At 71.3% G+C, this 57,241-nt stretch carries 50 protein-coding genes (2 of these 50 only partly in view); 25 read left to right on the top strand and 25 right to left on the bottom strand.

The features are described 5' to 3' along the window. Positions 1-355: the final stretch of a TIGR03854 family LLM class F420-dependent oxidoreductase gene (locus ACIA77_RS12080; RefSeq protein WP_395885861.1), read on the top strand. It extends 536 nt beyond the left edge of the window; 355 of the gene's 891 nt are visible here — the last part of the coding sequence; its start codon lies off the left edge, out of view; it ends in the stop codon at positions 353-355. On the opposite strand, the gene ACIA77_RS12075 is transcribed toward ACIA77_RS12080, so the two are convergent. Then, on the bottom strand, positions 352-1,875 hold the full coding sequence (locus ACIA77_RS12075) for an MDR family MFS transporter (RefSeq protein WP_395885860.1): 1,524 nt from the start codon (positions 1,873-1,875) through the stop codon (positions 352-354). The genes ACIA77_RS12080 and ACIA77_RS12075 overlap by 4 nt on opposite strands. A gap of 113 nt (positions 1,876-1,988) precedes the next feature. Here ACIA77_RS12075 and ACIA77_RS12070 point away from each other — a divergent pair, with 113 nt between their 5' ends. After that, complete coding sequence (locus tag ACIA77_RS12070; protein ID WP_395885859.1) at positions 1,989-3,143, top strand: DUF1015 family protein; 1,155 nt, start codon at positions 1,989-1,991, stop codon at positions 3,141-3,143. 81 nt (positions 3,144-3,224) lie between these two features. Beyond that, positions 3,225-3,494, top strand: coding sequence for a hypothetical protein (locus ACIA77_RS12065; protein ID WP_395885858.1), 270 nt, complete (start codon positions 3,225-3,227; stop codon positions 3,492-3,494). A gap of 765 nt (positions 3,495-4,259) precedes the next feature. Here ACIA77_RS12065 and ACIA77_RS12060 read toward each other — a convergent pair. The 18 genes from ACIA77_RS12060 to ACIA77_RS11975 all read right to left on the bottom strand — a co-directional run bounded on the left by ACIA77_RS12060 (position 4,260) and on the right by ACIA77_RS11975 (position 24,014). Then, positions 4,260-5,240: an amidohydrolase family protein gene (locus ACIA77_RS12060; protein ID WP_395885856.1), complete on the bottom strand. Its 981-nt coding sequence runs from the start codon at positions 5,238-5,240 to the stop codon at positions 4,260-4,262. Positions 5,241-5,252: 12 nt separating this feature from the next. Beyond that, complete coding sequence (locus tag ACIA77_RS12055; RefSeq protein ID WP_395885855.1) at positions 5,253-6,041, bottom strand: PaaX family transcriptional regulator C-terminal domain-containing protein; 789 nt, start codon at positions 6,039-6,041, stop codon at positions 5,253-5,255. Between the two features lie 50 nt (positions 6,042-6,091). After that, positions 6,092-7,453, bottom strand: a complete 1,362-nt coding sequence (locus ACIA77_RS12050) for an MmgE/PrpD family protein (RefSeq protein ID WP_395885854.1) — start codon at positions 7,451-7,453, stop codon at positions 6,092-6,094. Further along, a complete protein-coding gene (locus ACIA77_RS12045) occupies positions 7,437-9,185 on the bottom strand; it encodes a hydantoinase B/oxoprolinase family protein (RefSeq protein WP_395885853.1) in 1,749 nt (582 codons plus the stop codon). Before ACIA77_RS12045 ends, ACIA77_RS12050 begins: the two co-directional genes overlap by 17 nt. Next, positions 9,182-11,245: a hydantoinase/oxoprolinase family protein gene (locus ACIA77_RS12040; RefSeq protein ID WP_395885852.1), complete on the bottom strand. Its 2,064-nt coding sequence runs from the start codon at positions 11,243-11,245 to the stop codon at positions 9,182-9,184. The genes ACIA77_RS12045 and ACIA77_RS12040 overlap by 4 nt, the downstream gene beginning before the upstream one ends. Before the next feature lie 25 nt (positions 11,246-11,270). Further along, a complete protein-coding gene (locus tag ACIA77_RS12035; protein ID WP_395885851.1) occupies positions 11,271-12,077 on the bottom strand; it encodes an ABC transporter permease in 807 nt (268 codons plus the stop codon). Between the two features lie 4 nt (positions 12,078-12,081). Then, positions 12,082-12,909 (bottom strand): ABC transporter permease, encoded by an 828-nt coding sequence (locus tag ACIA77_RS12030; RefSeq protein ID WP_395885850.1) that lies wholly within the window; start codon positions 12,907-12,909, stop codon positions 12,082-12,084. Further along, on the bottom strand, positions 12,906-13,685 hold the full coding sequence (locus ACIA77_RS12025) for an ABC transporter ATP-binding protein (protein WP_395885849.1): 780 nt from the start codon (positions 13,683-13,685) through the stop codon (positions 12,906-12,908). Before ACIA77_RS12025 ends, ACIA77_RS12030 begins: the two co-directional genes overlap by 4 nt. Positions 13,686-13,698: 13 nt before the next feature. Then, complete coding sequence (locus ACIA77_RS12020) at positions 13,699-14,685, bottom strand: ABC transporter substrate-binding protein (protein WP_395885848.1); 987 nt, start codon at positions 14,683-14,685, stop codon at positions 13,699-13,701. A gap of 272 nt (positions 14,686-14,957) precedes the next feature. Then, positions 14,958-15,455 (bottom strand): 3-isopropylmalate dehydratase, encoded by a 498-nt coding sequence (locus ACIA77_RS12015; protein ID WP_395885847.1) that lies wholly within the window; start codon positions 15,453-15,455, stop codon positions 14,958-14,960. Further along, the gene (locus tag ACIA77_RS12010; RefSeq protein WP_395885846.1) at positions 15,452-16,714 is read right to left on the bottom strand and encodes an aconitase family protein; all 1,263 of its coding nucleotides are present in this window, start codon (positions 16,712-16,714) and stop codon (positions 15,452-15,454) included. Before ACIA77_RS12010 ends, ACIA77_RS12015 begins: the two co-directional genes overlap by 4 nt. After that, positions 16,711-17,991 (bottom strand): aconitase/3-isopropylmalate dehydratase large subunit family protein, encoded by a 1,281-nt coding sequence (locus ACIA77_RS12005; protein WP_395885845.1) that lies wholly within the window; start codon positions 17,989-17,991, stop codon positions 16,711-16,713. The genes ACIA77_RS12010 and ACIA77_RS12005 overlap by 4 nt, the downstream gene beginning before the upstream one ends. Then, the gene (locus tag ACIA77_RS12000) at positions 17,988-18,500 is read right to left on the bottom strand and encodes a 3-isopropylmalate dehydratase (protein ID WP_395885844.1); all 513 of its coding nucleotides are present in this window, start codon (positions 18,498-18,500) and stop codon (positions 17,988-17,990) included. The genes ACIA77_RS12005 and ACIA77_RS12000 overlap by 4 nt, the downstream gene beginning before the upstream one ends. 45 nt (positions 18,501-18,545) lie before the next feature. After that, entirely contained in the window at positions 18,546-19,625 is a 1,080-nt protein-coding gene (locus ACIA77_RS11995) for an ornithine cyclodeaminase family protein (protein WP_395885843.1), read from the bottom strand. Continuing rightward, positions 19,622-20,668, bottom strand: a complete 1,047-nt coding sequence (locus ACIA77_RS11990; protein WP_395885842.1) for an aminopeptidase P family N-terminal domain-containing protein — start codon at positions 20,666-20,668, stop codon at positions 19,622-19,624. The genes ACIA77_RS11995 and ACIA77_RS11990 overlap by 4 nt, the downstream gene beginning before the upstream one ends. Then, the gene (locus ACIA77_RS11985) at positions 20,665-21,837 is read right to left on the bottom strand and encodes a M24 family metallopeptidase (protein WP_395885841.1); all 1,173 of its coding nucleotides are present in this window, start codon (positions 21,835-21,837) and stop codon (positions 20,665-20,667) included. The genes ACIA77_RS11990 and ACIA77_RS11985 overlap by 4 nt, the downstream gene beginning before the upstream one ends. Before the next feature lie 37 nt (positions 21,838-21,874). Next, on the bottom strand, positions 21,875-23,263 hold the full coding sequence (locus ACIA77_RS11980; RefSeq protein WP_395885840.1) for an MFS transporter: 1,389 nt from the start codon (positions 23,261-23,263) through the stop codon (positions 21,875-21,877). 277 nt (positions 23,264-23,540) lie between these two features. Then, on the bottom strand, positions 23,541-24,014 hold the full coding sequence (locus tag ACIA77_RS11975) for a MarR family winged helix-turn-helix transcriptional regulator (RefSeq protein WP_395885839.1): 474 nt from the start codon (positions 24,012-24,014) through the stop codon (positions 23,541-23,543). 191 nt (positions 24,015-24,205) lie between these two features. Between ACIA77_RS11975 and ACIA77_RS11970 the strand changes: the two genes are divergently transcribed. From ACIA77_RS11970 to ligD, 6 genes are all read left to right on the top strand, one after another. Beyond that, positions 24,206-25,255, top strand: a complete 1,050-nt coding sequence (locus tag ACIA77_RS11970; protein ID WP_395885838.1) for a Rieske 2Fe-2S domain-containing protein — start codon at positions 24,206-24,208, stop codon at positions 25,253-25,255. After that, complete coding sequence (locus ACIA77_RS11965; RefSeq protein ID WP_395885837.1) at positions 25,252-25,470, top strand: hypothetical protein; 219 nt, start codon at positions 25,252-25,254, stop codon at positions 25,468-25,470. Before ACIA77_RS11970 ends, ACIA77_RS11965 begins: the two co-directional genes overlap by 4 nt. Positions 25,471-25,480: 10 nt before the next feature. Beyond that, positions 25,481-26,422 carry a PDR/VanB family oxidoreductase gene (locus ACIA77_RS11960; RefSeq protein ID WP_395885836.1) on the top strand — a complete coding sequence of 314 codons (942 nt, stop codon included), beginning with the start codon at positions 25,481-25,483 and terminating at the stop codon, positions 26,420-26,422. A 21-nt stretch (positions 26,423-26,443) separates the two neighbouring features. Beyond that, entirely contained in the window at positions 26,444-27,238 is a 795-nt protein-coding gene (locus tag ACIA77_RS11955) for an IclR family transcriptional regulator (protein WP_395885835.1), read from the top strand. A gap of 128 nt (positions 27,239-27,366) precedes the next feature. After that, positions 27,367-28,449, top strand: coding sequence for an ATP-dependent DNA ligase (locus ACIA77_RS11950; protein ID WP_395885834.1), 1,083 nt, complete (start codon positions 27,367-27,369; stop codon positions 28,447-28,449). Then, positions 28,446-29,450: a non-homologous end-joining DNA ligase gene (gene ligD / locus ACIA77_RS11945; RefSeq protein WP_395885833.1), complete on the top strand. Its 1,005-nt coding sequence runs from the start codon at positions 28,446-28,448 to the stop codon at positions 29,448-29,450. Before ACIA77_RS11950 ends, ligD begins: the two co-directional genes overlap by 4 nt. Before the next feature lie 856 nt (positions 29,451-30,306). On the opposite strand, the gene ACIA77_RS11940 is transcribed toward ligD, so the two are convergent. Together ACIA77_RS11940 and ACIA77_RS11935 are read right to left on the bottom strand one after the other, a co-directional pair. Next, entirely contained in the window at positions 30,307-30,813 is a 507-nt protein-coding gene (locus tag ACIA77_RS11940; protein WP_395885832.1) for a flavodoxin domain-containing protein, read from the bottom strand. A 73-nt stretch (positions 30,814-30,886) separates the two neighbouring features. Beyond that, a complete protein-coding gene (locus ACIA77_RS11935) occupies positions 30,887-31,975 on the bottom strand; it encodes a nitric oxide synthase oxygenase (protein WP_395885831.1) in 1,089 nt (362 codons plus the stop codon). A gap of 469 nt (positions 31,976-32,444) precedes the next feature. On the opposite strand from ACIA77_RS11935, the gene ACIA77_RS11930 reads away from it, so the two are divergent. The 3 genes from ACIA77_RS11930 (at position 32,445) to ACIA77_RS11920 (ending at position 35,344) form a co-directional block, all read left to right on the top strand. Beyond that, positions 32,445-33,488 (top strand): CobW family GTP-binding protein, encoded by a 1,044-nt coding sequence (locus ACIA77_RS11930; protein WP_395885830.1) that lies wholly within the window; start codon positions 32,445-32,447, stop codon positions 33,486-33,488. 108 nt (positions 33,489-33,596) lie between these two features. Further along, complete coding sequence (locus ACIA77_RS11925) at positions 33,597-33,878, top strand: hypothetical protein (RefSeq protein ID WP_395885829.1); 282 nt, start codon at positions 33,597-33,599, stop codon at positions 33,876-33,878. A 176-nt stretch (positions 33,879-34,054) separates the two neighbouring features. After that, positions 34,055-35,344: an MFS transporter gene (locus ACIA77_RS11920; protein WP_395885828.1), complete on the top strand. Its 1,290-nt coding sequence runs from the start codon at positions 34,055-34,057 to the stop codon at positions 35,342-35,344. A 414-nt stretch (positions 35,345-35,758) separates the two neighbouring features. On the opposite strand, the gene ACIA77_RS11915 is transcribed toward ACIA77_RS11920, so the two are convergent. Next, positions 35,759-36,238 carry a hypothetical protein gene (locus ACIA77_RS11915; protein WP_395885827.1) on the bottom strand — a complete coding sequence of 160 codons (480 nt, stop codon included), beginning with the start codon at positions 36,236-36,238 and terminating at the stop codon, positions 35,759-35,761. A gap of 216 nt (positions 36,239-36,454) precedes the next feature. Between ACIA77_RS11915 and ACIA77_RS11910 the strand changes: the two genes are divergently transcribed. Then, a complete protein-coding gene (locus ACIA77_RS11910) occupies positions 36,455-36,904 on the top strand; it encodes a PadR family transcriptional regulator (protein ID WP_395885826.1) in 450 nt (149 codons plus the stop codon). Between the two features lie 146 nt (positions 36,905-37,050). On the opposite strand, the gene ACIA77_RS11905 is transcribed toward ACIA77_RS11910, so the two are convergent. Further along, positions 37,051-37,812: an IclR family transcriptional regulator gene (locus tag ACIA77_RS11905; protein WP_395885825.1), complete on the bottom strand. Its 762-nt coding sequence runs from the start codon at positions 37,810-37,812 to the stop codon at positions 37,051-37,053. Positions 37,813-37,899: 87 nt separating this feature from the next. Between ACIA77_RS11905 and ACIA77_RS11900 the strand changes: the two genes are divergently transcribed. Continuing rightward, positions 37,900-39,009, top strand: coding sequence for a mandelate racemase/muconate lactonizing enzyme family protein (locus tag ACIA77_RS11900; protein WP_395885824.1), 1,110 nt, complete (start codon positions 37,900-37,902; stop codon positions 39,007-39,009). Positions 39,010-39,162: 153 nt separating this feature from the next. Further along, positions 39,163-40,254, top strand: coding sequence for an iron-containing alcohol dehydrogenase family protein (locus ACIA77_RS11895; protein WP_395885823.1), 1,092 nt, complete (start codon positions 39,163-39,165; stop codon positions 40,252-40,254). Positions 40,255-40,302: 48 nt separating this feature from the next. Here ACIA77_RS11895 and ACIA77_RS11890 read toward each other — a convergent pair whose 3' ends face one another. After that, a complete protein-coding gene (locus ACIA77_RS11890; RefSeq protein ID WP_395885822.1) occupies positions 40,303-45,774 on the bottom strand; it encodes a biotin carboxylase N-terminal domain-containing protein in 5,472 nt (1,823 codons plus the stop codon). Between the two features lie 595 nt (positions 45,775-46,369). Between ACIA77_RS11890 and ACIA77_RS11885 the strand changes: the two genes are divergently transcribed. The 5 genes from ACIA77_RS11885 (at position 46,370) to ACIA77_RS11865 (ending at position 52,499) form a co-directional block, all read left to right on the top strand. Next, positions 46,370-47,896 carry a sugar ABC transporter ATP-binding protein gene (locus tag ACIA77_RS11885; protein ID WP_395885821.1) on the top strand — a complete coding sequence of 509 codons (1,527 nt, stop codon included), beginning with the start codon at positions 46,370-46,372 and terminating at the stop codon, positions 47,894-47,896. Further along, positions 47,893-48,894: an ABC transporter permease gene (locus ACIA77_RS11880; RefSeq protein ID WP_395885820.1), complete on the top strand. Its 1,002-nt coding sequence runs from the start codon at positions 47,893-47,895 to the stop codon at positions 48,892-48,894. The genes ACIA77_RS11885 and ACIA77_RS11880 overlap by 4 nt, the downstream gene beginning before the upstream one ends. Positions 48,895-48,918: 24 nt before the next feature. Then, positions 48,919-49,932, top strand: a complete 1,014-nt coding sequence (locus tag ACIA77_RS11875; RefSeq protein ID WP_395885819.1) for a substrate-binding domain-containing protein — start codon at positions 48,919-48,921, stop codon at positions 49,930-49,932. 11 nt (positions 49,933-49,943) lie between these two features. Further along, positions 49,944-51,368, top strand: coding sequence for a fucose isomerase (locus ACIA77_RS11870; RefSeq protein WP_395885818.1), 1,425 nt, complete (start codon positions 49,944-49,946; stop codon positions 51,366-51,368). A 717-nt stretch (positions 51,369-52,085) separates the two neighbouring features. Next, positions 52,086-52,499, top strand: a complete 414-nt coding sequence (locus ACIA77_RS11865; RefSeq protein ID WP_395885817.1) for an SsgA family sporulation/cell division regulator — start codon at positions 52,086-52,088, stop codon at positions 52,497-52,499. A 14-nt stretch (positions 52,500-52,513) separates the two neighbouring features. Here ACIA77_RS11865 and ACIA77_RS11860 read toward each other — a convergent pair whose 3' ends face one another. Next, complete coding sequence (locus tag ACIA77_RS11860; protein WP_395885816.1) at positions 52,514-53,740, bottom strand: MFS transporter; 1,227 nt, start codon at positions 53,738-53,740, stop codon at positions 52,514-52,516. An 81-nt stretch (positions 53,741-53,821) separates the two neighbouring features. Here ACIA77_RS11860 and ACIA77_RS11855 point away from each other — a divergent pair, with 81 nt between their 5' ends. The 5 genes from ACIA77_RS11855 to ACIA77_RS11835 all read left to right on the top strand — a co-directional run. After that, entirely contained in the window at positions 53,822-55,225 is a 1,404-nt protein-coding gene (locus tag ACIA77_RS11855; RefSeq protein WP_395885815.1) for a PLP-dependent aminotransferase family protein, read from the top strand. A gap of 143 nt (positions 55,226-55,368) precedes the next feature. Continuing rightward, entirely contained in the window at positions 55,369-55,692 is a 324-nt protein-coding gene (locus ACIA77_RS11850; RefSeq protein WP_395885814.1) for an STAS domain-containing protein, read from the top strand. A 39-nt stretch (positions 55,693-55,731) separates the two neighbouring features. Then, positions 55,732-56,571, top strand: a complete 840-nt coding sequence (locus ACIA77_RS11845; RefSeq protein WP_395885813.1) for an aldo/keto reductase — start codon at positions 55,732-55,734, stop codon at positions 56,569-56,571. A 71-nt stretch (positions 56,572-56,642) separates the two neighbouring features. Further along, positions 56,643-57,101, top strand: a complete 459-nt coding sequence (locus ACIA77_RS11840) for a hypothetical protein (protein WP_395885812.1) — start codon at positions 56,643-56,645, stop codon at positions 57,099-57,101. Between the two features lie 50 nt (positions 57,102-57,151). Then, positions 57,152-57,241, top strand: partial view of a CHAD domain-containing protein gene (locus ACIA77_RS11835; RefSeq protein ID WP_395885811.1) — the 5' end (the start) only. The gene runs 1,413 nt beyond the window's last position; 90 of the gene's 1,503 nt are visible here — the first part of the coding sequence; it begins with the start codon at positions 57,152-57,154; the stop codon falls past the right edge of the window.

The raw sequence follows: 57,241 nt of genomic DNA, 5'->3' as shown, positions 1-57,241 counted from the left end.
GTCCGACGGCTGGCTCGGCAGCTTCCACTCACCCGAGCAGGCCCGCGCCGCCCGGCTGGCCATCCAGGAGGCGGCCGCCGAAGTGGGCCGCGAGATCGAGGCCGACCACTTCGGCCTGAGCCTCGTCGTGGCGAGCGAAGGTGTTGCCGACCAGCTGCTGGCTGTCGCGGCGAAGCGCCGGCCGGGCACGCCGGTGACGGACTTGGTCGCCACGAGCTGGGCCGAGGCGCGGCGGCTGCTGGAGCAGCACATCGACGCGGGGCTGTCGAAGTTCGTGATCCGGCCCGGCCATTCGGCCGACTACCAGCGGTTCCTCGACGGCCTGCACCGGGAACTGCTGCCGCTGCAGAACTAGAACTCCAGCTGCTCCGTCTTGCGCGGCATCAGGGCCAGCGCGACCAGGCTCAGCACCCCGACCACGACGATGCCGACGAACACGTTGTGCGTCGCGCCCGTGAGCGAGTCGCGCACGAAGTTCGCGGTGGGCGAGTGGTCGTCGCCGCCGAGGACGAGGCTCGTCGCGTCGGCGCTGTCGGGCAGGCCGGTGACGCCGGTGGGCGGATGGGCGAAGCGGTCGGCGAGGGTGGCGTTGGCGATGGCGCCGAACACCGCCGCGCCCACCGCGCTGCCCAGCGACCGGCCGAACATGTTCGTGGCCGTGACGACTCCGCGGCGTTCCCAGCCGACGCTGGACTGCACCGCGACCACGGTGGGACTCGACGCGAGGCCGAGCCCCAGCCCGAGCAGGAACGCGGCGCCGGCGACGAACCAGATCGAGGTGCCCTCGCCGAGCAGCGTGGTGAGCGCGCCACCGCCGAGGATGAACGCGGCCCCGATCAGCGCCGTGTCGCGGAAGCCGATGCGCATGTAGAAGCGGCCGGAGAACGACGCCGCGAGCGGCCAGCCCGCGGACATCGCGGCCAGGGCGAACCCGGCCGTGAGCGCGTCCTCACCGAGCACGCCCTGCGCGTACGTCGGCAGGAACGAGCTCATCCCCATCAGCGTCGCGCCGACGACGAGGGCCACGAGCGTGCCGCCGACGAGCGTGCGCCGCGTGAAGACCCACAACGGCAGCACCGGTTCGGGCGCGCGGCGCTCGGCCAGCACGAACCCGGCCAGCGCCAGGACAGCCCCGGCGAAGATGGCGATGCTCGGCACCGAGGCCCAGCCCCAGGCCACGCCGCCCTCCAGCAGCGCGAGGATCAGCAGCGTGCAGCCGCCGGTGAGCAGCGCGGCGCCCGAGTAGTCGATGCGGTGGCGCGTGCGCTCCACGCGTTCGGTGAACTTCCGGTACAGCATCCACGCGGCGACCGCGCCCAGCGGCAGGTTGACGAAGAAGATCCAGCGCCAGCTCAGGTACTCGGAGAACACGCCGCCGAGCGTCGGGCCGATCACCGACGCGACGGCCCACACGCCGGCCACGTAACCCTGCACCCGGGCGCGTTCCTCGACGGTGTAGAGGTCGCCGACCATCGTCATGCTGATCGGTTGCACCGCGCCGGCGCCGATGCCCTGCACGGCGCGGGCGGCGATGAGCACCGGCATGCTCCAGGCGGCGCCGCACAGCACCGAGCCGAGCAGGAACGCGGCGATGCCGAAGAACATCACCGGGCGGCGGCCGAGGACGTCGGCGAACTTGCCGTAGAGCGGCACGGTGACGGCCTGTGTCAGCAGGTAGACCGAGAACAGCCACGGGAACTGCGAGAACCCGCCCAGATCGCCGACGACGGAGGGCACGGCGGTGGCGATGATGGTGCTGTCGAGCGCGACGAGCCCGGTGCTGAGCATCACCGCCGCGAGCACCGGCCCGCGCTCGGAGCGCAGGCCGACGGCCGTTTTCGTGGTCGCCGGCTTCTCGGCGGCGGGGGTGCTCATCGCGCGGTGCTCCTCGGTGTGCCCATGGTCGTTGAAAACTGTTTCGCAACGGTAAGCATTCCACGAACGAGTGAGTGCCGGACAGGCTTCACCCGACCGGCCATGATGAGGGGATGGACACGTGGGTGCGGCCGATCCGCCGCGGGTGGGTGGTGCGCGGCGAGGTGCCGGGCCCGGACGTCGACGAGTTCGCCGAGCCCGACGCGGTCGTCGCCGCCCTCGCGGCCCCGGGTGCCGCGTTGGACACGTTGCTGGCCGTGCAGCACCCGGCGCGCACGCCGGCGGCGCTCGCGCGCGGGCTGGACCTGCCCGCCGCGCTGCCGTCGGCGCGGGCCGCGCTCGCCCGCATCCGGGCGCGCCACTACCGGTCGATGGCGGGGTTCGTGGCGCCGTACCGCATCGAAGGTCTGGACGGCACCGCCGTCGGGGTGCTGTGTCTGGTCGACGTCCGCGAACTCACCGCGGGTGGTTCGCACGTGCGCCACACGGAGGACGTGTACCCGCACGTGGTCGCCGAGCGCGCCGCCGTGCTCAGCGGCCTCGGGTGCGCCACGAGCGCCGCGCTGCTCGTGCCGTCGAGCGGTGGTGAGGCCTTGACGGAGGTGGTCTCCGAGGTGTGCGCGGGTCTCGGCCTGCCGGACGTGTCCACAGTGGATCAGTCGGGCCGCCGCCACGAGCTGTGGGCGGTGCCCTCGGGCACGGTGCAGGGACGCCTGCTGCACGCCGCGGCCGCCGCCGACCTCCTCGTCGCCGACGGCAACCACCGCGTCGCCGCGGCCGCGCAGACGGGTTCCCTGCTCGCCCTCGTGACCGCCGGCCCGCAGCTGCGGATCGGCGCGATCCACCGCGTGCTCACCGGTACGGGCCTGTCGTCTTCCGCCTTGGCGGACGCCTGGCGCGCGGTCGGTCTGGACGTTGCTCCGGCCACCTCCAGCACCCCACCGGACCGGCCGGGCTCCGCGGTGGTGCTGGCGCGCCCGGCGAACCTGCGCGTCACCCTGCCCCCGGCCGACGAGCTGACCATCGACCACGCCGTGGTCGAGCACCTCCTGTTCGCCCGCGCCCTGGGCCTCGACCTCGACGGCCCGCACGTCCACCCGCTGCCCGCGGGCCGCCCGGCCCCACCCGGCGCGGACGCGGTGGTCCAGCTCGCGCCGGTGGCCTTCGAGACGGTCCTGAAGGTCCACGCGGCGGGCTTGCGCATGCCCCGCAAGGCGACGTACTTCACGCCCAAACCCCGGGGTGGGTTGGTGCTGGCGGAGATCTGAGTGTTCGTCTTTCGTCGACGGGGGATCGGGATGTGTTCGTGGTACGCCGTTCGTTGCTTGTTCCAGTGGTCTGAAGCGCCCTTGGCGCCCTTTGAAGAACGCATCACGTTGTGGCGCGCGGGCGACGTCGGGACGGCCATCGAGTCGGCGGAACGCGAAGCAGTCCGTTATGCCGAGGAGAACGCCGCTACTTACCTTCGTTTCGCTCAGGCTTACGCCCTCGGTGAGTCCGGGGAGCTCCAGCCGGGCGCGGAGGTCTTTTCACTGCTGCGCGACAGCTCGCTCGGGTCGGAGGAGTACGTGACAGCGTTCTTCGACACGGGTGGTGAGCACCAGATGCGCGAGAGCTGACTATTCGGTCGCGAGACGTGACGGTCAGCTTCGCGAGATCTGGCGTGCGGCTTGCGAGACCCGAGGGCCGGGCTTGGGAGATCTGACTTCTCGGCTTGCGGCCTGGCCGGCCGGCGGTTCCGGTGCACGTGTTCGCGGATGCGCGGGCTGCGTCGGGTCGTTTTGCGCTCATCCAGCGGCTTGTTGATCACCGCCTGCTCGGGGTGTGGACAACGTGAACTCCGGTCCGGCATCGGTCGGTCTTCTCGGGGTGGCCGATGGACTCGGCGTGGGACGCTCCCCTCGGGGAGGCCGGGGTTGGTGCCGGCGGAGATCTGAGCGCGGCTCGGCCGTTCGGCGTTGGGCTGTGGGTTGGTGCCGGCGGAGATCTGAGCGCGGCTCGGCCGTTCGGCGTTGGGCTGTGGGTTGGTGCTGGCGGAGATCTGACCGTCCATTGTCCCGCGCTCATCTCCGCCACCTGAGCGCGGCGTTGGGCTGTTTCGCGCACCTCTCCTGGTTTTCGGGTTATCACCACCCGTTCGGGATGTGGACAGCTTCGACCCCACGACCGCTTCGGCCGATTCTTGTCGGTGGTGGCCGATAGACTGGACGTGGGACGCCCCCCAGGGAGGGCGGGGGTTTGTCCCGGCGGTCGGGGTGGTGCCACACACAGGTGCACTGCCCCGAGCCTGCCGCGCGGGGTGAGGTGGATCCTTCCGCCGCGGAACAGGGGAAGGTCGCCTGCACCGCGGCGCGCGCGTGACCCGATCTGTCCACAGTGGAGCGTCAATCCAGTGGGAACACCGACGCGGCGTTGGTGTAGATCTTCGCCCGCACCTCGTCGCTCAGGTCGGCCTCGTCGAGGACCGAGACGGCGGTCCGCGGGCTCCAGCACGGGTGGTCGGTGCCGTACAGGACGTGGTCGGCGCCGTAGTACTCCAGGGCCGTGCGGATGGTCAGGGCCTGGGGGGCCACGGTGTCGACGAAGGTGCGCCGGAGGTAGTGCGAGGGAAGCGAAGGCAGGCCTTCGATGCGGGCGTTCTTGTCGATGCGCCCCGCCTGGTACGGGAGCAGGCCGCCGGCGTGGGTCTGGACCACGCGCAGGTTCGGGTGGCGCTCCAGGACGCCGCTGAAGACGAGCCGCAGGACGGTGACGCTGGAGTCGAGCAGGCGGCCGAGCGAGCGTTGCAGGCCGTCGGCGTAGCCGGTCAGGACCTCGTTGAACGCGAGGTCCGTCGGGTGGATCACCAGCGGCACACCGAGTTCCGCGACGCGCGCGTAGAACGGTTCCAGCCGCTCCTGGTCGACGGTCTCGTCGCCGATCATCGACGGCAGGTTGACGCCGCGCAGGTCCAGCGTGCGCACCGCGTGGTCGAGCACGGCCAGCGCAGAACCGGTGTCCTGCAGCGGGACCGCCGCCGTGCCGAAGAACCGGCCCGCGTGCGTCCGTTGCGCCTTCGCGATTTCCTCGTTGTACGCGTACGCCTCGTCGAGCGCCTCGGCCGCGGGCATCTGGTCGAGCATCCCGGCCAGCACGCCCGTCGTGCAGACGACGACGGTGTCCGGGCCGGTCGCGGCCGCCGCGGTTTCGAGCCCGAGGTCGAGGTCGAACCAGATCGCCGGGAGCGGGATGAAGCCGCGGCCGTCGTGGTAGCGGTACTTGTAGCCGTCGCCGACGCGTTCGGTGCGCGGGTAGGAACTCCGCGCCGCCATCGTCTCGAAGTGGGACCGGGGGAACCAGTGGAAGTGCGAGTCCACCACGCGCATGTTCGAGTCTCCTCAGCTCATCCGGTGTTCGGCCAGGATGCCGGCGAAGATCCGGTCGGCATCTCCTCGGTAGGTCTCGTGCAGGGTGCGGAACAGTTCGTGGCAGCGCGCGGCCGGCCAGTCGGGCGGCAGGTGCTCGGCGGGCAGCCGCGGCGTCTCGCGCAGCAGCTGCCGCCACGCGGATTCGAGGACGAGGTCGCGGCCGAGGTCGTCGGTGGCTTCGGGCACGGGGTCCGCGACGTCCCACGCGCGCAGGAACCGGTGGTAGCGCGCCGCGAGCTCGTCGAGGTGCCAGGTGCGGGAGATCATGCCCTCGACGTCGGCGAACCTCGGGTAGGCGGTGAAGACCTCGACGTGCTGGTCGACGCCGGCGCCGGGCAGCTGCGCGAGGATCGCCGAGACGTCCCGCTCGCCCGGCGCGATCCACACCCCGTCGCGCAGCAGCCCGAAGCTCTCCCACGCCAGCCGCCGTCGCAGCAGGTGGCGTTCCTTGCGGTGCGTCTCGGGCAGCGTGAAGGACAGGATCGTCCACGCGCCTTGGGGGTCCGGGTTTTCGACGGCGTCGTGGAACGTGTGCTGCTGCTGCCGGCGCACCACGTCCAGCCCCACCTCCGACGCGCGGAAGTACGCGGCGCGGCCCCGGCGCGAGCGCTCCAGCAGCCCGCGTTCGGTCATCCGCGACACGGTGAGCCGCGTCGCGTGCGCGGACACGCCGATCCGCGCCAGCACGTCGACGTACCCCGTCGTCGAGATCTCGGGGTTCTCGTCGAGGCAGTAGCGGCCGATCATCGTCAGCAGCACGGTCTGCGGGGTCGGAGCCCGGCTCAGGTCGGGTTCCGGCAGCTCGGTGGTCAGGACGAACCCCCTGTTCTCGCGCCGGCCGCCGCGTTCTCGGGCGGTCGCACGAACGTACCGCCGAGCAGCGGCAGCACGTGCTCGCGCAGCGCCGAGACCCCCGAACCCGGCCGCAGCAGCGACTCGGCGACCGCCCGGGCCCGCACCGGGCCGAGCTCGCGGCGCGCGAGCGTGGTGAACTTCGCGACGATCTCGTGGTGCGCCAAGGGGTTCCCCGGATCGCCGCGCGCGTCGAGCCGGTCCGCGGTCACGACGCCCGACGCGGTGGTGAGCTCGACGCGGGCCCCCCACTTCGCCGGGTACGCCGCCGTGAGGTCGTCGGCCGATTCGACGCGCACGACCCGCGCCAGCTCCAGCACGGCGTCGTCGCGCAGCGCCGCCTCCTCGAAGTCCCACGGCGTGCAGTGCCCCCGGATGGCCGCGATCGCCAGCACGAACTGAGCGCTGCCCAGCGCGCTCAGCGGCGAGCCGAACGGTGGTGGCCGGTCCACGATCCCGGCCAGCTGCGCCGGCAGCAGGCACCTGAGGTGCCGCACCTCGCTCGGCTGCCAGCCGCCGGCCCGGCGCAGCTGGAGCACGGCGTCGATCGCGCCCTGCAGGTGTTTCGCGCCCGCGTGGGGTTTCAGGCTCGTCTCGGGCGTCAGGTACGGCTCGGGCAAGGCGTGTTCGCGGCGCAGCGGGGAGCGCGGGTCGTCGAGGATGTCGAGCGGGCCGGTCCAGCCGGAGTCGGCGGCGAGGAACGCGGTGACCGCGCGTTCGGCGGCGAACCCGGCCAGCAGGTACTTGCCGTCGGCCCGGTCGGTCGCGCCCGCGATCGAGCCGCCCGCGTGCTGCGCGGCGAGCGCGATCGCCGACGCGGTGACCTCCGGCGGACGCTCCAGCAGCACGGCGGCCGCGGCGGCGGCGCCGAGCGGGGCCAGCAGCGCGGTCGGCCACCAGCCCCGCCGGATCTGCCGGTCGCCCCCGATCGCCGCCGCCGCGGCCAGCGCCACCTCGTAGCCCGCGAGGTAGGCGCGTTCGAACTCATCAGCCGACGCGCGGGGCCGCGCGGGCAGCACGGCGAGCGTCGCCGGCAGCACCACGCAGCCCGGGCACAGCACCGAACCGCGGTGGATGTCGCCGGCTTCCCACGCGTGCGCGTACACCCCGCCGACGAACGCCGTGCGCCGCGCGGCGCCGAACTCCGGCGACAGGGTGCGCGCGAGCCCGGCCACCGAGCCGCCCAGCGTGGTGCGGCCGGCGACCAGGGCACCGACGGCGTCGGTGAGGTGGGCCCGGACGGCGGCCCGGACCGCGGGCGGCACCGCCGCCGCGGCGACCGAGTGCGCCCGGGCGGCGAGCTCACCGACGAGCGACATCGGCCTGCGCGGTCCGGAGCCGCCCGGTCTCCGGCTCGTCGACGCGCCCGTCGGCCGTGAGCGCGACGCCGTAGTGCTCACGCGCGGCCGCGGCGGTCACGAACCCGTCGGCCACGTCCTCGGCGACGTCGGTGGCCGGCCGCTCCCGCGGGTCGCCCCAGCCCCCGCCGCCGGCGGTGCGGAAGGTGACCTTCGACCCCGCCTGCAGCGCCAGCCCGGTGTGCTTCTTCACGTGCTCCGGCTGCCCGCCGGGCTGCGTGACGATCGTGTCGTTGACCGCGCCCGGCTGCCCGCCGCGCAGGCCCCACGGCGGGCAGGTCGTGCGCTCGTTGGCGATGTTGGTGAACATCGCCTGCTGGGGCTCCACGTCGATCTCGAGCCCCAGCCCGCCGCGGTGGCGGCCCGCGCCGCCGCTGTCGGCGCGCAGCTCGTGGCGCGTGAACACCAAGGGGTAGCGCGCTTCCTGGATCTCGATGGGGATGTTGCGCACGTCGCCCTGGCACACTGACACGCACGCGCTCGGCCCGTCGCCGACGGGCCGTCCGCCCCAGCCGCCGCCGTTGATGTTGAGGCACACGAACCGCGAACCGGTCTTCTCGTCGATGCCGTGGAAGGTGAAGCCCGACATGTCGCCCTTGTGCGCCGCGGGGACCTGGTCGGGCAGCGCTTCGGCCAGCGCGCGGATGATCGTGTCGACGACCGTGGGCAGCGAGATGCTCCACTGGCCCAGCGCGGCCGGGGACTTCGCGTTGAGCAGTTTTCCTTCCGGCAGCACCACGTGCAGGTTGCGGAACGACCCTTCGTCGACCGGGTGCGTCGGCAGGGTCAGCATCTTGAACGCCACGCGCGCGGCCGCGACCCCGCCCGACTTCCCGGAGTTCAGCGGGCCCTTGACCTGCTCGTTGATGTCGGAGAAGTCGATCGTGAGCTCCTCGCCCTTCACGACCACCTTGATGTCGAGCGTGATGCGCTTGTCGAGCACCTGCCCGTCGTTGTCCATCCAGGCCGACGCGGTGTACTCGCCGTCGGCCATCTGCGCGACGGCGTGGCGCGACAGGCGTTCGGACTGGTTGCGCATCTCGGTGATGCATGCCATCACGGTGTCGAGGCCGTAGCGCTCGCACAGCTCGGCGATGCGGCGCTCGCCGAGGCGGCAGGCCGCGATCGCGGCGCGCAGGTCGCCCAGCGACGATTCGGGGATGCGGATGTTGTCCTTGAGGATCTGCATCACGTCGGCGTCCCACTCGCCGGCCTTCAGCACCTTGATCGAGCGCAGCTGCAGGCCCTCGGAGTAGATGTCGGTGGTGGCGGTGGAGCCGAACCCGATGCGCGAACCGCCGATGTCGACCCAGTGGGCGCGCACCGCGGGGAACGCGACGACCTTGCCGTCGACGAAGATCGGCGTGTACACCACGACGTTGTTGAGGTGCTGGCCCGCGACGTACGGGTAGTTCATCACGAGCGCGTCGCCGGGTTCGAAGCCGTCGAGGCCGTGGCGCTCGATGCCGTCGGCCACCGACACACCGAGGTCGGCGAGGAAGATCGGCAGGCCGCCGAGGTTCTGCGCGATGAGCTCGCCCGCGGTGTCGACGAGGCCCACGCAGTAGTCCTGGACCTCGAAGATCATCGGGTTGTAGGCGGCGCGGCGCAGCGCGGTGGCCATCTCGTCGGAGTACGCCACGAGCGCGCAGCGCACCACTTCGAGCGTGATGGGGTCGATGGTTTCGGTCATGCGGGGCTCCCCACGGAGACGACGAGCGAGAGGTCGGGGGCGACGGTCAGCGCGTCGCCGGAGTAGAAGACGACCGACGAGGTGGCTTCCTGCACCACGGCCGGGCCGGTGATCCGGTGGCCGGGCAGGAGCGTCTCCCGGTCGTAGACGGGACAGGACACGGGCTCGGGGCCGCCGCCGTGCAGCACGACGGGCCGGTGCTCGACCGGCTCGGGCTCGCCGGCCGCGGCTTCGGCCTCCGTCGCGGTGCCCGCCGCGGTTTCGAGCGGCAGCGTGATCACCGTGCGGACGCCGACGGCTTCCACGGTCTCGTCGGCCGCGTGGTGCCCGTAGAGGCGGTCGTGCAGTTCGTCGAACAGCGCGCGCACCGCGGCGTGGTTCGCGGTGGACAGTCCCTCCTCCGGGACCGGCACCGGGATCGTGAACTCCTGGCCCTGGTAGCGCAGTTCGAGGAAGTGCTGCAGCACGGGCGGGTGCGCCGGCTCGCCGACGTCGGCCCGCAGCCGCGCCCACGCCTCCGCGCCGAGCGTCTTGATCGTGATCGCGTACTGCTCCACAGTGGACGGTTCGAACTTCGCCAGGGCCGTGCGCGTGAGGTCGTGGCGGACCTCGGAGTAGAGCATGCCCTTGGCCGAGAACTGGCCCGGCAGCACGGGAACCACGACCGTGCCGATGGTCAGTTCGCGTGCGATCGACACCGCGTGCAGCGGCCCGGCGCCGCCGGTCGCCACGAGCGCGAACGTGCGCGGGTCCTCGCCCTTCTCCACCGACACGGCGCGCACGGCCAGCGACATCTGCGCGTCGGCGATCGTCACGATCCCGCGTGCGGCCGCCAGCAGGTCCAGTCCCAGCGGCTCGGCGACGTGCGTGCGGATGGCCTGTTCGGCCGCCGCGCGGTCGAGCGGCATCTCACCGCCGAGGAACCGGCTCGCGCCGAGGCGGCCGAGCACGAGGTTGGCGTCGGTGACCGTCGGGCGGTCGCCGCCGCGGCCGTAACACGCGGGGCCGGGGGCGGCGCCGGCGCTGACCGGGCCGACCTTGAGCGCACCCGCCGGGTCGACCCACGCGATGCTGCCGCCGCCGGAACCGACCTCGACGATGTTGACCACCGGCAGCGCCATCGGGTGGCCGGTCGCGTAACCGCCGATGAAGTACCCCGGGCTGATGTCGACCTCGCCGTCCTTCACGAGGCTGGTTTTGGCCGTGGTGCCGCCCATGTCGAACGAGATCAGCCGCGGCAGGTCCAGACCCGCGGCGAGCGCCGACGCACCGATCACACCCGCGACCGGGCCCGACTCCATCATCCGCACCGGGCTCTGGCGCGCGGTTTCGACGGACATGATGCCGCCGTTGGACTGCATGATGAGCAGCCGCCCGCGGAAGCCGCGGTCTTTCAAGCGTTTGGTGAGCGAGTCGAGGTAGCGCGACACGACCGGGCCGACGTAGGCGTTGAGCACCGTCGTCGACGTGCGCTCGTACTCGCGGTACTCGCGCATGATCTGGTGCGAGAGCGTCACGTACGCCTCGGGCCACAGCTCGGCGAACAGCCGGCCCAGCTCGAGTTCGTGCTCCGGGTTGGCGTACGCGTGCAGCAGGCACACCGCGACCGACTGGACGCCGGACTCCTTCAGCTCCGCGATCAGCTGCCGCGCCGCGCCGACGTCGAGCGGGGTGCGCACGCTGCCGTCCACGAGCACGCGCTCGCGCACCTCGCGCCGCAGCCGCCGCGGCACGAGCGGGTCGGGCTTGCCGAAGAACAGGTTGTACGGCTCGGACCGGTTGCCGCGCCCGATCTCGTAGACGTCGCGGAAGCCCTCCGTCGTGATCAGCGCGGTGGCGGCGCCGGCGCGCTGCAGCACGGTGTTGATGGCGATGGTCGAGCCGTGCAGGAACAGTTCGGTGTCGGGCAGGTGCGCGCCGAGCTTGTCGAGCCCGTCCAGTACGCCCTCGGCGTGGTCGTGCGGCGTGGTCAGGGTCTTGGCGGTGCTGAACACGCCGTGCTCGTCCACGGCGGTCAGGTCGGTGAACGTCCCGCCGATGTCGGCGGCGATCTGCTTCACGGGATACCTCTTCTTCGCAGGGGGTTCAGGGGAGTTCGGTGCGCCAGGAGTCGGCGAGGGATTCGAGCTTGCGGGCCAGCACGTTGAGCAGGACGCCGACGACGATCACCACGAACACCGAGGCGAGCACGTCCGTGGTGCCGAGGTGGCCGGCGAAGAAGCTGATGTTGTAGCCGATCCCGCCGTCGCCCGCGAAGAACTCGCCGACGACGACGCCGACGAGCCCGCGGCCGACGCCGAGGCGCAGCCCGGCCATCACCGTCGGCACCGAAGCGGGCAGGATCACCTTGCGCAGCAGGGAAGCCTCGCCCGCGCCGAACGACACGGCCGTGCGGATCAGCAACTTGTCGACGTTGCGCACGCCCTGGGCCGAGTTCACGATCACCGGCACCACGGACATCAGGAACGCGATCGCGATGACGGTCGGGCTGCCGAGGCCGAACACGAGCACCAGCAACGGGAACATCGCGATGATCGGCGCCGAGTACAGCAGCCACACGTACGGCTCGACCACGTAGTCGACGTAGCGGTAGCGGCCCATCAGCAGGCCCACCGCGACCCCGACGACGGCCGCGATGCCGAACCCGATGACCAGCTCGAGCGCGCTGCGCCCGAGGCTGCTCAGCAGCAGGCCGGAGCTGATCTGGTTGCCCAGCGCCGCGGCGATGAGCGCAGGCGAGGACGTGAGGAACGGGTTCACGAGGCCGGCCCACGCGGCGATCTGCCACAGCAGCGCGACGAGCACGAGGAACCCGCCGCCCAGCAGGACCGGCATCGCCTTCTCCGGCACGCGCCGGCCGGTGGCCTGGCGACGCGGTGTGGTGGTGGTCATCGATTCACCTCTCCCACGACGTGGCGGCGGCACCGAGCACGCGCAGCAGCTGCGTGACGACGTACCCGAACACGGCGACCACGAGGGTCAGGAACATCAGCGTGGCGACGTCGAAGTTCTGGCCGTAGGTGGCGATCAGCTGGCCGACACCGTCGGTGCCGCCGTAGAGCTCGGCGACGATCACGGCGATCACGCCGCGCCCGGCGCCCAGGCGCAGCCCGGCCATGATCGTCGGCAGCGCGCTCGGCAGCAGGATCTTGCCGAACATCGCGCCGCCGCCCGCGCAGAACGCCCGGGCCGCCTGCACCAGCTTCGGGTCGGTCTCGCGGATGCCGGCCATCGCGTTCACCGCGATCGTGATCACGGCTTCGATGAACACCATCGCGATCTTCGACGCCTCGCCGATGCCGAGCGCGAGCACCACGAGCGGCAGCAAGGCCAGCGACGGGGTCACGTACAGCGCGACCAGAGCGGGTTCGAGCGTCTGGCGGATCCGCAGCTTCCAGCCCATCAGCATGCCCACCGGCACCCCGACGACCACGGCCAGCGCGAAGCCGGCGAAGAACTCCACGAGGGTGGTCTGCGCGTTCTCCCACAGCTCACCTGAGCTCAGCAGGTCGCCGCCGGCCCGCACGATCGCGGCGGGGGTGCTGGTGAACTGCACGTCCACCAGGCCCGTCTGGCCGGCCAGCTGCCACAGCGCGAGCACCACGACGACGCTGCCGAGCACGTACCGGGCGCGGATCGGCGGCAGCCAGCGCAGGCCCACGGCGCGGTGCGGCGCCGCCGCGGCGACCGGGCGCGGCGGCCGCGTCCGCAGACCCTGCGTCATGACGTCACCGCTGCCTTGGCCTGCGCACCCAGCAGCAGATCGGCCAGGTGCGCGCGGTACTTGCCGAACGCCTCGCTCGCGCGCACGGCGGCGTCGCGCGGGCGGGGCAGATCGATCTCGATCACCTCGACCACGCGGCTCGGGCTGCCGCCCATCACGAGCACGCGGTCGGCGAGGAACACGGCCTCGTCGATGCCGTGCGTCACGAACAGCACCGTTTTCCGGTCCAGGTCCCAGATCCGCAGCAGCTCACCCGCCATCAGCTCGCGCGTCTGCGCGTCGAGGGCCCCGAACGGCTCGTCCATCAGCAGCACCTCGGGGTCGGTGGCCAGCGCGCGGGCGATGCCGACGCGCTGGCGCATGCCGCCGGAGAGCTGGTGCGGGTGGGCGTCCTCGCGGCCGGCCAGGCCGACCAGCTCGATGAAGTGCCGCGCCCGGTCGAGGCGAGTGGTCTTGTCGACCCCCTGCATCTCGAGTCCGAACGCGACGTTCGCGAGGATCGTGCGCCACGGCATGAGCGACGCGTCCTGGAACACCACACCGCGGTCGGGTCCGGGTTTGGTCACGACCTGCTCGCCGATGCGGATCTCCCCGCCGGACGGGCGCAGCAGGCCGTCGGCGGCGAGCAGCACGCTGCTCTTGCCGCAGCCGCTGGCGCCGACGATCGTCACGAACTCGCCGTCCTCGACGCGCGCGTCGAAGCCGTCGACCGCCACGAACGGTCCCGCCTTGCCGGCGTAGGAGATCTGCAGGTCGGCGAAGGTGATGTCTGCCATCGGGGTCCTCCGCTCAGCTGGTCTTGGGCAGGAAACGGGTGTCGAGCCACTGCGAATCGGGCAGCCGGCGCTGGAACACCTTGCCCTGCAAGCCCATCTGCCAGAAGTCGTCCATCGCCTTCGCCGAGGGCATGCGGCCGTCCGGGTAGAGCTGGTCGATCCACTCCGCCATGCTGGCCTTCGCGTCGTCGGTGCTGATCTTGAGGTTCTTCGCGATCGACTTCACCGCGTCGTCGGGCTGGTCCTTGGTCATCTTCATGGCCTGCGACAGCGTGTCGACGAACTTCTTGGCGCGGTCGGGGTTGTCGTCGACGAAGCCGGGCTTGCTCCACGTGACGTGCATCGGGTAGCTGTCGACGAGGTCCTTGAGGTCCAGGATCTTGTTGTAGCCCGCCTTCTGCGCGTAGACCGTCTGCGGCTCGGTGAAGATGTTCGCCTGCAGCTGGCCCGCCTTCATGGCCGCGAGCCGCGCCGCGGACGCGCCGCCCTGCACGACCTTGATGTCCTTGTTGGGGTCCAGGCCCGCCTTCGCCGCGGCGAAGCGCGTGAGCAGGTCGGTGGACGAGCCGATGGTCGTCACGCCCCAGTTCTTTCCCTTGCCCTGGGCCACGGTGTGGATCTCGGGCACGGCGTACCAGGAGAACGCCGTCATGTCGAAGCCGCCGTAGATGACCTTCACGTCCTGGCCGGCTTCCTCGGCCGTGAGCGGTCCGGTCAGTGAGCCGACCGCGACGTCGACGTCACCGGACAGCACGGCCTTGGCGAGCTCGGCGTCGCCCTTGAAGGTGACGGGCTTGACGGTGAGGCCGTGCTGCTTCCAGAGGTTCAGGTCGTCGGCCAGGTAGACCGGCGCGAGGGTGGTGGCCTGCACCGGCAGGCCGAGGGTGATCGTGTCGCCGCCCGAGGAAGCACCGCCCGAACCGCACGCGGTGGCGGCGAGGGCGAGGGCGAGCAGCGATAACGCGAGCCGGATCCGGCGGCGGAGTGGTTTCCATGGCACGGTGGGGAACCTCGATCATGTCCGGAGGGAGGCCGGGACGCGGGGGAGCTGGAAGGTGTCCCGGCTGAAATCGGGCGAGGTGTCGACCATGAGAAGCGTCAGGAGGTGCACCTCTTTGTGCTCCGGTCAGTGTGACTCCGGATCTCGACGCGCGTCAAGAAGTTGAGAAACATCATTCCGGCCGGTTCTCGGGCACCCGGCCGCGGGCGCGACGAAACCCCCGGCGGACCGAAGCCCTTGCCCGCCAGGGGATTCCGTGGTCGCCGTCCGTCCTAGCGGAACACCTCCGGCCGGTTCTTCGCGAGGTTGATCAACCCGCCCGCCTCGAGCATGTCGACGAGGAACGGGTCGGCGGCCGCGCCGCGGATCGTGGTCTGGGTGGTCAGGTTGGTGAACTCACCGGTGGCGAGGTCCACCCGCACCCGGTCGCCGTCGGACGCGAAGTCGGGGTTGAGCCCGACCTCGAGTGCGGGCAGGCCGACTTCGAAGCAGTTGCGGTAGAACGTCCGGGCGAACGTCTCCGCCACCACACAGCCGATTCCGGTGGCCTGCAACGCCTTCGTCGCGATCGCCCGACCCGAGGACTGCCCGAAGTGCTTGCCGGCGAACACGATGTCACCGGGCTGCACCTTCTTCGGGAACTCCGGGTTGAGGTCTTCGAGCACGTGCTGCACGAGGATCTCCATCGGCTCGAACACGTACTGCGTCTTCACGAGCCGGTCGGTCGGGATGTTGTCCCCGAACCGCCAGCAGCGGCCCTCGAACTTCACGCTTTCCCTCCCGTGTGGACGGACGAGGCGATGACCCCCGCGACGGCCGACGCGGCGACGGTGGCCGAGGACGCGAGGTACATCGACGCGTCGGGGCTGCCGTTGCGGCCGGGGAAGTTGCGGGCGTGGGTGGAGATCATCGTCTCGTCGGACGCCATCGCGCCCATGTTGTAGGCCTGGTTCGAGCCCGTGCTGGGCGGGAACCACGTGGCGCCGGCCTCGTGCAGCGCGAGCACCAGCCCCTCGCGCGCGGCCTCCGCGAACACCTCGCGGCTGGAGGGCACGAGGTGGAACCGCGTGTCCGGGTGGACTTTGTGCCCGGCCAGCACCTCGGCCGCCGCGCGGAAGTCCTCGAGCCGGCCGCCGCCGTGGCCGCCCAGCTCGGCGTACTGCACCGGCGTGCCGGCGACCTCGGCGACGGGCTTGACGTTGCCGACGGTCGGCGGGCAGGCGACCGTCGGGTCGACCTCGCCGACGTCGAAGCGCAGCACCTGGGCCGCTTCCTCGCCGTCACCGTGCACCAGCAGGCCGGCGTCGCCGCCGGGCAGCGTGCGCACGAACGCCTCGGTGACCTCGTCCGGTTCGACGAAGCTGCACTTCGCGCCGAGGTCCACGCACAGCAGCGGGAACAGCCAGCGGTCCCAGAAGGACAGTGCGCGCACGTACGGCCCGCCGAACTCCACGGCCCGGTAGTTCAGCGCGCCCTCGCCGATGCGCCCGACCAGCCACAGCGCGATGTCGCGCGGGGTGACGCCGGGTTTCGGCGTGCCTTCGAGGTGCACCCGGGTGGTCTCCGGCACCTTGAACCACGCCTTGCCGTACGGCAGCACGGTCCCGGCGTGGGAGTCGTTGCCCAGCGCCACCGCGAGCGCGCCCATGGTGCCGTGCACCGGCGTGTGGCTGTCGGACCCGACCACGATCATGCCGGGCTTGATGTGCCCGTTGCGGACGACCGCGTGGTGCAGGTTGCCGTTGCCGCAGTCGTAGAGCTTCAGGCCGTGCTTGCGGGCCCAGCGGCGGTTGTGCTGCAGCACGTCCGCCTGCTGTTCGGTCGGCGGTGCGAAGTGGTGGTCGAACACCATCACGGCCCGCTCGGGGTCGGGGATCGGCACGTTCACGCGCTTCTCGTACACCTGCGAGGTGAGGTACCCCGACAGGTCGTGCATGATCAGGCGGTCGACCTTGGCCACCACGATCTCGCCGGGCTCCACGGAGTCGCGGCCGCTCGCGCGGGCGAGGATCTTCTCGACGAGGTTCACGCCACCACCGCCGTCGCGACGATCTCGCGCGGGTCGGTGATGACCCCGCGGATGGCCGAGGCCGCCGCCGTGGCCGGGCTCGACAGGAAGATCTTCGAGTCGTAGCTGCCCATCCGGCCCTGGAAGTTGCGGTTGGCGGTGGACAGCGTGGCTTCGCCGTCGGCCATCGCGCCGCCGTTGCCCGCGCACGCGCCGCAGCCCGGGTTGGTGATCATCGCGCCCGCCTGGATCAACTTCGAGAGCACCCCGCTGTCCGACGCCTGCGCCATGATCTTCGCCGACGCGGGCGTCACGATGAGCCGAAGCCCCGGGGCGACGCGGTGGCCGTCGAGCACGTCGGCCGCGATCACGAGGTCGTCGTACTTGGCGTTGGCGCACGAGCCGATGAAGACCTGGTCGAGCTTGGTGCCGGCGACGTCGCCGACGCCCACCACGTTGTCCACCGTGTGCGGCACCGCGATCTGCGGCGCCAGTTCCGGCCCTTCGAGCTTCACCGTGGCGCGGTAGGTCGCGTCTTCGTCCGGCAGCAGGACGTCCAGTTCGCCGCGCGGCACCCCGGCCTCGTCGAGGTAGGCGAGCGTGGTGTCGTCCGGGGCCACGAAGGCGTTCTTCGCGCCCATCTCCATGGCCAGGTTGCAGAACGTCATGCGCTCCGACACGGACATGCCCTCGACGTAGGAGCCGGAGAACTCGACCGAGTCGTAGGTGAGCCCGTCGGCGCCGAGGTCGCCGATGAGCTTGAGCATCACGTCCTTGGCGTAGACGCCCGGGGCGAGGTCGCCGTCGATCACGACCTTCACCGACTCGGGCACCTTGACCCACAGCTTGCCGGTGACCCACGCGGCGGTGATCTCGCTGAACCCGACGCCGGTGCCGAACGCGCCCAGCGCGCCGTAGATCGTCGAGTGCGAGTCGGTGCCGATGATGAACTGGCCGGGCCGCACGAGCCCGTGCTCCATGAGCACGATGTGCGCGATGCCGCTGTTGACGTCGAAGAAGTTCTTCACGCCCATCTTCTGCGCGAACTCGCGGCACAGCGCGTGGTCCGCCGCCGTCTTCGCGTTCATGGCGGGGGAGAGGTGGTCCATCACCATCGCCACGCGGTCGACGTCGTAGAGCTGTTCCACGCCCATCTTCTCGAGCGTCCGGATGCACCGCCAGCTCGCCGTGTGGCTCATGTACAGGTCCGGGTACGCGTCGACGATCTGCCCCGGTTCGAGGTTCGCGACCCCGGACGCCCGTTCGATCGCCTTCTGCGCGAAGGTCTTGCCCGTCACTTCTTCCCTCCTGCCGCGAAACTCGCCATCAGGTGCGGGATCAGGCCGCCGTCGGCCATGATCTCCCGCAGCACCTGCGGGTACGGGCTGAACGGGAAGGTCTGCCCGCCCGTCTCGACCGTGCCCGCGTCGTAGTCGACCCACATCTCGCCGCCGTCGGCGGCCGCTTCCGCCGCTTCGGGCGACTCGACCGCGACGAGCCCGGTGTTGATCGCGTTGCGGAAGAACACGCGGGAGAAGGAGGCCGCGACGACCGCCTTGATCCCGGCGCCGATCAGGCACGTGGCCGCCTGCTCCCGCGCGCTGCCGCAGCCGAAGTTGCGGCCGGCGACGACCACGTCGCTCGCCCGCAGGCGTTCTTGCGTTTCCGGCCCCAGCGGCTCGAAAGCGTGCTCGGCGAGCTCCGCCGGGTCGATGCTCACGAGGTAGCGGCCGGGGATGATGACGTCGGTGTTCACGTTCTCGCCGAAGGTGATGACTTTTCCTCCGACGCGGTGCTCACTGCCCATGGTGGGTCTCCGCTCGTGGTTCCGGTGCTGGTTGACGACGTCCGCTCACGGGCTCGTCTCTTCCAGGAACCAGTCCGTCGGCACCGTGTGCCCGAGCTCGCGCTGCTCGGCCAGCGCCAGCGCCCGGGCGCAGACGGCCGCGAACTGCACGCCCATGCCGGTGTTGTTGGCGAACACCGTGATGTCCTCGGGGCTCGTGCGGCCCGGCGCCTCGCCCAGCAGCAGGTCGCCCAGCTCGCGGATGTCGTCCCACTCCATGAGGCCCCGGTTGACCGGGCCGAGGATGTCGTACTGCTTGTCGTGGTGCACCTGCTCGCGCGAGAGCACGGTGATGCGTGCGGCGCGGTCGAACGTGGTGTCGTCCAGCTCGCGCCGGGTGGCGGTGCCGTCGGGGGAGGTGATGGCCGTGACGTGGGTGCCGGGGTCGAGCCAGGCGCCGTCGAAGCACGCTTCCATCGCCGCGGTCGCGCAGGTGACGATCTGGCAGCCCGCCACGGCGTCGCGCCGCTCGTCCACGGCCACGATCTTGCGCCCGGTCTTCTCGCTCCACACCTTCGCGAAGTGCTCGCGGTGCTCGGGAGTGGGGCTGTACACGCGCACTTCTTCGATGTTCGGCCGCACCATCAGCAGGCACTCGAGGTGCGCCTCGGCCTGCCAGCCGGAGCCGAACATGCCCGCGACCGTGGCGTCCGGATTGGACAGTTCCCGGATGCCGAGCGCCGACGTGGCGCCCACGCGCATCTTCTGGATGAAGCTGTCGTGCATCATGGCGAGCGGTTCGAGCGTGGTCAGGCTGTACAGCGTGACGAGCCCGACGTACTTGCCACCCGGCGCGGCGGGGATCAGCCGCCGCCGCTGCACGCCGCTGGGCAGCGTCTCGACGCCGGCGATGTCGGAGGTGATCCGCAGCGCCCACACGCCGCTGGAGACGTTGCCGCCCTCCTGCGACTTGAACCGGTAGCGGAAGCCGGGGTGGCGGCTGTCCTCGACCGGGAAGTACGTGTGGTTGCGCGGCCGGTTGGCGCCCTGGCCGGAGTTGAGCTCCTTGTACGCGGTCTCCAGCGCGTCGAGCGTCTCGCCGGCGGTGAGCACCTGCTCGATGTCGCCGTTGGAAAGGATCCTCACCGCTGTGCTCCTGTCAGGTGTTCGGGTTCGCCTTCGGTCACGCGCACGGTCTCGGCCACCGCAGCGTTGCCGCCGTCGGCGAACGCGACCTCCACGGACACCGCGCCCGCTTCGCCGTCGGCCAGGACGGTGGCGGGGTCCTGGTTGCGGAATTCGCCGCCGGTCGACAGGTCGGCCTGGTTGACCCAGCGGACCTCGGTCTTCGCCCCTTCGGGCAGCTCGGCCAGCGCGGGTGCGGCCGCCTCGGCGAGGGAGCCGACGGTCGCACCGGCCTTCGCCGCGGCGATCGCCTTGGCGAGCGCGTCGTTCAGCGCGCCGGGCCAGCCGGCGCCGTCACCGAGCACGCGGCTGGAGTGCACCCAGTTCATGCGGTACTGGCCGGTGACGCCGAACGACGTCACCCCGTCCGAAGTGGACAGCGAGCTCGGGTACAGGTCGAGGAACCCGCCGCCGCGCAGCGCGCGTTCCACGGTCTCGACGCGGCTGCCCGCGGTGCTGCCCTCGACCGTCGCCTTCGCGGCGGCGTCGTCCAGGATCCGGCCGGCCGCGCGCAGCAGCTCGGTCTCGGCGGCCGACGGGACGAGGCGCTGCTCGCGCACCAGCCCGCCGAGGCGGCGGACCTGCCAGCCGGGTACCGCGTCGACGATCTCTTCGGCGACGTCGGCCGGCCACAGCGCGGCGTCGACCAGGCCGAGGGTGCCGTTCTTCTTGCCCAGCAGGTACTTCGCGACGAGGTCGGCGAAGTTCTTGCCGCCGCTGAACTCCGTGACGGTCGACGAGCGCTTCATCCAGTTCTGCACGCGCAGGGAGAGCTTCGTCAGGAACGTGACGGGCCCCTCGGCGGGGATCGCCAGCACGCCTTCGTTCCAGTACAGGCACAGGTTGGTCAGGTAGGCGAGGTCGTCGGAGCGCGACACGTCGGCGTAGACGAGGGCGACGTCGACGCCCTGGGCCGCCATGGCCCGCTGCAGCGCGGCGACGCGGTCCTGCCACTCCTGCTCGGGGGTCTCCGCGGGGTCGAGTACGTGCAAACCTCGTTTCACGCCACGTCTCCTGTCTCGAACAGCTTGCGTTCGGTCGTGATCAGCACTTCACAGCCGTCGGCGGTCACGCGCACCGGGTCGCCGAGCACGTGGTAGCCGGCCAGCGGCGTGTAGGTGTTGGGGTGGATGATGAACACGGAGTTCTCGGGCAGCACCGTGTGGTTGCCCTCGATGATCGGCGTCTCGTCGAGGTGCAGGCCGTGGCCGTGGCCGCGCACGCGGGTGTAGTTGCTGCTGCAGTACTCGCCGTAGCCGTACTTGCGGAACACGTCGTTCTCCGCCACCGCCACCTCGTGGGCGGTGATGCCCGGGCGCACCACGGAGATGCCGGCTTCGACGGCCTCGTTGAACAGGTCGAACGACTTGCGCTGCCCGTCGTCGGCCTTGCCCACCACGGCGGAGCGGCAGATTTGCAGCCAGTAACCGTCCATCTTGGGCGTGAGCTCGGTGCGCACCATGTCGCCGGCTTCCAGCAGGCGGTCGCCGGGCGGGGTCATGCCGCGGACCTCGTCGCGGCCCGATGCGATGAGCATGAAGTTGTCCTCGGCGCCGAGGTTCTTCAGCCGCGCCTCGACCTCGGCGACGATCCGGTACTCCGGCAGCCCGGGTTCGAGCACGTCCACGAAGGCTTCCCAGCCCGCGGCGCACACCACGGCGCTGCGGCGCATGCGGGCCAGCTCCCACTCGCTCTTCACGAGCCGGGCGGTGTCGAGCAGCTTCGTCGCCGAGACGACTTCGGCGCCCGGCGCCGCGGCGCGGATCGTCTCCATGAGCACGAGCGGCACGAGCTCGTGGTGGGCGATCCCGATGCGCCGCGGCGCCAGCTCCTTGAGGACCACGCCGAGCTCCGCCGGGTTCGCCGGGTCGAGCCGGCGGGCCTCGCCGACCCAGCCCTGCGCCGTGAACGACGTCAGGTCCGACGGCCGGGTGGAGAAGGCGACCGCGTCGCCCTCGGCCGGGAAGACGACGAGCGCGGCGCTGCCGGCCGGGGTCACGTCGGTGAAGTAGCGGATGTTCTCCCGCCGCCAGGCCGGCCCGTAGGCCAGCACGACGTCGAGGCCCTGCTCGGCCATCGCGTCGCGGATCTTGCGGTGCCGCAGCTGCAGCTCCGCGAGGTCCTCGGGGGACGGGCCCGCTCCGGCGGGTGCCGGGGCGTGGTCGATCGTCATGGGTTCCTCCACGGTGTTGTGGTGGGTGATCGGACGGTCAGGAACTAGCCGGGGTCAGCGCCGAGGGCGCCTCTTCCCCGGCGATCTCCCGGGTGATCTGCTCGACGGTGCGCCCGCGGGTCTCGAAGGTCGCCACGAGCGCCGCGATCCCCGCGAGGATCGAGATGACGCCGAAGAGCAGGAAGAACAGGAACTGCGAGGCGTGCAGGGCGAGCACGAAGCCGACCAGCACGGGCATGATGAGGCCGCCGACCTTCTGCCAGGCGGCCGCCCAGCCGAGCCCGGTGGCGCGGCTCGCGGTGGGGTAGAGCTCGCTGGCGTAGGCGAACAGCGTGCTGCCGGCCAGGCCGCTGCCGAAGAACGTGGCGAGCGAACCGAGGATGACCACCGCGGCCGTCGCCGCCGTGGTGCCCCAGGCCAGGCAGAACAGTCCACTGAGGACGAACGCCCCGCCGAGCACCACGCGGCGGCCGATCCGGTTGATCAGCTGACCGGCCAGCAGTGCGCCGACCACGCCGGCCGCGGTGATGATCGCCGTGTAGCCGAAGCTCTTGAGCAGGTCCACGCCCTGCTTTTCGAGCACCGACGGCAGCCAGCTGGACAGGCCGTAGAGGAACGCGCCGGCGCAGACCTCCATGAACCAGATCGCGATCGTGTAGCGCACGTAGTTGCGGGCCACCAGCGTGCGCAGCGTGCCGGTTTCGGCCAGCGGCTCGGGTCCGGCGTGCTGGGCCGGTGCCGTGGTGCCCCGGCACAACGCGCCGACGACGACCTCCGCGGCCTGCGTGCGCCCGCGGCGCAGCAGGTAGCGGACCGATTCCGGGAGCGTGGCCAGCATGAAGACGCCGACGACCACCGGCACGGTGGCGATCACGAACATCGCGCGCCAGCCGAACGCCGGGACCACGGCCGTGCCGACCGCGGCCGCCGTCGGCAGCCCGATCAGCCACGCCGCCGTCGCCGCCGTGACCAGCGGGCCGCGGTGGCGCGAAGGCACGAACTCCGCGATGTAGGGGAGGACGACGGCGATCTCGGCACCGAGCCCGATGCCCTGCAGAGCCCGGAACGTGACGAGGGCGCCGAAGCTGGGCGCGAACACCGCGGCGAGCGAGAACACGGCGTAGACCATCACCGTGATGGCCAGCGGGACCTTCCGGCCGAACCGGTCGGACACGGTGCCCGCGACGGCCGCGCCGACGAGCATGCCCGCGAACAGCGCCGAGGAGAACGCGCCGGCGGCCTCGCTGGTGAGGTGGAACGTCTTGATGACACCCGGCAGGATCACGCCGGTCAGGTTGATCACGAACCCGCACAGGAAGTGTCCGATCAGGACGGTGACGTAGATCCTGAGGTGCCGTGCGGTGAACTCCGACTCGTCGAGCCGGCCGAGCAGTGAGCGGGACGCGGTAGCGGGGGACGGGGGCATGGCGAGGCCACCTCCTTGTGGCTTTGGTGCAACCCAGTGGCTTGTGTGCAACCGGTGACTCGTCCACGGTGACGTGGCCGAGTGCCGGAACGCTCAGGTGCGGACGGCGGTCGCGGACCGCGTCGCGGGGGACGCGGTGGAGGACCACCGTGGCGAGCCGTGTCGCGTGGCCGCGGTGAGACGGCCGCGCGAGTCGAACCGGTGAAACCCTTGGCCCGCGTGAGCGCGGTGCGCTCCAGCGGACCCCCCTCGGGTCTGGTTCCTCCTTCCTCCTCCGTTACCGGTCGTCCAGGTTCCCCTGGACGCCGAAGTACAGCTGGGAGAGCGCGGGCAGCAGTTGCTCGCGCACCTCGGGGGTGAGGCCGGCCGTGAGTTCGGCCGCGAACTTGTCGAGCGTGCGCCGCGCGGTGTCGCGGGCGCTCACCCCCTTGGGAGTGAGCTCGAGCTGCATCGTGCGCCGGCTCGTGGCCGACGGCCGGCGGGACAGGAATCCCTGGTTGACCAGCTTGTCGACGCTTTCGGACATGGTCGAGGGGTTGCGGTGCGCGAGTTTGCACAGCGCCGTGAGCGACGTGTGGCCGCTCCCGACCCTCGACAGGATCCGGTACTGGCGGATGGTGAGCGGCTGCTCGATGTCCGCCAGCAGTTCGGTCTGGAGCCGGGTCAGCCGCCCGCCGAGGGCGAGCAGGACCTCGCCCAGGGAGGCCTGCGGCCCCAGCTCGTCGAAGGTCTCGGTGTCTCGAGTGGTCATTTTGGTCCCCGTACGTTCCGGTACCCGAAATAACGTTGGCGCCGACTGTACGTCCGCCGACCGCCCGCTGGGAAGGGGTGATTTCGTGACCGACGGAGTCTTTCAGCCAGTGAAAACACCGATGGCCGCCGTCGCGGCCCGGGTGAGAGCTTTCGGGTGCCGAACCCCGACCGAAGGAGCTCTGAGGCGTAATGGCAGCGTTCGCCCGAAACCAGTGGTACGTCGCCGCTTACGGCCGCGAGGTGGGGCGGGAGCTGTTCGCCCGCACGGTGCTCGGCGAGCCGATCGTCTTCTACCGCACCGAATCCGGCGAGGTCACCGCGCTCGCCGACCGCTGCGTGCACCGCCGCTACCCGCTGTCGGAGAGCCGGCTCGACGGCGACAAGATCGTCTGCGGCTACCACGGCTTCACCTACGACAGCGCCGGTTCGTGCGTGTTCGTCCCCGGCCAGGCCCGGATTCCGCGCACCGCAAGGGTTCCGTCCTACCCCGTGGTGGAGCAGGACTCGTTCGTGTGGGTCTGGATCGGCGAGCGCGAGCTGGCCGACCCGGCCGCGATCCCGCGCGCGCCGTGGCTCGCCGACCCGGCCTACACCACCGTGTGCGGCATGGAACCGCTCGCCGCGCGCTACGAGCTGCTGGTGGACAACCTGCTCGACCTCTCGCACGAGACGTACCTGCACGGCGGTTACATCGGCACGCCGGAGGTCGCGAACACGCCCATCACCACGGAGGTCGACGAGGACCGCCGCATCATCTACGTCAGCAGGCACATGGACGACGCCGAATGCCCGTCGTTCTACGCGAAGTCCACCGGCATCGAAGGCCGGATCACGCGCTGGCAGGACATCGAGTACCACCCGCCGTGCCTGTACCTGCTGCACAGCCGGATCGCGCCCGTCGGAGTGCTGCCGAACGAGGACGGCACGGACCCGGACGGCTTCCACGTCGAGGTCGTCTACGCCATCACGCCCGAGACCGAGCACAGCACGCACGACTTCTGGGCCGTGGCGAGGGACTTCGCGCTCGAGGACCAGGGCGTGTCCGATTTCCTCGCCGAGAGCAACCGCACGGTCGTGCTGCAGGACGTGCGCGCGCTCGACATCCTCGAAGGCGTGATCGCCGCGGAACCCGAGGGCTACCAGGAGCTTTCGGTCAACATCGACACCGGCGGGCTGGCGGCGCGGCGCATCCTCAAGAAGCTGGCCGCCGGTGAGAGCACACAGGTCGTGCCGTCGTGAGCGAGCGCGTGGCGATGCTCCACGGCGACACCGTCGTGCGCATCCACTGGAAGCTCGGGACCGACGTGCTGGTCGGCGTGTGCCACTGCGGCGCCGAGCACGAGTCGGAGGACCCGGTCGAGCTGTGGGAGTGGCTGCTGGCGCACCCCGACGGGCACGACCGCCCGGAACCGGTGGTCCCGCGCGAGCCGGTGCTGTCCGCGGCGCAGGGCTGAGGAGGAACGGATGAGCGTGGCCACCGACCTGGAGCTCGACGTGGTGCTGGCGGCGAAGGAGCACCTCGCCGACGGCGTCGTCCGGCTGACCCTGCGCGATCCGGCCGGCGCGGCGCTGCCGGAGTGGGCACCGGGCGCGCACCTCGACCTGGTGCTGGGCCCGGACCTCGTGCGGCAGTACTCCCTGTGCGGCGATCCGGCCGACCGGACCGTGCTGCAGGTGGCCGTGCTGCGGGAACCGGCCGGCCGCGGCGGCTCGGCGCACGTTCACGAGAAGCTGGCCGGCGGCGAAACCCTGCGCGTGCGCGGGCCCCGCAACCACTTCGCGCTCGAGCCGGCGCCTCAGTACCTGTTCGTGGCGGGCGGCATCGGCATCACGCCGCTCGTGCCGATGATCGCCGCGGCCGAGGCGGCGGGCGCCGAGTGGCGGCTGCTCTACGGCGGCCGCACACGGGCGTCGATGGCGTTCGCCGAGGTGCTGCGGGAGACCTACGGCGACCGCGTCGAACTGGTGCCGCAGGACGAGCGCGGGCTGCTCGATCTCGACGCCGCGCTGGCCGCCGCGCCCGGCGCCGCCGTGTACTGCTGCGGCCCCGAACCGCTGCTGGCGGCGATGGAGCAGCGGTGCGCACCGGGCTCACTGCACGTGGAGCGGTTCACCGCGAAGCCCGACACCGAGCCGAAAGCGGCGTTCGAGGTGGAGCTGGCGCAGTCGGGCCGCACACTGGAGGTGCCGGCGGACCGGTCGATCCTTTCGGTGGTCGAAGAGTCCGGCGTGCCCGTCTTGTCCTCGTGCCAGGAAGGCACGTGCGGCACGTGCGAGACCGGTGTCCTCGAAGGCACGCCCGACCACCGCGACGCCGTGCTCACGGCCGCGGAACGGGAAGCCGGCGACGTGATGATGATCTGCGTGTCGCGCTGCGCGGGCGCGCGACTGGTATTGGATCTGTGATTCGCCGGGTAGCGTGAGGCGATGACCCGGCAAGCCCCGAACGGTGCCGGCACCTCGGTGACGAGCAAGGTGCTGGCGCTGCTCGAGGCGTTCACCCCGGACGCCGCGGACCTCAGCCTGAGCGAACTCGCCCGGCGCTCCGGCGTCTCCCTCGCCACCGCGCACCGGCGCGCGGCCGAGCTCGTCGAGTGGGGTGCCCTGGAGCGCGACGCCACCGGCCGCTACCGCATCGGGCTGCGGCTGTGGGAGGTCGCGTCGCTCGCGCCGCGAGGGCTCGGCCTGCGTGACGCGGCGATGCCGTTCCTCGAGGACCTGTACGAGGTGACGCACGAGAACGTGCAGCTCGCCGTGCGCGAAGGTCTCGAAGTCGTGTTCGTCGAACGCATCGCCGGGCGGGACGCCGTGCCGGTCTGGACGCGGGTCGGCGGCCGGTTCGCCCTGCACGCCACCGGAGTCGGGCTCGTGCTGCTCGCGCACGCGCCCGCGGCCGTGCAGGAGGAGGTGCTCGGCGGGCCTCTGCACAGCTACACCGCGAAGACCGTCTCCGACCCCGCGCAGCTGCGCCGCGTGCTCGCGGACGTCCGCAAGCTCGGCTACTCGGTGAGCGACGGCCAGGTCACCATCGACGCCCTCTCCGTCGGCGCCCCCGTTTTCGGCGCCGACGGTTCGGTCGCGGCCGCGGTGTCACTCGTGGTGCGGGCCGACAGCGCACAGCCGGGCACCCTCGCGCCGCTGGTGATGGCGGCGGCGCGCGGGATCCGCCGGACGCTGGCGGGCGGGTCGTCGCGGGTGTTCCCGGCCGGCCGGCCGCGATGATCGCTAGCGGCAGCGTGCGGGCCGTCAGGTTCCACCCCCCTTCGCCGCACCGGGGAAACTTCTTCCCCATCGGGCGAGCGCGGGCAAAACGCTGCAGGTCAGGGTCGTGGCCGCCTAGGATCGGGCGGGTGGAACTGCCTGTGATGCCGCCGGTGCGGCCGATGCTCGCCAAGGCTGTGCACGAGGTGCCGAGGACCGAGGGGTTCTGGTACGAACCCAAGTGGGACGGGTTCCGATGCGTCGTGTTCCGCGACGGCGACGAGGTGGAGCTGGGCTCGCGCAACGACCGCCCGCTCACGCGCTACTTCCCCGAGCTCGTCGACCTGCTGAAGGCCGCGCTGCCCGACCGGTGTGTGGTCGACGGCGAGATCGTGCTGGTCACGCCGGGGGGCCTGGACTTCGAGGCGCTGCAGCTGCGGCTGCACCCCGCCGCGAGCCGGGTGCGCAAGCTGGCCGAGGAGACGCCGGCGAGCTTCGTCGCGTTCGACCTGCTGGCGCTGGGAGAGCGGGACCTCACGGCCGAGCCCTTCCGCTCGCGGCGGCGGCTGCTGGAGGACGCGCTCGGCGAGAACCCGGGCGGCGGCCTGCGGCGCGTCCACCTGACCCCGCTCACCACGGATCCGGACACGGCCGAGGACTGGTTCACGCGGTTCGAGGGCGCGGGTTTCGACGGCGTCATGGCCAAGCCCGCCGACCAGCCGTACGAGCAGGACAAGCGCGTGATGTGGAAGGTCAAGCACGAGCGCACGGCCGATTGCGTCGTCGCCGGGTTCCGGTGGCACAAGGACGGCCACGGCGTCGGCTCGCTGCTGCTCGGCCTGTTCGACGACGCGGGGGCGCTGCACCACGTCGGCGTCGCCAGCAGCTTCACGGCCGCGCGACGCCGGGAGCTGGTGGACGAACTGGCGCCGTTGCGGGAGAACGCGCTGGAAGGCCACCCGTGGCGCACGTGGGCCGAGTACGAACCGGAGCCGGGCCGCCGGCCGGGGGCGAACAGCCGGTGGGCGCCGCAGAAGGACCTGTCGTGGGAGGCGGTGCGGCCGGAGTGGGTCGCGGAGGTGCGGTACGAGCACTTGCAGGGCGGCCGCTTCCGCCACGGTGGCCGGCTCGTGCGCTTCCGGCCGGACCGCGATCCGGCGTCGTGCACGTACGCGCAGCTGGAGGAAGCGCCGCCCGCGGAGCTGGCGACGCTGTTCGGGGAGGCCGGATGAGCGGTGGCGTGACGCTGGACGTCGACGGGGTGGAGCTGACGATTTCCAGCCCTGACAAGGTGTATTTCCCGGAGCGGGGTGAGACGAAGCTCGATCTCGTGCGCTACTACCAAGCCGTGGCGGGCCCGCTGCTCGATCGGCTGGGTGGGCGCCCGGTGCTGCTGGAGCGCTATCCGGACGGTGCGGGCGGGAAGAGCTGGTTCCAGAAGCGGGTGCCCAAAACCGCGCCGTCGTGGCTCACGACCACGGTGGTGTCCACCCCGAACGGGACGACCAGCGACGCGCTCGTGGCGGCGGATCTCGCGCACGTGCTGTGGGCGGTCAACCAGGGGTGCCTGGGCTTCCACGTCTGGCCGAACCGGGCGGCGGCGCTGGAGATCGCGGACGAACTGCGGATCGACCTGGATCCGTCGCCGGGCATCGGTTTTCCCCAGCTGCGGGAGGCGGCTTGGCTGGTGCGGGCGTTCCTCGAAGAAGTGGGGATCGAGGTGCACGTGAAAACGTCGGGGTCGCGCGGATTGCACCTGTACGCGATTCTCGAGCCGCGGTGGGACGGCTACCAGGTGCGGGCCGCGGCGGTGGCGCTGGCGCGGGAATTGGCGCGGCGGCATCCGGAACTGATCACGGCGCAGTGGTGGAAGGAAGAACGCGGGTCGCGGGTGTTCGTGGACTTCAACCAGAACGCGCCGCACAAAACGGTTTTCGGGGCTTGGTGTGTGCGGCCGAGGGTCGGTGGTCAGGTTTCGACGCCGATTGCCTGGGAGGAGCTGGATTCGGTGGAGCCGGATGCGTTGACGTTGTCGACGGTGCCCGGGTTGGTTGCGGAACGTGGGGATCCTTGGGGTGGGGTGAATGGGCGGCCGCAGTCGATTGAGGTGTTGCTGGAGATGTCGAGGAGGGATTTGGCGGAGGGGTTGATGGATGCGCCTTGGCCGCCGGTTTATCCGAAGATGCCTGGGGAGCCGCCGAGGGTGGCGCCTAGTCGGGCTCGGAAGGGTTGAGGGGGGTGGGTTTTGGGTCCTGCGCGGGGCGGTTGGGTTGTGGTGTGGGATGCGGGCCCTCGCGGGGCGTGTTGCGTGGCGTAGGCACCCCGAAGCTTGAGTGTGACTACGGCCGCTGACCCCGTGTCAAGGCGGGAAAGCGTGCCTTGACACGGGGTCGGCGGCCGTGTGGAAGCTTCGGATCGAGGTGCCGGGCAGGGGCTGGGCGCATCCTCAGTGGGGTGGTTGGGCGGCGGTTGCGTATGCGCGTGATCGGTCGCCGTTCGACGTGCCGGACAGGGGCTGGGTGCAGGACTTGCTGCGTAGTTTGGCGGCGGTTGTGTAGGTGACTTTGCGTCGCCTTTTGAGGTGCTCGGCAGGGGCTGGGTGCATCCTCGGTGGGTCTGTCGGGCGGCGGTTGCGTAGTGGGCTGTCCGTCGCCGGTCGAAGTGGGCAGGGGCCTGGCCATCCTCGGCGGGTCTGTTGGGCGGCGGTGTCGTATGAGCGTGGTCGGTCGCCGTTCGAGGTGGTGGGCAGGGGTCGGGCGCATCCTTAGTTGCCTAGTTCGGCGGCGGTTTCGTACGCGTGGTGCGTCGCCGTTTCGAGGTGGCGGGCAGGGGCTAGGCGCATCCCTTGGTGGGTAGTTCGGCGGCGGTTGTGTAGGTGGCTTTGCGTCGCCTTTTGAGGTGGCGGGCAGGGGGTGGGTGCATCCCTCGGTGCGTGGGTTGGCGGCGGTTGTGTATGCGTGTGGTGCGTTGCCGTTTGAGGTGCGGGACTGGGGGAGTGCGTCCCATGCTGCGTTGCTTTGTTGCGGTGCGTAGGTGAGGCCGTTCGGCTTGCGTCGTCTTCTGGTGCTGAAATTGTTGTGCTGCAACGATTACAGGCGGACTTCGGTGGTGACGCGGCGGCCGATGTCGCGGGCCCATTTTCGGATGAGGTCCCAGTCGCGGAAGTCGCCGGCGCGGGGGCCGCGGGCCATGAGGCGGGCGAGGAGGCCGTGGGCGGTCGCGGGGTCGAGGCGGCCGCCGAAGGTGGTGGTGCGTTCGGCGTCGATGCGGGCGGCGAGGAGGGCCACGTTGGCGGGCAGGCTGACGTGCGCGAGTGGCGCGCCGGGGCCGCACGGGCCGCTGTGGAAGAGCCAGACGTGGCGTTTCAGCAAGGCGCCGGCGTGGGTGTGGAGGAGGCGGACGGCGGAGGGGCGCCAGCGGGAGTAGTAGAGGGCGCTGCCGACGACCACTGCCGAATACGGGGTGACGTCGGCGACGTCCGCGGCGTCGCGGGTGTCGACGTGGTGCCCGAGGGCGCGCAGCTCCTCCGAGATCACCTCGGCGATCTCGCGGGTGCCGCCGTTCTTGCCCGCGTGGGCGACGAGCACTGCGGTCATGTCCACCATTCTCCGCCCTCCGCGGGCGGGTGGCGCCGCGGCTCGCCCACGATCCGCCGAACGGGCGTTCGCCTTAACCAGGCGGCAGGAACGCCGGCCGCGCCGCGGGGTCGGGCTCGTCGTAGTAGCGGTGGAACACGGCGGTCTGCGCACCCGACAACGGCGGCACCACCCAGCTCCAGTCGGCCGGGCACGAGCGGCCCGCTCGCTCCTCCCGCGCCACGTGCGTCAGGAACCGCCGCGACTCCGAGTGGTGGTCGGCGACGGTGACGCCCGCCGTGTCGAACGAGTGCTGCACGGCGAGCGTCAGCTCGACCAGTGCGCGGTCTCGCCACATCGTGCGGTCGTCGTCCGTCTTCAGCCCCATCAGGCCGGCGATCACGGGCAGCAGGTTGTAGCGGCCGACGTCCGCGAGGTTGCGCGCGCCGATCTCCGTCGCCATGTACCAGCCGTTGAACGGCGCCGCCGGATAACGCACACCACCGATCTCCAGCGGCATGTTGCTGATCGCGGGCACGGCGTGCCAGCGCAGGCCCAGCCCGTCGAACCAACGGTGATCGGGGTGCGTGAGCGGCACCTCCAGCACGGCGTCGGCGGGCAGGCTGAACAGCCGCGGCGAGCCCGGCTCGGCCTCGATCAGCAGCGGCAGCACGTCGAACGAACCCCGCCGCTCCGGCGCGCGCCAGCCCAGCCCGCGCACGGTGTCCGTGAAGCCCGCGTACTGCGGATCGCCCAGTACGGAGCCGTCTTCGAGGCGGTAGCCGGCGTAGCGGATGAGCTGGTCGTTGCGGATGCGCGGACCCGGCGCCGCCGGGCCGTCCGGCGCGAACACCGTGAGCGTGGGCCGGATCCGGCCTTGCCGCGTCGCTTCGCGCAGGTGCGTCACGCATTCCCCGGCGATCCCGGCGGCGTCGCGCACGTGCCGGCAATCGCGCACGCGCAGGCTGCGCCAGTAGAGCCGGCCGATGCAGCGCGCGGAGTTGCGCCACGCCACGCGCGCGCCGTACGCGAGTTCGGCCTGCGTGTGCCGGTAAGAACCGGTTTCGGCGATCTCCTCCTTGATCTGCGCCAAGCGATCGTCGACGCGCAAGCCGGGCAACGCGCCTTCGGCGGCGCAGAGCCGGATGAATTCCTCGGCTTCCGCGTATTCGACGGTGGTCACTCGATCGTCGGGTATCGGCTCATCGACCTTCACTCGAATGGACGAAGCGATCAACGGGCTACTCCGCTCGTGGCCGGCAGAACCCGCGACACGCAGGGATGAACCACTCTTCCTCCGTCATTCGGTGCGGTCCCGAGGTGCGCGCGAAAACCCCGTAGCCCCAGGGGTTTCGCCAAGCGGGGAAGAGTACCCGAAGTGGCTGCCGAAGCAACCGCCGAATGTGTCCGGCGCCGCCGGGAAATTCGATAAGCGCAGGTGGGCGGTGGTGGAAAAAAATGCGTTACGACGACTTCGCGGAAAGTGTTCGGAAAATTGATCACGACCTGGAAGCGGTACCGTGAACGGCCGCCCCAGCGCGACTCATGCGTCTTTTCGAGTGTATTCGAGCAGTGGCCTTCTCCGGCGGGTCCCGCGGAGGTATGGCGCCGGCGGACGGTAGGGTCGCGGCGACGGCAGGAGGGGTGCACGGTTGGCCAGGCAGCGGATCCCGGTGGTCCTCGTCGCGGGGTTCCTCGGCTCGGGCAAGACCACGATGCTCAACCACCTGCTGGCCAATCGCCAAGGCGCTCGGGTCGGCGTGGTGGTCAACGACTTCGGCAGCGTGAACATCGACGCGCTCGCGGTGTCCGGCCAGGTCGACACCATGGTCTCGCTCGGCAACGGGTGCCTGTGCTGCGCCGTCGACGCGAGCGGGCTCGACGCGATGCTCGGCAGGCTGGCCGGCCCCGAGACCGGCATCGACGTGATCGTGGTGGAGGCCAGCGGCATCGCCGAGCCGCGCGACCTGCTGCGGCTCATGATCGCCAGCGAGAACCCCGACATCCGCTACGGCGGGCTCGCCGAAGTCGTCGATGCCGCTGAGTTCGCCGCCACGCGCGAGCGTCACCCGGAACTGGCCGACCACCTGCGGATCGCCGACCTCGTGGTGGTCAACAAGGCCGACCGCGTCGCTGCCGACGAGCTGGCCAAGGTGACGGCGACCGTCGAAGAGCTGGCGCCCGGTGTCCCGGTGCTGGTCACCGACCACGGCCGGGTGGACCCGGAGCTGTTCTTCGACCCGAAGCCGCGCGAGGCGTACGGCCAGCTGTCGTTCGACGATCTGCGCGAAGACAACCACTCCCACCACCTGCACGCGGCCTACCAGAGCGTCACGTTCACTTCCGAACGTCCGCTGTCGCCTCGGCGACTCGTGGCGTTCCTCGAACAACGCCCGGCCGGGCTCTACCGGGTGAAAGGGCACGTGGACCTGGGCGCCACCGGTCCGCGTTCGCGCTTCGGGCTGCACACCGTGGGCTCGTTCGTGCAGGTCGACCGGTCTTCCTGGCCGGCGGGGCAGCTGCGGCGGACGCAGCTGGTGCTCATCGGCGCCGGCCTCACCGCCGACGACGTCACGCGGCGACTCACCGAGTGCGTCGCCGCCGACGACATCGTCGACGAGCGGGGGATGCTGCGGATTCTCCGTTATCTCGACGAACCCGTCGCTGACCAGGGAGAACAGTCGCCCGGGGACTGAGCGCGCCACGCCGAAGACTCCCAAACGCTCCCTTTCCGCCGAATTGCGGCGCACGATGGAGGTGGCGAAGGAGTTGAAGCTGAACCGGCCTCCCAGGAGGACAGTTCCATGGCGACCACCCACCCCGTCCCCGGCGCGACGCGCTGGTACCTCGTCGGCGCCCTGCCCGACGACGCACCCGTCGCCCACCTCATGACCCGCTCCGGCGACCTGCGCTACCGCCGCTCCGCCTGCGGCGACCGCGAGTCCCGGACCTGGACGCCCGTCGACCTCACCGCGTCGGGCACCGGTCACATCACGCCGTGTCCTTCTTGCGCGGCGACGCTCTCCGGCGCGCCCGCCACGGGTGACGGTGTCGAACAGCTGTCGTTCGACCTGCCGTTCGGCTGACTTTCGGGATCGATCAGGCGCTGTTTCCGTTCTGCCGAACGGCCGCACCAAAACGGAAATACCACCAAATATTGTTTGAAAACGCGCAAAGTACTTCGGTTGCCCACCCTCGGTCTCGGGTGTAAACCAACACCGGCCCCATCCGGTAACACGCCAACGAAATCGGGGGATCTCCGGTGACCGACGCCCGTGCGGGGACGAAACGCAAACTCACCTCGGATCAGCGCAACTCGTTCATCGCCGCGTCGCTCGGCTGGACCATGGACGCGTTCGACTACTTCCTCGTGGTGTTCGTGATCGCGGACATCGCCAAGGACAAATCCTTCGGGGCGACCGCGACGCAGCTCGCCTTCATCACCACGGCGACCCTCGTGATGCGGCCGGTGGGCGCGCTCGTGTTCGGGTTGTGGGCGGACCGGGTCGGCAGACGCGTTCCGTTGATGGTCGACGTGTTGTTGTACTCACTCGCCGGAATCCTGTGCGCGGTCGCGCCGAACTTCACCGTGCTGCTGATCCTGCGGTTCATCTACGGCATCGGCATGGGCGGTGAATGGGGGCTGGGCGCGGCGCTGGCCATGGAGAAGATCCCCGTGGAGCGCCGCGGGTTCTTCTCGGGGCTGCTGCAGGCCGGTTATTCGATGGGGTACCTGCTGGCCGCGCTGGCGTACCTGCTGTTCCACTCGGCGCTCGACCTGGATTGGCGGTGGATCTTCGTCCTCAGCATCTTCCCGGCGCTGATCAGCCTGCTGATCCGGGCGCGGGTGCGTGAATCCGAGGTCTGGGAAGCGGCGCAGGAGAAGATGCGGGTGACGCGGACGTCCGTGAAGGACGTGGTGCTGAACCCGAAGGTCATCCGGCGGTTCGCCTACCTGATCGTGCTGATGACGGCGTTCAACTGGCTCAGTCACGGCACCCAGGACGTCTACCCGACGTTCCTCAAGTCCACCGAACACGGCGGCGCCGGGCTGAGCGCCGCGACGAGCACGTGGATCGCCGTGCTGTACAACATCGGCGCCATCATCGGCGGCCTGGTGTTCGGCGCGCTGTCCGAACGGTTCGGCCGGCGCATCATGATCGTCGCCGGCGCGGTCCTGGGGTTGCCGATCATCCCGATCTTCGCGTTCGACCACGGGGCCGGCATGCTGGCGCTCGGGTCGTTCCTCATGCAGATCATGGTGCAGGGCTCGTGGGGCGTCATCCCGGCCCACCTCACCGAGATGTCCCCGGACGCCATCCGTGGCTTCTACCCGGGCGTGACGTACCAGCTGGGCAACCTGCTGGCCGCGCTCAACCTGCCGATCCAGCAGAGCATCGCCCAGTCCCAGGGCTACTCGGCGGCTCTCTTGTGGACAGTCATCCCCGCGCTGGTCGGCGTCGCCGTCCTGACCGCGATCGGCAAGGAAGCCAAGTCGATCAAGTTCGGCAGCACTGCCGCGACCACCGCTCCGGCGAGTTCGGGCACTTAGCCGCCCTTCGGTTCTCTGACAGCGGCACGAGCTTCGGCTCGTGCCGCTGTTGTTTTTCGGTCGCTGACCTGTGCGTTTGCAGTCGATAGGATGGCGATATATCGTGGTCATGTCGACGATACAACCACGGAAGGACGGCCCATGACCGACACAGCAGGCCCCGCCCACCTCTTCTCCGGCTTCGGCGGCCCCCACCACCCCGGCCCTGCCTCTGGCTTCACCCACCACACCCCGGCCGACCACGTCCGCCGCTTCGGCTTCACCCACCACCGCCCCGGCCCCGACCCGCACCACGGCCCCGGCGAACCGGGCGGCTTCGGCGGCCACCACGGCCCGGGCGGCTCAGCAGCAAACGCCCACGGCCCGGGCCCGCACGGCCCAGGCGGGTTCGGCGGCCACCACGATCCGCACCATTCAGGCCGCGCCGATCAGGACGAGTTCGGCGATCACCACGATTTCGGTTACCCGCGAGACTTCCCCAGCCACCACAGCGCTGGTGGCCACGGTGCGTTCGGTGGCCGCTTCGGCGACCCTCACGGCTTCGGAAGTCACTTCGGCTTCGGCAGCCCGCACGGTTTCGGCGGTCACCGGGATGCTCGTGGCCACAGCGAATTCGGCGACTACCACGAGGTCGGCGAACCGGGCGGCTTCGGCGGCCACCACGGCCCGGGCGATGGGGGTGGTTTCGGTGAGCACCACGGCCACGTCCGCGACGCCGCTCACCACTTCGGTGGCCACCACGGCCCCGGTGATGGGGGTGGTTTCGGCGAGCACTACGGCCACTTCCAGCACGCCGCTCACCACTTCGGTGGCCACACCGGCGCAGGTGATGGGGGTGGTTTCGGCGAGCACCACGGCCACTTCCAGCACGCCGCTCACCACTTCGGTGGCCACGCGACCCCGTTCGGTTTCGCGCCGGACGCGGCGCGGGGACCGGGCGGGTTCCCCCCGCCGCCTCCGGCTCCGCCGGGACCGCCCACCCCGCCGGGGCCGGGTTTCCCCGGCGGCCCGGGCTTCCCGGGCTTCGGCGGCTTCCCCGGCGACCCCCGCGCCTGGTTCGGCGGCGGCCGGCAGTGGGGCGGCCGGGGTTCGCGCGGTCCGGCTCGGCCCGTGCGCCCGGCGGTGCTCGCGCTGCTCTCCGAGAGCCCGATGCACGGTTACCAGCTCATGCAGGAGATCCGCCGCCGCTCGAACGAGGAATGGCGGCCCAGCCCGGGTTCGATCTACCCGATCCTGCAGCAGTTGGAAGACGAGGGCCTCGTGCGCACCGTCGAGGAAGGCGGCCGCCGCGTCGCGCAGCTGACCGACGCGGGCCGCGAGCACGTCGCGGGCCGCGAGGAGGAGTTCGCGGCGCTGTGGGAATCCCACACCCCGGACGACGATCCCACCGCCGACCGCTTCACCGCCCTCCACAAACAACTCGGCGATCTCTGGGCCGCCGCGGGCCAAGTCGCGTACACCGGCACCGACACCCAGGCCGCCGAAATGCGCAAGATCCTCTCCGACGCGCGCCGCCGCCTCTACGCCCTCCTCGCCGAAGACCCGAACGACGAAGACTGACCCCGCCGGCCGCCGGGTCCACACCGGACTCGGCGGCCGCCGGGCCTTTCCGCTGCAGCGATCATGTCGGCTAGCCGGGACGGGGACGCCCTCGGGGAGGACGGGGGCTGCTGTCCCGGGGCTGGGGGCGTTTTCGCCCCGGCAGATCAGGTCGGGCGGCCGGGTGGGGGTGCGGTGGCCCAGCCCAGGAGGGCCGACACCGCGGCCGCCGCGGTGGCGGTGCGGTGGCCGGCCGCGGGGAGGCGGGAGCCGATGCGGGTGTGGGGCGCCGAGATGTTCAGGGCGGCCACCACGCGGCCGCGGTAGTCGCGGACGGGGGCGGAGACGCCGGACAGGCCGGGCTCGAATTCTTCGGCCACGCAAGCGAAACCGTCCGCTCGGGCGCGGCGGATCTTGGCCCACAGGGTGGGCAGCTCCGCCAGACCGGGGAAGCGCACGTACAGCTCGTCCGGGGTCGCGTCGAGGAGGAGCACGCGGCCGGCGGAGGTGCGGGCCGCGGGGACGCCCCGGCCTTCCCACTCGCGGACCCGGAACGAGTGCCCGGACACCGAAAGCAGGGTCAGCACCTCGCGGTCGCGCAGCACGCAGAGGTGGCTGGTCTCCTCGAGGTCCTCCGACAGGGCGTGCATCGCCGGCTCGGCGGCGCGCACGAGGCGGTCCTCGGCCGTGCGGGCGACCAGCGAGAACAACCGGCGGCCCATGCGGTAGCGCAGGGTGTCGGGGTCGCGTTCGACGACGTCCTCCGCGGCGAGCGCCGCCAACGCCCGGGAGACCTGGCTCTTCTCGCGCCCGGTCAGGGAAGCGAGCCGCACGACGCCGAGGCCGCCGCAGCGCTGCGCCTCGTCCGACGCGAGGGCCTCGAGCAGATCGAGGTCGCGGCGCAGGCCGTGGCCCAGTGCACGGGACATGTCCGAACCCTAAACCGAGTTGGCGTGAGCGCAAGACACGTTGCGATGTCTTGGCACCCGCGCGCACCGCTCGTAGCGTCGGAACGGATGAAGATCACCGGCATCACCCTCGACCACCTGCGGCTGCCACTCGACCCGCCGCTGCGCGCGGCGTGGGACCCCGAGCCGCGCCGCCACTTCGACGCGACGGTCGTCCGCGTCCACACCGACGAAGGCGTCACCGGCATCGGCTCCGGCGACACCATGGCGGGCTTCGAGGCCGTGCGGCACCTGTTCGTCGGCACCGACCCGCTCGACATCGTCCGCCACGTCAAAGCCCTCGAAACGGCCAACTTCCACGGCGGCAGCTACTGGCCGCTGGAAGCCGCGCTGTGGGACGTCATCGGCCAGGTCGCGGGCCTGCCCGTCGCGACGCTCTTCGGCAACGCCGCCCGCTCCCTGCCCGTCTACGCGTCGACGGCCGAGCTCAAACCACCCGCCGAACGCGTCGAAGCGGCGCAGCGAGCGCGCGAAGAAGGGTTCCGCGCGCTGAAGATCCGCATCGACCGTGACCGCGTCGCCGAGGGCATCGAGACCGTCGCCGCCGTGCGCGAGGCCCTCGGTCCGGATTTCGACATCATGGTGGATCTCAACCAGTCCTGGCGCATGGCCGGTGACACCGCGCCCGCCACCGACCTCGCCGCGACGCGCCGGATCGTGCGCCGCCTCGCCGAGCTCGACGTGTTCTGGGTCGAGGAACCCCTGCCGTACGCCGACATCGACGGCTTCCGCACCCTGCGCGCCGAGAACCCCGGCGTGCGCATCGCGGCGGGAGAAATGCACCACTCCGTACCGGAACTGTTGCGCTATCTCGAACACGATGTGCTCGACGTCTACCAGATGGACGCCGTGCTCGCGGTGGGCATGCACCGCGCCCGCACACTCGCGGAGGTGGCGTCGGTCAAACACCGCGCGTTCACCCCGCACAGCTGGACCAACGGCATCGGCCTGCTCGCGAACCTGGCCCTCGCCGCGGGCGTCGGCGCCGGCCCGTACCTGGAGTTCCCGTACGACCCGCCGGGCTGGACCCCGCAACGGCGCGATTTCATGCTCGCACAGCCCCTGATGATCAACGAACAAGGCGAGTTGTCCGTTTCCCACCAGCCGGGGCTCGGAGTCGAACTCGACGAGGAGGCGGTGGAGCGGTGGCGCATCTGACGCCCGAAACCCGGCCAGCCGCGGCGGAAATCCTCAAGCCCGGTTCGGCCAGGTCGAGCCAGGTGGGTTTCACCGCGGTGTCCGCGCCGAGTGCGGGCAGCGATTAAAAGTTGAGTTGTCGACTTGTCCACCTCGCTCGGGAAGGGGCGTGCCATGGCGCGGACGGAATTCGGTCCCGGGATGGTCGAACGGCTGCCGGAGTTCATCGGCGAACACGGCGCCCGCGTGTTCGTGGTGACCGACCGCGGCCTGCGCGCGACCGGCATCGTCGGCCGCGTCGAGACGATCTTCGCGAAGGCCGGCGTGGAGTGCGCGGTGCACGAGGACATCGGCCCCAACCCGGCGACCACGGAACTCGACCGCGGCGCCGCGCGGCTGCGCGAGTTCGGGCCCGCCGTGGTCGTCGCGCTGGGCGGTGGTTCCGCGCTCGACGCGGCCAAGGGCATCTCACTGTTGGCCGGCAACCCCGGCGCGGAAGCGGCCGACGCCGACGCGCTGTGGGACGCCCTCGACGGCCGGCCGATCATCGCCGTGCCCACGACGTCGGGCACCGGCGCCGAGACCAACGGGTTCGGGGTGGTGGAAGACGTCGTCGCGCGGCGCAAGGTCTACATCGGACACTCTTCGGTCGTGCCGCGGATCGCCGTGCTGGACCCGGAACTGACACTCGGCCTGCCCGCCGCGATCACCGCCGCCACCGGCCTCGACGCGCTCGTCCACGGCGTCGAATCCCTCGCCTCCCGCGGCGCGGACAGCGAGTCGGCCGCCCACGCCACCCGTGCGGTTGCCCTCGTCGGCGAGTGGCTCCCCGTCGCCTTCCGCGACGGCACCAACCTCGAAGCCCGGGCCCAGCTGATGCTCGGCGCGCACCTCGCGGGCCACGCCCTCACCCGCTCCGGTCTCGGCCTGGTCCACGGTCTCGGCCACGCCATCACCGCCCGCACCGGCACGCCCCACGGTGTCGCTCTCGCGGCCGTGCTGGAGGAGGTGATGAGGTTCAGCGCGGAAGCCGCAGCGGGCCCGTACGCGCAGGTCGCCGACGCTCTGCACGCACAGTCCGCAGTGGACGCCGTCGGCGCGATCTCCGGAGCCATCGGCATCAAACGCCCGCTGCGCGACCTGGGCCTGACCCGCGAAGACCTGCCCGCGGTCGCCCAGGCGGCGCTGGCGGACGCGGTCACCAAGAACACGCCGAAAGCACCGCACCAAGCCGAAGTCGAAGAACTACTGGCCTCTGTGTACTGACGAAAGCGCCGGGCCCGAAACCGGACCCGGCGCTGTCGGCGTTCTACCTCAGCGCTTCAGCCCGTGCTCGATCGCCTCGACGATGCGGGGCCGCAGCTCGGCGACCGACACGATCGCGTCCACCGAACCGACCTCGACGGCCCGCTGGATGCTGTGCACGCGGTCGAATTCGGCGGCCACCTCACCCAGCTTCTCGGCGCGCACCGACGACTGCACCTCCGCCAGTTCGGCGGCGCACGCGGCCCGTTCGGCGCCCGCCAGCTCACCCAGCCGGGCCTGCAGCGTGGCGACGCGCGGGTCGTTCGCGGTGCGGGTGTTGACCTCGCCGGAGAACACGGCGGCCGCGGCGGGCGCCCCACCCAGCACGGAGGCGAACGAACCTTCGAGGGCGAGCACCGTCATGTTCGGGTTCAGTGCCTTCGAGAACACCACGAACGCCCCGCCGTGGTAACGCGAGATCACGGTGAACACGATCGGACCGTCGAAGTTCACGATCGCACGGCCGATCTCGGCGCCGTACTCCAGCTGCAGCTTGCGCATCGACTCCGGGGAGCCGTCGAAACCGGACAGGTTCGCCAGCACGACCAGCGGCCGGTTGCCGCTCGCGGAGTTGATGGCGCGCGCCGCCTTCTTCGACGACCGAGGGAACAGCGTGCCCGCGGTGTAGGTGTCGGGGCCGTCGGTGGGCGGGAAGCCGCGGCGCGGCACCGACCGCGACTCGATGCCCAGCAGGCACACCGGATGCCCGCCGATGTGCACGTCCTGCACCGCCGCCGTGTCGGCGTCCGCCATGCCGGCCCAGCGCTCCAGCACCGGGTGGTCCTGATCGGACAGTGCGCGCATCACCGTGCGGATGTCGAACGGCTTCTTGCGGTCCGGGTTGTGCTGGGCCGAGAAGATCTGGCCCACCGTGGTGAAATCGCTGCCGACGATCGCGTGCGGGTAATCCGACACGTCGCGGTTCACCGGGTCCGCGGTGGCCGCGGCGCGCGGACCGGCTTCGCCCGGCACCACGTAGGTGTGGTCGTAGTGGGCCATCAGCACATCACGCGCGCCCGCGAGGTTCGGCGCCCAGTACTGCGCCTGCCCGTTGGGACCCATCACGCGGTCGTATCCGCCGATGCCGAAGTTGTCCTCGGCCGAGACGCCACCGGAGAAGTCGAGCGCCTGCTTGCCGGTGAGCACCATCGCCGAGTCCGGCGTCATGACCAGGATGCCCTTGGTGTGCATGAGCATCGTGGCTTCGGCGTTCCAGTACGGCTGCGCGCCCACGGTGATGCCGGCGACGACGATGTTGATCTCGCCACCCGCCTGCGTGAATTCGACGATCCGCTTGAGCGCGGCCGCGACCCAGTCCATGTTCTCGGTGCCGGAGTCCATCGAAATGCGGGCGCCGGCCGACAACGCGAACCACTCGAGCGGCACCTGCATCCGCTCGGCGAGGTTCAGCGCAGCGATCACGCGCGCGCACTCCGGCTCGGACAGCGCGCCGAGCGCCTTCGTCGGGTCGCCCAGCAGCACCACGCGCTGCACACCCTCGGGCACGCGCTCGGTCGGCGTGCTCACGACACCCGCGACGATCGCGGCCTTGTTGCGCCCCTTCGGCCGATCGACCGGTACCAGCGCACCCGTGTCGTCGAGGTCGTGCTCGGCGAAGGTGCCCTCGCCGGCCAGCAGGTCGATGAGCTCGTACGGGTAGACGGTGTCGCGGCGCGCCGCGCGCAGCACCTTCTGGCGGTAGTCGTCCAGCGGCTGCACCGGTTCCCGCGACGGCTCGCCGACGGACAGGCGCACGCCCGAGCCGACGACGTTGCGGATCGTCACAGCGAGGTCGGTCAGCTCCCCGGTCTCCGGGTTGCGCCGCCGGGCCAGGAACTGGATCTCCTCGACGCCCGCGCCGGCCGTCGACGGCAGCACACGCTGAGCGAGCAGGTTCAGCTCGTCCATCGTGAGGTCGCTCGGCGGCCACACGTAGACGACGATCCGGTTCGTGTCGAAGCGTTTGCGCGCCGGCCGCTGCGCCTGCACGTTGCGGATCGCGTCGAGGCAGGCGGCCAGCGTGTCCTCCGCCGCGGGCAGCGACACGAGCCGGCCGTCGGCTTCGCGCAGCGGGGTCAGGTCGCGCACCTGCGCCAACGCGACCAGCCGCTCGTCGGCCGGGTTGGCCTGTGCGGTGCACTTGAACAGGTAGACCTCTTCGTCGGCCGAGGGCAGGCGCGTGAGGTCGAACTCCTGCAGCCGCTCGAGCTGCATGCGCTCGGCGACGCGCGGGTGCAGGCCGCGGATCAGCCGGTCCTCCGCGAAGCCGCCCGACCCACGGCGGAACGTGAAGTGGTGGTGCATCACCGCACCGCCACCACCGGCGACCGTGGTGGTGATGCGCGTGATCGCCTCCGGCAGCGGCTGTGCGGCGATCACCTCGCCCAGGCGCGCGGCCATCGTGTCGATGTCGGGCTGGTCGGCCCACGTCACGTAGATGTCGGCGACGGCGTACGTGCTCGCGTCGCCGGCCAGCTCACCGGCGGCCCGCATCGCGTTCGGCAGCTGTGCGAAGTCCACCGCCGTCGTGACGACGCGTGCGGGCTCGGCGTGCTCCGCGGTCACGAAAACACACTCCGCGACTTCGCGCCGTTCGATTTCGGACAGGCTCTTGTTGCCGTAGTAGCGCCGGGTCAGCACCTCCAGCAGCGGCGCCGGGTCCGTGCCCGGGCGGCCGATGCGCTGGCCGAGCAGCCGCACGAGCGGTTCGGAACTGGACACCATGTGCGCGATGCGCTCGGCGCGGTCGGGTGCGTCCGGGTGCTGGTCGAGGTAGCGCAGGCTCTGGCGCACCTCGGCGTAGACCTCCGCGCGCGCCCGCCGCAGCAGCGGCTGCGCGAACCAGCGGAACACGACACCGCGCGCGAGGTCGCTCACGGCCGGGTGCCGCAGCTGCGTGGCCGCCACGAGGTGTTCAAGCGCCAGCCCGGCCTCCTCCCGCAGGTCGCCGGTCGGCGGCGCCTCCGTGAGCCACTGCCGCAGCAGCGCCGTGACGATCGCGACGTCGGACGAAGCCCGTTGCTGGGCGAGGAAGATGCGGAAGACCGCTTCCTCCAGCTCCGGCGTGCGCTCGAGATCCGCCACGCCGTAGTGACCGAGCACGCGGCGCAGCCGCGCCTGGTACGACTCGGGCAGGCCGGCGCGTTCGACGTCGAGGCTCTGCAAGTACGTGTGGAAATATTCACGGGCGCTGTGCACCGGGCTCGCCGCGCTGACGTCCTCGCCCGACGGCTTGTTGCGCATCAGCTCCGACAGGTCCGCGAACACGCTCAGCAGGCCGATTTCGCCCGTGAGCGGCCGGTTTTCTCCCAGCTCGGCGCGCGCGGCGAGGTAGCCGGCGAGCGTGCGGCGCTGGTCGTGCGGGTCGACGTCGAAGCCGAGCACCAGGCTGCGCAGGTCCTGCCGGCCGCGTTCGGCGCGGTCGGCCGGCGCCGTACCCGTGGGCTCGGCGGGCAGCTCGATCTCGGCGGCCTCGGTCGCCTCGGCGGCTTCGTCCGCCTCGTCGTCGTCGGCCAGCGGTTCGAGGCGCATCAGCGCGGCGCCGGTCTCGACCTGGCTGCCGACGGACACGGGCAGCTCGCGCACCCGCGCGCGGAACGGCGCGCGCAGCACCGTCTCCATCTTCATGCTCTCCAGCACGAGGATAGGCGCGCCGGCGTCGACCTCGTCGCCGACGGACAGCGGCGTCGCGACCACCAGCGCGGGCGCGGGGGAGCGGACGACCCCGCCCTCGTCGCGGCTCACGCGGTGGGTGACGCCGTCGACCTCGACCAGGTGGATCGGGCCGTGCGTCGCGGCGACGAGGCGGAAGCGCGTGCCGTTGACCGTGATCTGGCCGCTGTGCTCGTCGAAGCGCTCGATCTCGACGTCGGCCGGGTGCACGTCGCCACCACCGCTGATGCCGACGCGGAAGCGCTTCTGCCCGACACGCGCCACGCTCACGCGGTAGGCGACGCCGCGCAGCTTCAGGTCGAGCGGGCGGCCGCTCTCGTGCTGAACCTGCGGACGGCCGCCGTGCGCGGTCGAGAGCAGGCGGACACGGGCGATCTCCTCCTCGTCCTCGTAGGCCTCGATGGCCGCGGCGGCGAGCGCGATCGCGGAGTGCTTGCTGGTGACCAGGCGGCCTTCGGCGCGCACGCGGTCGATCCAGCCCGTGTCGGCGCTCGCGTCGATCACCTCGGGCTGGTCGAGCAGGTCGAGCACGAAGCTCTTGTTGGTGGCGCCGCCTTCGATGATCACGGTCGTCTCGGCCATGGCGCGGCGCAGCCGGGCGAGCGCCTGGTCGCGGTCGCGGCCGTAGGCGATGATCTTCGCGATCATCGAGTCGAAGTCGGCGGGGATCGTGTCGCCCTCGCTCACGCCGGTGTCGACGCGGATGCCCGGGCCCGCCGGCAGCAGCAGCCGCGCGATGTGGCCGGGGGAGGGGGCGAAGTCGCGGTCGGGGTCCTCGGCGTTGAGCCGCGCCTCGACGGCGTGGCCGAGCTCGGCCGGCTGCTCGCCCTCGAGCTTGCCGCCCGACGCGACGTGCAGCTGCAGCCGCACGAGGTCCGTGCTCGTGGTGATCTCGGTGATCGGGTGCTCGACCTGCAGGCGGGTGTTCACCTCGAGGAACGCGAACAGCTTCTCGCCCGGGTGGTAGAGGAACTCGACCGTGCAGGCGCCGCGGTAGCCCACCTTGACCGCGAGCCGCTCGGCCGACGCCTTCAGCTCCGCCGTCTGCTCCGGCGCGAGGACCGGCGACGCCGACTCCTCGATGATCTTCTGGTTGCGCCGCTGCACCGAGCAGTCGCGCACGCCCAGCGCCCACGCGGTTTCACCGTCGGAGATCACCTGGACCTCGACGTGGCGCGCGCCCGTGACGAGCCGCTCCAGGAACACGACACCCGAGCCGAACGCGCGCAGTGCTTCCTGGCTCGTGCGCTCGTAGGCGTCCGCGAGCTCTTCGCCCGACGCGACCTTGCGGATGCCGCGCCCGCCGCCACCCGCGGTGGCCTTGAGCATCAGCGGGTAGCCGATCTTGTCGCCGGCCGCCAGCGCGTCCTCGAGCGTCGCGACCTCGCCGCGGCTCCACGGCGCGACGGGGACCCCCACCTCTTCGGCGATCAGCTTCGCGCCGATCTTGTCACCGAGCTTGCGCATGGCGTCCGCGCTCGGCCCGACGAACGTGATCCCGATCTTCTCGCACAGCTGGGCGAACGCCGGGTCCTCGGCGACGAAGCCCCAGCCGACCCACGCCGCGTCCGCCCCGGCCTCGACCAGCGCCTTCTCCAGCTTGGCGAGGTCGAGGTACGGCCGCGCCGACGCGGGGCCCAGCGGGTAGGCCACGTCGGCCTCGCGCACGAACGTCGCGGACCGGTCCGCGTCGGTGTAGAGGGCGACCGTCTCGATCCGCGTACCGGTCTCCGCGGAAAGGTCTCGGACAGCGTGGATCAACCGCATAGCGGCTTCCCCGCGGTTCACGATGGCGACACGACTGAACACCGACTGAGCCTCCCAAAGCTACCCACGCGCAGCAGGCGACGTCCGGCCCCCGGATCGTCGCCTGTTTTCGCTTACACCCTGCTCCCTTACCGGCGGGTACACCAATGTCGTGCATGGCGCATGCCGGAGCCGCTGCATTGTGGGAACCCGCCAAAAAGCGGCCCAGGCCACACCCGCTGGGCCGCTGATTGCGCGAGGACTGCCACAAAGCACGTGGTGACCGTACGGGGTCCGGGGCGGCGCCGGGACAGGAGTGCGGAGAGTGGTGGCGGGGTGTCATCTGTTGTTCAGGTTGGCACTCGTCCTGTTCGCCGTGGGGTCGGCTCACCCACCCACGGGAGGAGTGGCGCGGGTGACGACATCCCGGCACCTGATGTTGTCCGCTTCGCAACATCGGGTTGCCGGTGCCCACGCGACGCGGCGCGAGTCCTGCTCCACCTGGCCCACTGCGATACCCCGTAACGGCGGGTTACGCGGCCTCGATAAATCCTGTTTTCAGCTGTTTCCACCAGTTGTCCAGTGACCCTTGACACACGCTGCGACCTGCCCTTACCTTCGCTGGTAATCGATTTCTCGACAGGCGGGATCGAGGGGGATGGGCGACCACGGCGTCGCGCTGGTCGAGCTGGCCGGCGTCAGCAAGGCCTACGGCGGGGTGCGTGCGGTTCGCTCGGTGGATTTCACCGTGTGGGCGGGGGAGGTGCACGCCCTGCTCGGGGAGAACGGGGCCGGCAAGTCGACCCTGATGAAGGTTCTCTCCGGGGAGGTCGCCGCCGAGGAGGGGGCGATCCGGATCGGCGGGGTGCCGGTCCGGTTCGCCCGCCCGGCCGACGCGCAGCGGGCCGGGATCGCCATGATCCACCAGGAACTGGACCTCGTACCGGCGCTTTCGGTGGCGGAGAACGTGTTCCTGGGGCGCGAACCGCACACGCGATACGGGGTGCTGGACCGCAAGCGCATGGTCGGACGAACGCGGGAGCTGCTCGAACGATCCGGTGTGGACCTCGACGCCACCGCCCCCGTCGAACGGCTGCGCACCGGCGAACAACAACTGGTGTCCATCGCCAAAGCGTTGTCGCTGAACGCGCGGATCCTGATCATGGACGAACCGACCTCGGCGCTTTCGCCCCGTGAGGTCGAGCGGCTGTTCGGGGTGATCGACCAGTTGCGCGCCGCCGGGGTGGCGGTGGTCTACATCTCCCATCGGATGGAAGAAATCGGACGCGTCGCGGACCGGGCGACGGTGCTGCGCAACGGCGAAGTCGTCGCCGAATTCGCGGCGCGCGAGCTGACGGCCGCGCAAGCCGCCGAGGCGATGGTGGGGCGGCCGGTCCAGCAGATGTTCAAAACCGACACCAAACCGTCCGATGACGAACACGTGGTGGAGATCGAACACCTGGTCGTCGCGCCGAAGCCGGGGCGGCGGGAGCCCGCCGGGGTGAGCCTCCGGGTAGGGGCGGGCGAGATCGTCGGTGTCGCCGGGTTGCTCGGGTCCGGGCGAACGGAACTGCTCGAAGCGCTCTACGGCGCGTCCGCACCGGCCGTCACCGCCGGCACGGTCCGGCTCAACGGCCGGGAATACCGGCCCCGGTCGCCACGCGACGCCCTCCGCAACGGCGTCGCGTTCGTCCCCGAAGACCGCCGCATCTCCGGGCTCGCGCTGGACCACTCGATCCTCGCCAACACCGTCCTGTCCGTGGTGGACGCGCTGGCGCGCTTCGGCATCGTCGCCGCCGGCCGGGAACGCGACACCGCACGCGGTTCGGCCGAACGACTGGGTGTCAAGCTGCGCGCCCTGGCCGATCCCGTCGGCGCACTGTCCGGTGGCAACCAGCAAAAGGTGGTTCTCGGACGCGCGTTGCTCACCAAACCCCAGTTGTTGTTGCTCGACGAACCGACGCGCGGGGTGGACGTCGGCGCCAAGGCCGAGATCTACCGGCTACTGGGAGAAATCGCACGCACCGGCGTCGGCATCTTACTGGCCTCGTCCGAACCCGCGGAGCTCGTTGGGGTGTGCGACCGCGTCGTCGTGTTGCGGGACGGGAAGACGGTGCACGAACTGGACACCGCGTTCGCCGGCGAAGGGGAGCTGCTGGCCGCGTCGATGGGAGACGTCCGGTGAGCGGGCGCGCGGTGCTCGCCGCGCTGTTCCGGTTCCAGAGCGTGTTCGGGTTGCTCGTGGTGTTCGCCGCCGCGATCGTGTTCTCGCCCTCCACCAACGGCGAACTCGTGTTCCTCGACAGCGAGAACCTGTTCAACGTCGTGCGCGCGATCTCCGAGATCGGCATCATCGCCGTCGGCATGACGCTGGTGATCCTCGTCGGCGGCATCGACCTGTCCGTCGGCTCGGTGGTCGGTCTCGCGAGCGTCGGCATCGCCGAACTGCTCACCACGAACGACTGGGCGCTCGTGCCCGCCCTCGTCGCGATCCTCGCCCTCGGCCTCGGTTTCGGCCTGGTACAAGGGATCGCCAGCGCTCGCTTCCGCATCCAGTCGTTCATCGTCACGCTCGCCGGCATGCAGATCGCCCGCGGCCTCGCGCGCATGTGGTCGGGCGGCGAGGGCGTGTCCATCACCTACGGCGACGGTCCCGGCCAGGCACCCGTGCCGTTCTCGCTGCTGGGGGAGCGGACGTTCAACGGCACCGTGCCGATCCCCGCGCTGATCTTCGTCGTGGTCGCCGCGCTCGCCGTGGTGCTGCTGCGCGTGAGCGCGTTCTCGCGGCACATCTACGCGATCGGCGGCAACGAGAAGGCCGCGCGCCTGTCCGGGGTGCCGGTGGTGCGGGTGAAGGTGCTCGTGTTCGGCCTCTGCGGGCTGCTTGCCGCGCTCGCGGGCATCGTCCACGCGGGACAGCTCAACTTCGGCGGCCCCAACGACGGCAACGGTTACGAGCTCAACGCGATCGCCGCCGTGGTCATCGGCGGCACGAGCCTCTCGGGCGGTCGCGGGTCCGTGCTCGGCACGGTCGCGGGTGCGCTGCTCGTCGGCGTGCTCGACAACATCCTCCAGCTCAACAACATCGACTCGAACGTGCAGCTGATCGTGGTCGGCGTGGTGATCGTGTTCGCCGCCGGCCTGCAGCGCCTGCGTCCGGGCCGGACGCAGACCGCGACCTGAGCGTCGGCAGGGAAAGGGGAGCTCATGTCCACCACCACTCGCCGCGGGCTGGTGCTCGCGGCCGCGGGCGTCGCCCTCGTCGCGACGGCCTGCGGCACCACGCACGAGAACGCGCCCGGCGGCTCGGCCGGCGCCGCGCCCGCCACGCAGACGGCCTGCAAGGGGCCGGGCGGGAAGTACACGATCGGCATGAGCCAGGCGAACCTCGGCGAGCCCTACCGCGTGCGGATGGACGACGACATCCGCAAGGCGGCCGCGGCCGTGCCGCAGTTCACCGTCCACTTCGCCGACGCGGCGCAGGACAATTCGAAGCAGGTGGAGCAGGTCAGCACGTTCCTCACGCAGAAGATCGACCTGCTGATCATCAGCCCCAACGAGGCGACCCCGCTCACCGGTGTCGTCAAGAAGGCCTACGACCAGGGCATCCCCGTGCTGGTGCTCGACCGCAAGGTCGACGGCGACGGGTACACGTCGTTCATCGGCGCCGACAACGTGGACATCGGCCGCCAGGCGGGGCGGTACTTCAAGGAGCACCTGCTGCCCCAGGGCGGCAAGATCGTGGAGCTGAAGGGATTGGCCGGCTCGACGCCGGCGAAGGAGCGCGCCGACGGGTTCGCCGAGGGCATCGCGGGGTCGGGCATCACGATCGTCGGCACGGCCGACGCCGACTGGCTGCGCGACAAGGGCCAGCAGCAGGCCGACGCGTTGCTGAAGGCGCACCCGGACGCGCAGGCGATCTTCTCCGAGAACGACCCGATGGCCGAAGGCGCGCGGCTCGCCGCGCAGAACGCGGGCAAGGCGACGCTGCCGATCGTCGGCATCGACGGGCTGCCCGTGCCGGAGGGCGGCATCAAGGCCGTGGAGGCGGGGCGGCTGTCGGCCACGTTCATCTACCCGACGGGCGGTGCGGAAGCCGTTGCCGCGGCGAAGAAACTGCTGATCGACTGCGCGACCGTGCCGAAGACGCAGACCCTCCAGACCCGCCAGATCACGAAGGACAACGCGACGCAGGTCTACGCCGAGCTCAACCAGGGGTGAAGGGGGCGCTCATGACGCGCATCGGGCTCATCGCCATCTCCGACGGACGCGACCACGTGCACCGGCGCAACACCGGGTTCATCAGGTCCAAAGTGGACGCATTTGCCGCGGCGCTCACGGCCGCGGGCCACGACGTGATCAGCGGCGGGCTCGTCGCCACGAACACCACGGCCACGGCGGCCGCGCGGTCCGTGGCCGCCGCGTCGGTGGACGTCACGGTTTTCTACTACGCCGTCTGGAGTTTCCCGCACTTCACGATGCTCGCGGCCGACGCGACGACGTCGCCGCTGCTGCTCGTCGCTTCCACCGATCCGACGGAGCCCGGCCTCGTCGGGATGCTCGCCGCGGGCGGTGCGCTCGACCAGATCGGCCGCCGCCACACGCGGTTGTGGGGCGCGCCGGACGAAGCCGCGCTGATCGAGGACGTCGGGGTGCGCGCCCGCGCGGCCGCCGCTGTCGGCTCGCTGCGCGGCTCGACGTTCGGGCGGTTCGGCGGACGGCCGATGGGCATGAACACCGCCGTGGCCAACACGGACCAGTGGATGCGGCAGTTCGGGGTGGACGTCGAGGAGATCGACCAGTACGAGCTCGTGCTGCGTGCCGAGAAGGCCGACCCGGGGGAAGCCACCGCCGGGCGCGAGTGGTTCGAACGGCACGCCACGGTGCACTACGACGGGGCGAAGCTCACGCCCGAGCTGCTGGAACGGCAGATCCGCGCGTACCTCGCGGTGCGCGACCTCGCCGCCGAGCGGCACCTGGACTTCTCCGGCATCAAGGCGCAGCCGGAGCTCACGGAGAACTTCGCGACGATGGACGTGGCGGAGGCGCTGCTCAACGACCCGTACGACTGGACCGGGCCGAAGGCCGTGCACGTCACCGCCACCGAGGCGGACATGGACGGCGCGCTGACCATGCAGCTCATGCACCGCATCACGGGCACGCCGGTGCTCTTCGCGGACGTCCGCCACCACCACCCCGACCGCGACGTGTGGGATCTGTGCAATTCCGGCCAGCACGCCACGTGGTTCGCGGCCCGCAGCGACGACCCGGCCGACAACCTCGCCAAGGTCCACCTGCACCCGGAGGTGTTCTTCTTCCCGGCCGGCGGGGCGTCCGTCGCGCACTTCGCCGCGCCCGGCCGCATGACGCTGGCCCGCCTCACCCGCCTCGACGGTGCCTACCGCCTGCAGCTGGTGCTCGGTGACTTCGAGTGCTACGACGACGCGACGAACGCCGCGCTCGCCGCCCGCTCCACCCCGGAGTGGCCGCACGCCTTCACCCGTCTCGACGTGCCGGCCGAGACCTTCCTCGCGAACTTCGGCGCGAACCACATCCACGCGGTGCCGGGGGACCGCCGCCGCGAACTGCGGGTGGCGGCGGAGTTGCTGGACGTGCGCGTGGAGGAGTGGACCCGGGAGGCTGCGCCGAGCCGCTAGCCGTGGCGACGCTCGTGCCCCGACGGTCGGCACGGTTCGCCCCCGGGGCACGACGGTCTGGACCGGCGCGGCGTGGACGTGCGCGTGGAGGAGTGGCCCCGGGAGGCGGCGCCGAGCCGCTAGCCGCGGCGACGCTCGTGCCCCGACGGTCGGCACGGCTCGGCCCCGGGGCACGACGGTCTGGACCGGCGCGGCGTGGACGTGCGCGTGGAGGAGTTGCCCGGGAGCCGGCGCCGAGCCGCTAGCCGCGGCGACGCTCGTGCCCCGACGGTCGGCACGGCTCGGCCCCGGGACACGACGGTCTGGACCGGCGCCGCCTGGACGCGGCGGCGGTCTGTACCGGTTGTGCCGAGAGGCGCCGGCCCCGCGTGGGGAGTGATCGCGAGCGACGGGCCCGGCTGACGGGCGTGCCCGCGACCACTGCCGACCACGCGGCAGCCGAGGGCCGGAGCGGCGAGCGCGTGAGGCGGTCGAGGCCCCGTCGCCCGGGAGTTCGGCGCCCACGAGCGTGGTCGTGGGGGCTACCGCGGGCGGCGGACATCGATTGAGTGGCGACTCATACCGATGAGTGAGCAGATGAGACGTCCGTCTCCACCAAAGGGGTGAAAGATCGCTTGTCGGGCAGCTCGTAGTCTTACGGGGCGTTACTCATAGAGGAACATTCACGTTGAGCCGTGAGTCCTTACGCACCACTATCACCATCGAGGAGGTACCGCCATGGGCACCGAGCCCCCCGTCGTCCGCGCGACGATCGTCTTCGGGCTGCGCACGTTCGGGAGCGTTCCGCTGCCGGTGCGCGCTGACCTCGAGTACGACCCGTCGGACCCCTACGCCATCTCCGTCGGCTACCACGCCGGCACCGGCGTGGTCCGCTGGCTCTTCGGCCGCGACCTGCTCGCCGACGGCCTCATCGCCCCCGCCGGAGACGGCGACGTGCGAGTGCGCCCGGCCGCCGACGACGCCCGCGTGGTCGTCGAGCTGAACGCCCCGGACGGCTCCGCCGTGCTGGAAGCCCCGGCCGACGAGCTGGCCGACTTCCTGGACCGCACCTACGACGAGGTCCCGGCAGGCAACGAAGCTCTCTGGTTCGACTTCGACCTGGAACTCGAGAAGCTCGCCCTGCGCGACTGACGCGGCCGGCCGCGTCAGCCCCGCCGTCCGGCCCACCGGACGGCGGGACCCATCGCCCACCCGGCAGCCACGAACCCCGTTCCGACGAGCAGCCAGCCGGGGGTGCCCCACTGCACCACCACGGTGGTCAGGAGCGCCGGGCCCGCCATGCGGGCCACCGAAGTGCCGGTGCCGAAGAACCCCTGGTACTGGCCTTGCCGTGCGGCGGGCGCGAGGTCGAACCCGATCTCCCACGTACCCGCCGACTGCAGCATCTCCCCGAGCACCTGCAGCAGCGCTCCGGCCACGAGCACCGCGACGGCCACCCAGGCCGACGAACCCGCGGCGGACAGCGCGAACGCGCCGCACGAAGCCGCCAGCAGCACCCCGGAGCGCCGCATCAGGCGGGAAGCCGAGCGCAGCCCCGTCACGCGCGTCGCCACGCGCACCTGGCCCAGCACGACCACGACCGTGTTGAGCACGAACAGCGCCGACACCGTCCACTCGGGAGCCGCGGTCCGCGAGACGATCCACAGTGGAATCGCGACGCTGAGCAAGGGCATGCGCAGCAACAGGATCGCGTTCAGGAGGGTCACGAGGACGTACGGCCGGTCGCGCAGCACCGCGGTCGCCGAGCCCCTCTCCCGCGGCAGCGGAAGCGCCGCCGGCGGCGCGAACGGCACCAGCCGCAGCAGGACCGCGGACACCAGGAACGCCACGGCGTCGAGCGAAAACGCCGCGACGTAAGCGGCCGGCGTGCCGGCCAGGAGGGCCAGGCCACCGAGCCCCGCGCCGATCGCCAGCCCCGCGTTGCCCGCCGACTGCAGGTGCGCCCGGATCCGCGTGCGCTGCCGCGGTTCGGCGAGCGCGGCCAGCAACGCCTGGCGCACCGCGGTCAGGCCGCACTGACCGGTGGCGTAGCAGCACGCGGCCAGTGCGAACGTCCACGCTGAACCCGCGACGAGGAACGCCGCGATCGCCAGCGCCGTGGCGACCGACAGCAGCACGCCCGCGCCCCGGGCGCCGCGCCGGTCGGCCAGGTGTCCGAGGGGCACGCCGGCGACGGACCCGACGGCCCACGCCAGCGTGAGGCCGAGCCCGACCTGGCCGGCCGTGAGCCCCACGACGCGCGTGAAGTACAGCACCGAGCAGGTGAGGAACGCGCCGTCGCCCAGCGAGGCGGCCAGCTGCGCCGCCGCGAGCAGGCGGCCGGGCCGCGCGGTGGACACGGCGCCGGACACGGGCTGCTCGGTCGTCGTCATGGCTCGACGCTAAAAGACCTTTTGGCCTGACACCAGAGCCAATTATCGACAAGTCTACGGAGCCAATATAGCCTCGGACGAGTGGACTTCCACGTGACGCTCGCCGGCCGCGGCGACCTCGGCACGCGCATCTACCGCGAGGTGCGCGACGCGATCCTCGACGGCCGCCTGCGCTCCGGCGAGCGCCTCCCGCCCACCCGTGAGCTGGCGACGCACCTGTCCGTGTCCCGCAACACCGTCGCCGTCGCCTACGACCGGCTCACCGCCGACGGGTTCCTCACCGGCCGCGTCGGCTCCGGCACGTTCGTGGCCGCGGACCTGCCGTCGCGCGGCGGCCGGGCGGCGCCGGCCGGTGACGCGATCCGGCCCCGCGAGGTCTGGCGGGCCCTGCCGCCGCTGGAAACCGCCGGCGAGCCGCCCGAATACGACTTCCGCGTCGGCATCCCCGACGCGCGGCTCTTCCCGCTGCAGACCTGGCGCCGCCTGCTGTCCGCGGAGCTGCGGGTCACCGGTTCCGCGCAGTACAGCCACCCCGCGGGGCACCCCGGCCTGCGCGCGGCCATCGCCCGGCACGTCGGCCTCTCGCGGTCCGTGCGCGCCGACGCCGACGACGTGCTCGTGACGCAGGGCGCGCAGCAAGCCCTCGACCTGCTGTGCCGCGTGCTCCTCGCCCCCGGCGACCGCGTGGCCGTGGAAGAACCCGGTTACCGCATCGCGCGCCTGCTGTTCCGTTCGCACGGCGCGGACGTCGCCGGCGTGCCCGTCGACCGCGAAGGCCTGCGGGTCGACGCGCTGCCCGCGCGCACGCGGTTGGTGTACGTGACGCCGTCGCACCAGTTCCCGCTCGGCTCGCCGATGTCGCTCGCGCGCCGCACGGCCCTGCTGGACTGGGCCGAACGCGCCGGCGCCGTCGTGGTCGAAGACGACTACGACAGCGAGTTCCGCTTCTCCGACCGGCCGCTCGAACCGCTGCAGAGCCTCGACCGCGCCGGGCGGGTCGCCTACGTCGGATCGTTCTCCAAAACGCTGGTCCCCGCGCTGCGCCTGGGGTTCCTCGTCGCGCCCCGGTCGCTGCGCGACGCGCTGCAGCACGCCCGGCAGCTGTCCGACTGGCACGGCGACCCGGCTGCGCAAGGGGCCTTGGCGCGCTTCCTGGACGAAGGCCTGTTCGCCCGGCACATCCGCAAGGCGACTCGCGAGTACGCGGCCCGGCACGAGCGCATCACCGAACTGCTGCGCGAGCGGTTCGCGGGGCTGCTCACCCCCGTGCCGTCGGCGGCCGGCCTGCACCTGTGTGCACTGTCCGAAGTGGACGTGGAAGCCGTTGCGGCGCAAGCGAACCGGGTCGGCGTCGGCGTGCAGACCCTGGCGGGGCTCTGCGGGGAACCGGCGCCGCGCGGGCTGGCCCTCGGCTACGGCTCGATCGCGCCGGAGAAGATCGAGCCCGGGCTCGCCGCGCTGCGGCGCGCGTTCGGCGCGGGTTGACCTCACCGCGCAGGGGCGTACCGTCGAAGACGTTGGCTGTTGTTCAGACACGTGCTCCGGTCAGCGCCCCAAGCAGGTTCCTGCGAGAGGAGCGCTCCATGAATAACCCGTTGTCCGTGGTCTCGGTACCGGCGGAACTGACAGTGACCACAACCGACCGACGCGGTGTCCGCGTGCTCACCCCGGTGGGCGACGTCGACGCCGCCACCGCAACCGGTTTCACCGAAACCCTCCTCGAGGCCGTCGAGACCGGCGCGCCCGTGGTGGCGGACCTCTCCCGCGTCGACTTCCTCGGCTGCGCCGGGATTCGCTCGCTGTTCACCGCGCGTGAGCGGGCCACGTCGTTCACCGTGGTGTGCGACGGCGTGCGCAGCGTCCGCCGCTGCCTCGAGGTGACCGGCGCCGACACCGTGCTCACGGTGCACCCCACGCTCGCCGACGCCCTGGCGGCCGCAGCCACCGCTTGATCGCGTTTCGCCCCTGAGGGCCTCGGGTAGGCCGGGAGCATGACCGCTCACACGACGAACGTTCCCGGAATCGAGCTGAACAACGGCGTCACCATCCCGCAGTTCGGCTTCGGCGTGTTCCAGATCCCGCCGGAGGACACCGCCGAAGCCGTGCGGACCGCACTCGAGGCTGGTTACCGCCACTTCGACACGGCGCAGATGTACCGCAACGAGGAAGGCGTCGGCGAGGGCATCAGGAATTCCGGCGTGCCGCGGGAAGAGGTCTTCGTGACGACCAAGCTCGCGAACGACGCGCACGGCCACGACAACGCGATCACCGCGCTCGAGGGCAGCTTGCGCCGGCTGGGATTCGACTACGTGGACCTCTACCTGATCCACTGGCCGTTGCCGCACCAGGACAAGTACGTGAAGACCTGGGAAGGCTTCGAAGAGCTCGCGCGCGCCGGCAAGACGCGGTCGATCGGTGTGTCGAACTTCCAGGTCGAGCACCTCGAAGAGCTCGCGCGCAGCACCGGCACGGTGCCCGCGGTGAACCAGGTCGAGCTGCACCCGGCGTTGCAGCAGACGGAATTGCGCGCCTACCACCGCGCGCACGGCATCGCGACCGAGGCGTGGAGCCCGCTCGCGCAGGCCGAAGTGCTGTCGGACCCGGTGCTCACGGAGCTGGCGCAGAAGCACGGCAAGTCCGCCGCCCAGGTGGTGCTGCGCTGGCACCTCCAGCTCGGCACCATCGTCTTCCCGAAGTCCGCGACGCCCGCGCGCATCCGCGAGAACATCGACGTGTTCGACTTCGAACTCGACGACGCGGACGTCGACGCCATCGGCAAGCTCGACGCGGACCACCGCACCGGTCCGCACCCCGACACCTTCCGCGGGTGAGCTTCGAGCTCGGTTTCCGGCCCCGACCAGGCGGGTAGCCCTGGGGCAGAGGCCGGAAGGAGGATGCCGGGATGAGCACGGAAGCGTACGTGTCGTTCCTCGCCATCGGAGTGGTGCTCGTTCTCGTCGACGGGCAGATCATCTACCGCAGCGGACGCGGGTATCTCGAAAGCTCGTACGGCGACGCCGCCGCGAGCGCGTCCATGACCAGGCTCGTCACGGTGCTGTTCCACCTCGTGACGCTGGGCCTGCTGGCGTTGCTGTCCACGATCCCCTTGGGGGACAGCGATCTGCCGGGTGTCGTCGGCCGGATCGGCGTGCTGCTGCTGGTGCTGGCGATCGTGCACGCGATCACCCTCGGCGTGCTGGGCCGCATCCGTGGCGAGCAGGTGGGCGAGGCCGTGGTGAACCGCAGGCTCTCGCGCCGGGAAGCCGGGCAACGGGCCGCGCCGGTGACCACCACGGCGGTGCCGTCGCAGGAGGCGAGCTACCCGGACGTGAGCCCGCCGCTGGAACACCGCGCGCCGTGACCGCCTTTCCTGCCTCAGACTTTCGTCAGGGCGACTGAGGAGTGGGTGGCATGAGGAGACCGGTGACCGAGCTCGAACGCGAGCGCAAGTACGAGATCGCGCCGGGGACCGCGGTACCGCGGTTCAGCGGCAACGGGACG

Origin of the sequence: Amycolatopsis sp. NPDC051903 (assembly GCF_044452505.1) — a bacterium.
Classification (GTDB): Bacteria; Actinomycetota; Actinomycetes; order Mycobacteriales; family Pseudonocardiaceae; genus Amycolatopsis.
The sequence above is the reverse complement of the archived record's forward strand: the minus strand, read 5'-3'. Positions and strand labels throughout refer to the sequence as shown.

What these genes read in the sequence shown, in the direction of transcription:
- ACIA77_RS12075 (WP_395885860.1), bottom strand. Translation starts at nt 1,875, where the DNA reads ATGAGCACCCCCGCCGCCGAGAAGCCGGCGACCACGAAAACGGCCGTC.
- ACIA77_RS12070 (WP_395885859.1), top strand. Translation starts at nt 1,989, where the DNA reads ATGGACACGTGGGTGCGGCCGATCCGCCGCGGGTGGGTGGTGCGCGGC.
- ACIA77_RS12060 (WP_395885856.1), bottom strand. Translation starts at nt 5,240, where the DNA reads ATGCGCGTGGTGGACTCGCACTTCCACTGGTTCCCCCGGTCCCACTTC.
- ACIA77_RS12050 (WP_395885854.1), bottom strand. Translation starts at nt 7,453, where the DNA reads ATGTCGCTCGTCGGTGAGCTCGCCGCCCGGGCGCACTCGGTCGCCGCG.
- ACIA77_RS12045 (WP_395885853.1), bottom strand. Translation starts at nt 9,185, where the DNA reads ATGACCGAAACCATCGACCCCATCACGCTCGAAGTGGTGCGCTGCGCG.
- ACIA77_RS12035 (WP_395885851.1), bottom strand. Translation starts at nt 12,077, where the DNA reads ATGACCACCACCACACCGCGTCGCCAGGCCACCGGCCGGCGCGTGCCG.
- ACIA77_RS12030 (WP_395885850.1), bottom strand. Translation starts at nt 12,909, where the DNA reads ATGACGCAGGGTCTGCGGACGCGGCCGCCGCGCCCGGTCGCCGCGGCG.
- ACIA77_RS12025 (WP_395885849.1), bottom strand. Translation starts at nt 13,685, where the DNA reads ATGGCAGACATCACCTTCGCCGACCTGCAGATCTCCTACGCCGGCAAG.
- ACIA77_RS12000 (WP_395885844.1), bottom strand. Translation starts at nt 18,500, where the DNA reads ATGGGCAGTGAGCACCGCGTCGGAGGAAAAGTCATCACCTTCGGCGAG.
- ACIA77_RS11985 (WP_395885841.1), bottom strand. Translation starts at nt 21,837, where the DNA reads ATGACGATCGACCACGCCCCGGCACCCGCCGGAGCGGGCCCGTCCCCC.
- ACIA77_RS11980 (WP_395885840.1), bottom strand. Translation starts at nt 23,263, where the DNA reads ATGCCCCCGTCCCCCGCTACCGCGTCCCGCTCACTGCTCGGCCGGCTC.
- ACIA77_RS11975 (WP_395885839.1), bottom strand. Translation starts at nt 24,014, where the DNA reads ATGACCACTCGAGACACCGAGACCTTCGACGAGCTGGGGCCGCAGGCC.
- ACIA77_RS11970 (WP_395885838.1), top strand. Translation starts at nt 24,206, where the DNA reads ATGGCAGCGTTCGCCCGAAACCAGTGGTACGTCGCCGCTTACGGCCGC.
- ACIA77_RS11960 (WP_395885836.1), top strand. Translation starts at nt 25,481, where the DNA reads ATGAGCGTGGCCACCGACCTGGAGCTCGACGTGGTGCTGGCGGCGAAG.
- ACIA77_RS11955 (WP_395885835.1), top strand. Translation starts at nt 26,444, where the DNA reads ATGACCCGGCAAGCCCCGAACGGTGCCGGCACCTCGGTGACGAGCAAG.
- ligD (WP_395885833.1), top strand. Translation starts at nt 28,446, where the DNA reads ATGAGCGGTGGCGTGACGCTGGACGTCGACGGGGTGGAGCTGACGATT.
- ACIA77_RS11940 (WP_395885832.1), bottom strand. Translation starts at nt 30,813, where the DNA reads ATGACCGCAGTGCTCGTCGCCCACGCGGGCAAGAACGGCGGCACCCGC.
- ACIA77_RS11925 (WP_395885829.1), top strand. Translation starts at nt 33,597, where the DNA reads ATGGCGACCACCCACCCCGTCCCCGGCGCGACGCGCTGGTACCTCGTC.
- ACIA77_RS11905 (WP_395885825.1), bottom strand. Translation starts at nt 37,812, where the DNA reads ATGTCCCGTGCACTGGGCCACGGCCTGCGCCGCGACCTCGATCTGCTC.
- ACIA77_RS11900 (WP_395885824.1), top strand. Translation starts at nt 37,900, where the DNA reads ATGAAGATCACCGGCATCACCCTCGACCACCTGCGGCTGCCACTCGAC.
- ACIA77_RS11895 (WP_395885823.1), top strand. Translation starts at nt 39,163, where the DNA reads ATGGCGCGGACGGAATTCGGTCCCGGGATGGTCGAACGGCTGCCGGAG.
- ACIA77_RS11885 (WP_395885821.1), top strand. Translation starts at nt 46,370, where the DNA reads ATGGGCGACCACGGCGTCGCGCTGGTCGAGCTGGCCGGCGTCAGCAAG.
- ACIA77_RS11875 (WP_395885819.1), top strand. Translation starts at nt 48,919, where the DNA reads ATGTCCACCACCACTCGCCGCGGGCTGGTGCTCGCGGCCGCGGGCGTC.
- ACIA77_RS11870 (WP_395885818.1), top strand. Translation starts at nt 49,944, where the DNA reads ATGACGCGCATCGGGCTCATCGCCATCTCCGACGGACGCGACCACGTG.
- ACIA77_RS11865 (WP_395885817.1), top strand. Translation starts at nt 52,086, where the DNA reads ATGGGCACCGAGCCCCCCGTCGTCCGCGCGACGATCGTCTTCGGGCTG.
- ACIA77_RS11860 (WP_395885816.1), bottom strand. Translation starts at nt 53,740, where the DNA reads ATGACGACGACCGAGCAGCCCGTGTCCGGCGCCGTGTCCACCGCGCGG.
- ACIA77_RS11845 (WP_395885813.1), top strand. Translation starts at nt 55,732, where the DNA reads ATGACCGCTCACACGACGAACGTTCCCGGAATCGAGCTGAACAACGGC.
- ACIA77_RS11840 (WP_395885812.1), top strand. Translation starts at nt 56,643, where the DNA reads ATGAGCACGGAAGCGTACGTGTCGTTCCTCGCCATCGGAGTGGTGCTC.